This is a genomic window from Mesorhizobium ciceri WSM4083 (genome assembly GCF_000519305.1).
Lineage (GTDB): Bacteria > Pseudomonadota > Alphaproteobacteria > Rhizobiales > Rhizobiaceae > Mesorhizobium > Mesorhizobium ciceri_B.
This window is the reverse complement of sequence record NZ_JAFG01000005.1, coordinates 53,279-106,719: the sequence shown is the minus strand read 5'-3', so window position 1 is coordinate 106,719 and position 53,441 is coordinate 53,279. Positions and strand designations below refer to the sequence as shown.

At 60.4% G+C, this 53,441-nt stretch carries 62 protein-coding genes and 1 tRNA gene (2 of these 63 running past the window's edge); 43 read left to right on the top strand and 20 right to left on the bottom strand.

Annotated features, from left to right (window positions below; translation table 11 throughout):
* Window positions 1-199 carry the 3' portion of a hypothetical protein gene (locus tag MESCI2_RS0110280; RefSeq protein ID WP_032900716.1) on the top strand. It extends 125 nt beyond the left edge of the window, so only the last 199 of its 324 coding nucleotides appear in the window; its start codon lies beyond the left edge, outside the window; it ends in the stop codon at window positions 197-199.
* A 4-nt stretch (window positions 200-203) separates the two neighbouring features.
* Here MESCI2_RS0110280 and MESCI2_RS0110275 read toward each other — a convergent pair whose 3' ends face one another.
* On the bottom strand, window positions 204-1,505 hold the full coding sequence (locus tag MESCI2_RS0110275; RefSeq protein WP_032900620.1) for a hypothetical protein: 1,302 nt from the start codon (window positions 1,503-1,505) through the stop codon (window positions 204-206).
* Window positions 1,506-1,644: 139 nt separating this feature from the next.
* Here MESCI2_RS0110275 and MESCI2_RS0110270 point away from each other — a divergent pair, with 139 nt between their 5' ends.
* From MESCI2_RS0110270 to MESCI2_RS0110190, 16 genes are all read left to right on the top strand, one after another.
* Entirely contained in the window at window positions 1,645-3,984 is a 2,340-nt protein-coding gene (locus MESCI2_RS0110270; RefSeq protein ID WP_027036509.1) for a hypothetical protein, read from the top strand.
* Entirely contained in the window at window positions 3,981-5,426 is a 1,446-nt protein-coding gene (locus tag MESCI2_RS0110265; protein ID WP_027036508.1) for a hypothetical protein, read from the top strand. Before MESCI2_RS0110270 ends, MESCI2_RS0110265 begins: the two co-directional genes overlap by 4 nt.
* Window positions 5,426-5,839, top strand: coding sequence for a hypothetical protein (locus MESCI2_RS0110255; protein ID WP_245270297.1), 414 nt, complete (start codon window positions 5,426-5,428; stop codon window positions 5,837-5,839). Before MESCI2_RS0110265 ends, MESCI2_RS0110255 begins: the two co-directional genes overlap by 1 nt.
* Before the next feature lie 10 nt (window positions 5,840-5,849).
* On the top strand, window positions 5,850-6,215 hold the full coding sequence (locus tag MESCI2_RS0110250; protein WP_027036506.1) for a hypothetical protein: 366 nt from the start codon (window positions 5,850-5,852) through the stop codon (window positions 6,213-6,215).
* A gap of 126 nt (window positions 6,216-6,341) precedes the next feature.
* Window positions 6,342-6,575 (top strand): hypothetical protein, encoded by a 234-nt coding sequence (locus MESCI2_RS0110245; RefSeq protein WP_245270295.1) that lies wholly within the window; start codon window positions 6,342-6,344, stop codon window positions 6,573-6,575.
* Window positions 6,572-7,675, top strand: a complete 1,104-nt coding sequence (locus tag MESCI2_RS0110240; RefSeq protein ID WP_027036504.1) for a hypothetical protein — start codon at window positions 6,572-6,574, stop codon at window positions 7,673-7,675. The genes MESCI2_RS0110245 and MESCI2_RS0110240 overlap by 4 nt, the downstream gene beginning before the upstream one ends.
* A 5-nt stretch (window positions 7,676-7,680) precedes the next feature.
* Window positions 7,681-8,664 carry a phage major capsid protein gene (locus MESCI2_RS0110235; RefSeq protein WP_013531602.1) on the top strand — a complete coding sequence of 328 codons (984 nt, stop codon included), beginning with the start codon at window positions 7,681-7,683 and terminating at the stop codon, window positions 8,662-8,664.
* Between the two features lie 12 nt (window positions 8,665-8,676).
* Window positions 8,677-9,168, top strand: a complete 492-nt coding sequence (locus MESCI2_RS0110230; RefSeq protein ID WP_027036503.1) for a hypothetical protein — start codon at window positions 8,677-8,679, stop codon at window positions 9,166-9,168.
* A 64-nt stretch (window positions 9,169-9,232) separates the two neighbouring features.
* Window positions 9,233-9,418 (top strand): hypothetical protein, encoded by a 186-nt coding sequence (locus MESCI2_RS0110225; protein ID WP_027036502.1) that lies wholly within the window; start codon window positions 9,233-9,235, stop codon window positions 9,416-9,418.
* A gap of 39 nt (window positions 9,419-9,457) precedes the next feature.
* Window positions 9,458-10,141, top strand: coding sequence for a hypothetical protein (locus MESCI2_RS0110220; RefSeq protein WP_027036501.1), 684 nt, complete (start codon window positions 9,458-9,460; stop codon window positions 10,139-10,141).
* 44 nt (window positions 10,142-10,185) lie between these two features.
* A complete protein-coding gene (locus MESCI2_RS0110215) occupies window positions 10,186-10,845 on the top strand; it encodes a hypothetical protein (protein WP_027036500.1) in 660 nt (219 codons plus the stop codon).
* A complete protein-coding gene (locus MESCI2_RS1000000136120) occupies window positions 10,842-12,695 on the top strand; it encodes a hypothetical protein (RefSeq protein WP_050596539.1) in 1,854 nt (617 codons plus the stop codon). The genes MESCI2_RS0110215 and MESCI2_RS1000000136120 overlap by 4 nt, the downstream gene beginning before the upstream one ends.
* Complete coding sequence (locus MESCI2_RS0110205) at window positions 12,688-13,146, top strand: GNAT family N-acetyltransferase (RefSeq protein WP_027036499.1); 459 nt, start codon at window positions 12,688-12,690, stop codon at window positions 13,144-13,146. The genes MESCI2_RS1000000136120 and MESCI2_RS0110205 overlap by 8 nt, the downstream gene beginning before the upstream one ends.
* A gap of 12 nt (window positions 13,147-13,158) precedes the next feature.
* Window positions 13,159-14,151, top strand: a complete 993-nt coding sequence (locus MESCI2_RS0110200; RefSeq protein WP_013531595.1) for a tail fiber domain-containing protein — start codon at window positions 13,159-13,161, stop codon at window positions 14,149-14,151.
* Window positions 14,148-16,448: a phage tail tip lysozyme gene (locus MESCI2_RS1000000136115; protein WP_050596538.1), complete on the top strand. Its 2,301-nt coding sequence runs from the start codon at window positions 14,148-14,150 to the stop codon at window positions 16,446-16,448. Before MESCI2_RS0110200 ends, MESCI2_RS1000000136115 begins: the two co-directional genes overlap by 4 nt.
* Window positions 16,448-18,589: a hypothetical protein gene (locus MESCI2_RS0110190; protein WP_050596537.1), complete on the top strand. Its 2,142-nt coding sequence runs from the start codon at window positions 16,448-16,450 to the stop codon at window positions 18,587-18,589. The genes MESCI2_RS1000000136115 and MESCI2_RS0110190 overlap by 1 nt, the downstream gene beginning before the upstream one ends.
* Here the strand turns inward: MESCI2_RS0110190 and MESCI2_RS0110185 are convergent.
* From MESCI2_RS0110185 to MESCI2_RS1000000139160, 4 genes are all read right to left on the bottom strand, one after another.
* Entirely contained in the window at window positions 18,586-18,966 is a 381-nt protein-coding gene (locus MESCI2_RS0110185) for a hypothetical protein (RefSeq protein WP_155936603.1), read from the bottom strand. The two genes, MESCI2_RS0110190 and MESCI2_RS0110185, sit on opposite strands and share 4 nt — an antisense overlap.
* A gap of 512 nt (window positions 18,967-19,478) precedes the next feature.
* Entirely contained in the window at window positions 19,479-19,670 is a 192-nt protein-coding gene (locus tag MESCI2_RS0110175) for a hypothetical protein (RefSeq protein ID WP_027036495.1), read from the bottom strand.
* A gap of 134 nt (window positions 19,671-19,804) precedes the next feature.
* Window positions 19,805-20,014: a hypothetical protein gene (locus MESCI2_RS0110170; RefSeq protein WP_027036494.1), complete on the bottom strand. Its 210-nt coding sequence runs from the start codon at window positions 20,012-20,014 to the stop codon at window positions 19,805-19,807.
* Window positions 20,015-20,493: 479 nt separating this feature from the next.
* Window positions 20,494-20,622 carry a hypothetical protein gene (locus tag MESCI2_RS1000000139160; RefSeq protein ID WP_276325611.1) on the bottom strand — a complete coding sequence of 43 codons (129 nt, stop codon included), beginning with the start codon at window positions 20,620-20,622 and terminating at the stop codon, window positions 20,494-20,496.
* A 556-nt stretch (window positions 20,623-21,178) separates the two neighbouring features.
* Here MESCI2_RS1000000139160 and MESCI2_RS0110155 point away from each other — a divergent pair.
* The 4 genes from MESCI2_RS0110155 (at window position 21,179) to MESCI2_RS0110140 (ending at window position 23,053) form a co-directional block, all read left to right on the top strand.
* Window positions 21,179-22,042, top strand: coding sequence for an RNA ligase family protein (locus MESCI2_RS0110155; RefSeq protein ID WP_027036491.1), 864 nt, complete (start codon window positions 21,179-21,181; stop codon window positions 22,040-22,042).
* 79 nt (window positions 22,043-22,121) lie between these two features.
* Window positions 22,122-22,364, top strand: a complete 243-nt coding sequence (locus MESCI2_RS0110150) for a hypothetical protein (protein ID WP_027036490.1) — start codon at window positions 22,122-22,124, stop codon at window positions 22,362-22,364.
* 117 nt (window positions 22,365-22,481) lie between these two features.
* Entirely contained in the window at window positions 22,482-22,667 is a 186-nt protein-coding gene (locus MESCI2_RS0110145; RefSeq protein WP_027036489.1) for a hypothetical protein, read from the top strand.
* A 17-nt stretch (window positions 22,668-22,684) separates the two neighbouring features.
* Window positions 22,685-23,053 carry a YybH family protein gene (locus tag MESCI2_RS0110140; RefSeq protein WP_027036488.1) on the top strand — a complete coding sequence of 123 codons (369 nt, stop codon included), beginning with the start codon at window positions 22,685-22,687 and terminating at the stop codon, window positions 23,051-23,053.
* An 11-nt stretch (window positions 23,054-23,064) separates the two neighbouring features.
* Here the strand turns inward: MESCI2_RS0110140 and MESCI2_RS0110135 are convergent, their stop codons facing one another.
* Window positions 23,065-23,439 (bottom strand): hypothetical protein, encoded by a 375-nt coding sequence (locus tag MESCI2_RS0110135; RefSeq protein ID WP_155936602.1) that lies wholly within the window; start codon window positions 23,437-23,439, stop codon window positions 23,065-23,067.
* Between the two features lie 92 nt (window positions 23,440-23,531).
* On the bottom strand, window positions 23,532-23,759 hold the full coding sequence (locus MESCI2_RS0110130; RefSeq protein WP_197031538.1) for a helix-turn-helix domain-containing protein: 228 nt from the start codon (window positions 23,757-23,759) through the stop codon (window positions 23,532-23,534).
* Window positions 23,760-23,878: 119 nt separating this feature from the next.
* Here MESCI2_RS0110130 and MESCI2_RS0110125 point away from each other — a divergent pair, with 119 nt between their 5' ends.
* The 4 genes from MESCI2_RS0110125 (at window position 23,879) to MESCI2_RS01000000134580 (ending at window position 26,561) form a co-directional block, all read left to right on the top strand.
* Window positions 23,879-24,565 carry a hypothetical protein gene (locus tag MESCI2_RS0110125; protein ID WP_027036485.1) on the top strand — a complete coding sequence of 229 codons (687 nt, stop codon included), beginning with the start codon at window positions 23,879-23,881 and terminating at the stop codon, window positions 24,563-24,565.
* 104 nt (window positions 24,566-24,669) lie between these two features.
* Window positions 24,670-25,014, top strand: a complete 345-nt coding sequence (locus MESCI2_RS0110120) for a hypothetical protein (RefSeq protein ID WP_155936600.1) — start codon at window positions 24,670-24,672, stop codon at window positions 25,012-25,014.
* Window positions 25,011-25,319, top strand: a complete 309-nt coding sequence (locus MESCI2_RS0110115) for a hypothetical protein (RefSeq protein ID WP_027036483.1) — start codon at window positions 25,011-25,013, stop codon at window positions 25,317-25,319. Before MESCI2_RS0110120 ends, MESCI2_RS0110115 begins: the two co-directional genes overlap by 4 nt.
* A 537-nt stretch (window positions 25,320-25,856) precedes the next feature.
* Window positions 25,857-26,561 carry a hypothetical protein gene (locus MESCI2_RS01000000134580; RefSeq protein ID WP_027036482.1) on the top strand — a complete coding sequence of 235 codons (705 nt, stop codon included), beginning with the start codon at window positions 25,857-25,859 and terminating at the stop codon, window positions 26,559-26,561.
* 93 nt (window positions 26,562-26,654) lie between these two features.
* Here MESCI2_RS01000000134580 and MESCI2_RS0110105 read toward each other — a convergent pair.
* Window positions 26,655-26,744: transfer RNA gene (locus MESCI2_RS0110105), tRNA-Ser, on the bottom strand.
* A gap of 469 nt (window positions 26,745-27,213) precedes the next feature.
* Window positions 27,214-27,549, bottom strand: coding sequence for a hypothetical protein (locus tag MESCI2_RS0110100; protein WP_027036481.1), 336 nt, complete (start codon window positions 27,547-27,549; stop codon window positions 27,214-27,216).
* A gap of 375 nt (window positions 27,550-27,924) precedes the next feature.
* On the opposite strand from MESCI2_RS0110100, the gene MESCI2_RS0110095 reads away from it, so the two are divergent.
* From MESCI2_RS0110095 to MESCI2_RS0110065, 7 genes are all read left to right on the top strand, one after another.
* Entirely contained in the window at window positions 27,925-29,157 is a 1,233-nt protein-coding gene (locus tag MESCI2_RS0110095; protein WP_027036480.1) for a septal ring lytic transglycosylase RlpA family protein, read from the top strand.
* A 103-nt stretch (window positions 29,158-29,260) separates the two neighbouring features.
* Window positions 29,261-30,427, top strand: a complete 1,167-nt coding sequence (locus MESCI2_RS0110090) for a D-alanyl-D-alanine carboxypeptidase family protein (RefSeq protein WP_027036479.1) — start codon at window positions 29,261-29,263, stop codon at window positions 30,425-30,427.
* Window positions 30,428-30,566: 139 nt separating this feature from the next.
* The gene (gene tmk / locus MESCI2_RS0110085; protein WP_027036478.1) at window positions 30,567-31,241 is read left to right on the top strand and encodes a dTMP kinase; all 675 of its coding nucleotides are present in this window, start codon (window positions 30,567-30,569) and stop codon (window positions 31,239-31,241) included.
* Complete coding sequence (locus MESCI2_RS0110080; protein ID WP_027036477.1) at window positions 31,238-32,293, top strand: DNA polymerase III subunit delta'; 1,056 nt, start codon at window positions 31,238-31,240, stop codon at window positions 32,291-32,293. The genes tmk and MESCI2_RS0110080 overlap by 4 nt, the downstream gene beginning before the upstream one ends.
* Before the next feature lie 141 nt (window positions 32,294-32,434).
* On the top strand, window positions 32,435-33,985 hold the full coding sequence (gene metG / locus MESCI2_RS0110075) for a methionine--tRNA ligase (RefSeq protein WP_027036476.1): 1,551 nt from the start codon (window positions 32,435-32,437) through the stop codon (window positions 33,983-33,985).
* The gene (locus MESCI2_RS0110070) at window positions 33,985-34,779 is read left to right on the top strand and encodes a TatD family hydrolase (RefSeq protein ID WP_027036475.1); all 795 of its coding nucleotides are present in this window, start codon (window positions 33,985-33,987) and stop codon (window positions 34,777-34,779) included. The genes metG and MESCI2_RS0110070 overlap by 1 nt, the downstream gene beginning before the upstream one ends.
* A 3-nt stretch (window positions 34,780-34,782) precedes the next feature.
* Window positions 34,783-35,601 (top strand): MBL fold metallo-hydrolase, encoded by an 819-nt coding sequence (locus MESCI2_RS0110065; RefSeq protein ID WP_027036474.1) that lies wholly within the window; start codon window positions 34,783-34,785, stop codon window positions 35,599-35,601.
* A gap of 13 nt (window positions 35,602-35,614) precedes the next feature.
* Here MESCI2_RS0110065 and MESCI2_RS0110060 read toward each other — a convergent pair whose 3' ends face one another.
* On the bottom strand, window positions 35,615-36,265 hold the full coding sequence (locus MESCI2_RS0110060; RefSeq protein WP_245270294.1) for a GNAT family N-acetyltransferase: 651 nt from the start codon (window positions 36,263-36,265) through the stop codon (window positions 35,615-35,617).
* Between the two features lie 312 nt (window positions 36,266-36,577).
* Between MESCI2_RS0110060 and MESCI2_RS01000000134575 the strand changes: the two genes are divergently transcribed.
* Entirely contained in the window at window positions 36,578-37,150 is a 573-nt protein-coding gene (locus MESCI2_RS01000000134575) for a TrmH family RNA methyltransferase (protein WP_197031537.1), read from the top strand.
* Window positions 37,151-37,281: 131 nt separating this feature from the next.
* Here MESCI2_RS01000000134575 and MESCI2_RS0110050 read toward each other — a convergent pair whose 3' ends face one another.
* Window positions 37,282-37,770 carry a RidA family protein gene (locus MESCI2_RS0110050; RefSeq protein ID WP_027036472.1) on the bottom strand — a complete coding sequence of 163 codons (489 nt, stop codon included), beginning with the start codon at window positions 37,768-37,770 and terminating at the stop codon, window positions 37,282-37,284.
* A 189-nt stretch (window positions 37,771-37,959) separates the two neighbouring features.
* On the opposite strand from MESCI2_RS0110050, the gene MESCI2_RS0110045 reads away from it, so the two are divergent.
* From MESCI2_RS0110045 to MESCI2_RS1000000136685, 3 genes are all read left to right on the top strand, one after another.
* Complete coding sequence (locus MESCI2_RS0110045) at window positions 37,960-38,646, top strand: TetR/AcrR family transcriptional regulator (protein ID WP_027036471.1); 687 nt, start codon at window positions 37,960-37,962, stop codon at window positions 38,644-38,646.
* 313 nt (window positions 38,647-38,959) lie between these two features.
* Entirely contained in the window at window positions 38,960-39,931 is a 972-nt protein-coding gene (locus MESCI2_RS0110040; RefSeq protein ID WP_027036470.1) for an SDR family oxidoreductase, read from the top strand.
* A 40-nt stretch (window positions 39,932-39,971) separates the two neighbouring features.
* Window positions 39,972-40,121, top strand: coding sequence for a hypothetical protein (locus tag MESCI2_RS1000000136685; protein ID WP_081738681.1), 150 nt, complete (start codon window positions 39,972-39,974; stop codon window positions 40,119-40,121).
* 60 nt (window positions 40,122-40,181) lie between these two features.
* Here MESCI2_RS1000000136685 and MESCI2_RS0110035 read toward each other — a convergent pair whose 3' ends face one another.
* A complete protein-coding gene (locus tag MESCI2_RS0110035) occupies window positions 40,182-40,688 on the bottom strand; it encodes a ferritin-like domain-containing protein (RefSeq protein ID WP_027036469.1) in 507 nt (168 codons plus the stop codon).
* Between the two features lie 227 nt (window positions 40,689-40,915).
* On the opposite strand from MESCI2_RS0110035, the gene MESCI2_RS0110030 reads away from it, so the two are divergent.
* Window positions 40,916-42,625, top strand: a complete 1,710-nt coding sequence (locus MESCI2_RS0110030; RefSeq protein ID WP_027036468.1) for an HAD-IIB family hydrolase — start codon at window positions 40,916-40,918, stop codon at window positions 42,623-42,625.
* 126 nt (window positions 42,626-42,751) lie between these two features.
* On the opposite strand, the gene MESCI2_RS0110025 is transcribed toward MESCI2_RS0110030, so the two are convergent.
* From MESCI2_RS0110025 to MESCI2_RS0110015, 3 genes are read right to left on the bottom strand one after another with little or no spacing between them, the layout of a single operon-like run.
* Entirely contained in the window at window positions 42,752-45,031 is a 2,280-nt protein-coding gene (locus tag MESCI2_RS0110025) for a xanthine dehydrogenase family protein molybdopterin-binding subunit (protein ID WP_027036467.1), read from the bottom strand.
* Between the two features lie 3 nt (window positions 45,032-45,034).
* Window positions 45,035-46,057: an FAD binding domain-containing protein gene (locus MESCI2_RS0110020; RefSeq protein ID WP_027036466.1), complete on the bottom strand. Its 1,023-nt coding sequence runs from the start codon at window positions 46,055-46,057 to the stop codon at window positions 45,035-45,037.
* A 1-nt stretch (window position 46,058) separates the two neighbouring features.
* Window positions 46,059-46,676 carry a (2Fe-2S)-binding protein gene (locus MESCI2_RS0110015; protein WP_027036465.1) on the bottom strand — a complete coding sequence of 206 codons (618 nt, stop codon included), beginning with the start codon at window positions 46,674-46,676 and terminating at the stop codon, window positions 46,059-46,061.
* Between the two features lie 499 nt (window positions 46,677-47,175).
* On the opposite strand from MESCI2_RS0110015, the gene MESCI2_RS0110010 reads away from it, so the two are divergent.
* Window positions 47,176-47,493, top strand: coding sequence for a hypothetical protein (locus MESCI2_RS0110010; protein ID WP_027036464.1), 318 nt, complete (start codon window positions 47,176-47,178; stop codon window positions 47,491-47,493).
* 43 nt (window positions 47,494-47,536) lie between these two features.
* Window positions 47,537-47,980: a PPC domain-containing DNA-binding protein gene (locus MESCI2_RS0110005; RefSeq protein ID WP_027036463.1), complete on the top strand. Its 444-nt coding sequence runs from the start codon at window positions 47,537-47,539 to the stop codon at window positions 47,978-47,980.
* A gap of 23 nt (window positions 47,981-48,003) precedes the next feature.
* Here the strand turns inward: MESCI2_RS0110005 and MESCI2_RS0110000 are convergent, their stop codons facing one another.
* Complete coding sequence (locus tag MESCI2_RS0110000) at window positions 48,004-49,278, bottom strand: DUF763 domain-containing protein (protein WP_027036462.1); 1,275 nt, start codon at window positions 49,276-49,278, stop codon at window positions 48,004-48,006.
* 100 nt (window positions 49,279-49,378) lie between these two features.
* Entirely contained in the window at window positions 49,379-49,987 is a 609-nt protein-coding gene (locus MESCI2_RS0109995) for a cysteine hydrolase family protein (protein ID WP_027036461.1), read from the bottom strand.
* 200 nt (window positions 49,988-50,187) lie between these two features.
* Between MESCI2_RS0109995 and MESCI2_RS0109990 the strand changes: the two genes are divergently transcribed.
* Together MESCI2_RS0109990 and MESCI2_RS0109985 are read left to right on the top strand one after the other, a co-directional pair.
* The gene (locus tag MESCI2_RS0109990) at window positions 50,188-50,583 is read left to right on the top strand and encodes a GFA family protein (protein ID WP_027036460.1); all 396 of its coding nucleotides are present in this window, start codon (window positions 50,188-50,190) and stop codon (window positions 50,581-50,583) included.
* Window positions 50,584-50,607: 24 nt separating this feature from the next.
* A complete protein-coding gene (locus MESCI2_RS0109985) occupies window positions 50,608-51,039 on the top strand; it encodes an HD domain-containing protein (RefSeq protein ID WP_027036459.1) in 432 nt (143 codons plus the stop codon).
* A gap of 30 nt (window positions 51,040-51,069) precedes the next feature.
* Here the strand turns inward: MESCI2_RS0109985 and MESCI2_RS0109980 are convergent, their stop codons facing one another.
* Complete coding sequence (locus MESCI2_RS0109980; protein ID WP_027036458.1) at window positions 51,070-51,480, bottom strand: DUF427 domain-containing protein; 411 nt, start codon at window positions 51,478-51,480, stop codon at window positions 51,070-51,072.
* Window positions 51,481-51,855: 375 nt separating this feature from the next.
* Between MESCI2_RS0109980 and MESCI2_RS0109970 the strand changes: the two genes are divergently transcribed.
* Window positions 51,856-52,113, top strand: a complete 258-nt coding sequence (locus tag MESCI2_RS0109970; RefSeq protein WP_027036457.1) for a hypothetical protein — start codon at window positions 51,856-51,858, stop codon at window positions 52,111-52,113.
* A gap of 10 nt (window positions 52,114-52,123) precedes the next feature.
* On the opposite strand, the gene MESCI2_RS0109965 is transcribed toward MESCI2_RS0109970, so the two are convergent.
* A complete protein-coding gene (locus MESCI2_RS0109965; RefSeq protein ID WP_027036456.1) occupies window positions 52,124-52,360 on the bottom strand; it encodes a DUF6894 family protein in 237 nt (78 codons plus the stop codon).
* Between the two features lie 87 nt (window positions 52,361-52,447).
* Window positions 52,448-52,900 (bottom strand): hypothetical protein, encoded by a 453-nt coding sequence (locus MESCI2_RS0109960; protein WP_027036455.1) that lies wholly within the window; start codon window positions 52,898-52,900, stop codon window positions 52,448-52,450.
* A gap of 194 nt (window positions 52,901-53,094) precedes the next feature.
* On the opposite strand from MESCI2_RS0109960, the gene MESCI2_RS0109955 reads away from it, so the two are divergent.
* On the top strand, window positions 53,095-53,441 hold the 5' end (the start) of the coding sequence (locus MESCI2_RS0109955) for a DUF1236 domain-containing protein (protein WP_027036454.1). Its footprint extends 499 nt past the window's final position; only the first 347 of its 846 coding nucleotides appear in the window; the start codon lies at window positions 53,095-53,097; the stop codon falls past the right edge of the window.

Genomic DNA, 53,441 nt, shown 5'->3' with positions numbered 1-53,441 from the left:
CTGTGGCGCGCTGGCGGCGGCCTACCTCACATTGCCAGTGGTGTCGTATTTCAAAGCGACAGGACTGCCGATCCCCGATCCCGCCGACGACACCACGACGCTTGCGGCGGCGTTCTTGATCGGCGTTTCCGCGATGTGGATCTCAGATATCCTGTTCGAGATGATCGTGCGGAAGTTCAAGCCGGCGACCGAAGAGTGAGCTGCTAGACTTCGCCTTCCAACTCCCTAGCTAGCCTATTCGCTCCTCGACTATTGATCTCGAATTCGGCGCCGTTCGTTGAAATCTTCGCTTTGGCAGAGGCCCTTAGCAGCGAACCGAGACCATCAGATGACGTGCCAGAATCTTTGCCTGCTCCGCCGTCAAACAGATTACGTGAGACGCCCGCGACCAAGATGTCTGGAATGGTGCCTCCGTCCTTCTTGGCTTCCATAATAGTCTCAACAGCCCAGCTCGCACGATTCAGATCGATCGAATACCGCTCAAGCTCCCGCTGTGCGCGAACGTCAGCATGATAGATGCTCTTCAACCAAGTTATTGCATACACTAGGAAAGCAACAGAGAGTGCTCCTGTGACCGCACCGCGACCCAATAGAAACCAGCCCTGCTGAATTGTGAATTCGGACACCGGATTGAGCGACTTAACCGCTGCCGCTTGCACGATAGCTACATATTCAACAAGGCTGGCGACCGATACCCAACCGAGAAAACCCGCGACACCTACGGAGATTGTGAAAACCACCCAACCAATCATGGAGGTTCGCATCGGAACAATGGCATTGGCCAATCTGGTCTCGATGCCCTTGGTGATGTCTTCCCTCAATTTCCTTCTCGCGTGAATATGGTCTCTGTCGTCGAGCTCCTTTGTTCGCTGCAAGAGTTCTTCCTCACGGTGTGCTATTTCACGTTGCAGCTGAGCAGAAGCCTCGTCGAGCTTAGCGGACCGTGATTGCACCTCGCCCTCAAGCAAGGAGCGCCTTTCCGTAAATTCGGTTTCGAGTGCAAGCCTGGCAGCGGTCAACTGCTCCGTGATACCCACAGTAGTGCTCTGAAGCTGGCCAATGAGTGACTGATGAGATTTCATCAGGTTCGTGAACGCCTTCTGGTTGTGGAAAAGTCCAACCACCGGCTCCCAGCCCGGAAGGAACGTTTCACTTATCAACTCATTGATCCGGCGAACTTTTTCAATACCAAAGCGCTTGTCGGACTCGTTGTTGCTAAAGTGAATTCGGTCGGAAAGTGCGTCTTTTTCACTGGCTGGCCGACTCAAACTAATGGCAATATTTTGCACGCCGACTGACGCCTGAAATACCGAGAAAAGTTGAGATGTTGAAAGGTCGTTCTCGGTGACGCCGGTATCATCGGATATGGCGACTGTCGTGGCGGCATGCGCCCCAATCTCTGTTATGCTAAAACTAGGCGCGCCCATCAATCGGCCGACTTCAACAAAGAACCGGAAAATATCTCTGGTGCGTGCTCTTGGCACGTCGAATGTATAGTCAGCCATTGTCCCCTCCGCGTAGTAGCCTGCATATTGAAGGCCAGACCGCTTCCGCGCAAGTTGCGTCTAGTAGCGCAGCTTTCCCTTATGCCTTGCGTTTTCAAGCGGCTTATGTTTTCGCTGGCCGGCCCGGCATCTTGCCGCCATGGCCAAGGCTGACAAGCGCACACCCGACCAGCAGAAGCAGGGAAAGACCCTTCGCGAAGAGGGCACCAAATGGCTGAACCGTGTCGAAGCTGCCGGTAAGCTTGAAAAGCAGTGGCTGGATGATGCCGAAAAGGCGGTCAAAGCCTTCACTGGCGAAACATCGAGCGGCGACTTCACCGCGTCAACAACGCTCGGCTCGACCTACGATTTCAACATCCTATACGCCAACGTCGAAACCATCGTTCCGGCGGTCATCAACAGCCCGCCCGCGCCAGACGTGCGCCGCCGGTTCGCCGATGAAGATCCGGCCGGCAAGGACGTGGCTGAAATCATCGAGCGCTCGATAAAGGTTCAGGTCGACGATTCGAAGCTCCAGGTCGAACTGGAGGGCGAGGCCCAAGACGCCTTCCTGGCTGGTCGCGGCGTGGTGCGGCTCCGGTTCAAGAGTGACATCGTAGAGGACCCGACCGATGAAATCGCCAAGATGGACACCGACAAGCTGGACAGCGCCGATTTGGAGCTCGACAGCTCCGGGGCCGTGGAAGGTGACGACGCCGGAGAATACGGTAAACCTCCGGCCGCTGTTGGCGCACGCCTCGCAAACGAGCGCATCGAATTCGAGGCCGTAAGCTGGCGCGATTTCCGTCATGGCCCGGCCAAACGCTGGAGCGATTGCCCATGGCTGTCGTTCCGCTTCGTCGTCTCGCGCGAGAACGAAGATACCGCGTTCGATTCCGCCATGATCGGAATGCAGACGAGCGACCAGGAGAAGAAGGCGCGCGGCGAATCCGACAACGATCTGACTGGTTGGGAAATCTGGTGCAAGACCAGCCGCAAGGTCTATTTCATCGACGATACCGGCGTGATCCTGAAGACGGTCGATGATCCGCTGGGCCTGACGAATTTCTTCCCGATCGCAACGCCTGTGCAGCCGATCGAACTCACCGGTCGCCTGATGCCGGTCAACCCGTTCTCGATATATTCGAAGCTCGCCGACGAGCTGGACCTGACCACCAAACGCATCAACATCATCACGAACCACATGAAGGTGAAGGGCTGGTATTCCGGCGATGCCGGCGACATCGGCAATATGCTGGCAGCCGACGACACGGAATTCGTACCGATCGGCAATGCTGACATCTGGGCGGCCAATGGCGGGCTCGCTGGAGCTGTCGCGTTCTGGCCAGTAGAAAAGTTCATCCTCGTCCTTCGCGAGTTGTACAACGCCCGTGAGCAGACCAAGCAGGCGATTTACGAAATCACCGGGATATCGGACATCGTTCGCGGCGCTTCGAAATCCAACGAGACGCTAGGCGCCCAGCAGATCAAGACACAGTGGGGCTCGCTTCGCATCCAGAAGATGCAACGCATGATGGAGCGCGGCGCGCGCGATCTGTTCGTGATGATGTCGGAAATCATCCCCGCCAAGTTTTCACACGAGACGCTTCAGCAGATGACGGGCGTTCAGATCATCCCGACGCAACAGGATCTCACGCCCATACAGCCGCCGCCGCCTCCGCAGGGTGCGCAATTGCCGCCCGACCAGTTGCAGCAGTATCAGCAGGCCGCCCAGGCTGCGCAGATGGCTGAGAAAGCCCGGCAGGCCAAGCTGGCACAGATGCAGGCTGTTCAGCAGCTTCTCACCCAGAAGCTATCGACCATGTACCGCATCGATGTCGAAAGCGATTCCACTGTGAAGGCGGACCTGTCTCGGCAGAAGGCCGAAGCTGCGGAATTCCTACAAGGTGCCGGCGCCTACTGGGCTGCTGTCGGCCCAATGGTCCAGTCCGGCGAGCTTCCGAAAGAGGTTGCCGTCGAAATCTTCGCGGCCAACTCCCGGCTGTTCAACCTCGGCAAGTCCGTTGAGGACGTTCTGGAAAAAATGGTCACCGATGCCAAGGCGAAAGCCGCACAGCCTGAGACACCAAAGCCTAGCCCCGAACAACAAAAGGCTGAAGCGGAAGCGAAGACGCGAGAGGCGGACGCCGCAGCAAAAGCTGCTGAAGCGAAGCTCAGGGGCGCCCAGGTCGAACAGGGTATGCAGTTCGCCCGCGAGCAGCACGACATGACGATGAAGGAAAAGCAGTTCGATCTGCGCTCCAAGCAGATTGCGGCTGCAACCGATCAGAACCAGGTCTTGGCCGCGAACGGCATTGTACCTCCGCCAATTCAGATTGACCCGATCGGCGGCGAGGCGGTTTTGAAAGAGATGGCCGCCCAACGTGAGCAGTTCGGCCAGTTCATGATTATGGTCACCAAGGCACTCACCGCGCCGAAGAAGATCATCAAAGACCCGCAGGGCCGCCCGATCGGCGTTGAAACGGTGCCGATGCAATGACCGTATCGCTGAAGCATAAGTTCACGTCGCTCATTCCCGACGCGGGCGACCCGACGATTGTCCAGCCATCGAACTGGAACGACGAACACGCGTTGACCCAGGCCACAGAGACCATCCTTGGCCGCGTGAGCGCGTTGACGGGCGACACAGAGGAACTGACGCCCGCACAGGTTCGCGCGCTGCTCAACGTGGCCGATGGCGCCACGGCCAATAGCTCGGACGCCTTCCTGCTCGCCAGAGCGAACCACACCGGCACACAGCTTGCCGCCACGATATCGGATTTCGCGACGGCCGCCTCCCTGGTCTGCCTGCCTCTTGCTGGCGGGACGATGACCGGCAAGTTGGTAACGGACGCGTCGGAAGCGGTGCTTGGCGCGGGTTTTAATGTTCCCCACGGCATTGTGCCAAATGCGCCTGCAGATGGCGATTTCTGGACCACTGCTGCCTTTGGCTTGTACGTTCGGGTAAACGGCGTCACCAAGGCGATGGCATCCCTCGACAACGCCTCGCAGTGGACCATTATCCAGACATTCAAGACCAGTTCCACCACGGCGGCGTCGATTAGACTTCCGCACGGTGTTGCACCGAACGCTCCGGCGAACGGCGACATGTGGACCGCAAACACGGGCCTGTTTTACCGGATCAACGGTGTCACCCAGACCGCTCTATCGGTAACGGATGCCGCCGCTGCTTACCAACCCCTCACCGCCAACCTCACTTCTTGGGGAGCCATTGCTCGCGCGGCCAATTTTGACGCATTCGTCGCCGCACCATCGTCGGCAAACCTCCGGACCTTGCTTACCGATGAGGTAGGAACTGGCTCGGCTTATTTCGTCGGCGGCGCGTTGGGCACCCCTGCATCGGGTGTCGCAACTAATTTGACCGGCCTCCCCATCGCCACGGGTGTTTCGGGGTTGGCTGCGGGGATCGCTGCGTTTCTTGCGACCCCAACATCGGCTAATTTGCGGGCCGCTCTCACCGACGAAGTAGGAACCGGTGCAGCTTATTTTGTTGGCGGCGCGTTGGGAACGCCCGCGTCGGGTGTTGCCAGCAACATGACCACCGCAACAGCGGCTCCCGGCACCAACAATACCCAGATTGCCAGCACCGCTTTTGTGACGGCCGCCGTTGCCGCCGTTGATTTTGGTGCCGGCAACGCTGCCCTCGCTTTCGGCGCTGTCGGCACTTACGCCCAAGTGTTCAGCCTAACTGCCACCTTGATCACGGAAGGTCTGACGATGGCTGGGTCTACGCTGCAACCGGCCGGCTTCTCAGAAGCCGTTACGACAGACCCAGGCGATGACACCACGTATGGCTCGGGCGGCGCACCCTTTATCAAGGGCGGCACGGCTCTGTCGGGAACTTGGCGCGCTATGGGTCGTGTCTCCACGGGTGGCGGCGCGATCCGACGCCGAACGTTCCTGGCGATGAGGATTTCCTGATGGAGTTCCGCAACCCGAAATACAATGCGGCCGGCACGATTGATGTTGAGATCAACCATCCGCAATTCGGCTGGATCCCGTTTTCCGCCTCTCCCGATGACGACACGGAGTATGGGCCAGCAATTTTTGCGGAGGCCAGCGCTGGGGTTGTCGGACCCTATGTGCCGCCTGTGAACAAACCGGAGATCCCTGCCAGTGTCTCGGCCAGGCAGTTCAAACTACAGCTTCTGGCATCAGGTCTGCTCGACGCGGTGGAAACGTTCGTCTCAGCACAGAGTAGGGCAGTTCAGATCGCATACGAGAACAGCGGCTCGTTCGTCCGGACGGAACCCATGATGCTGGCCGGCTTCACCGCGCTCGGGTTCGATGACGGGCAGATCGACGCGTTTTTCGTGGCAGCGTCCGGCCTCTAGGAGTCGGGATATGGCCTTCGCCACAGCCTTTCAGGGGAATGCGTTCCAGGCAAATGCGTTTCAGATTGCGCCCCCTGAAACTGACACTCGCCAACCTGGCGCCGGTCACTACAGGCGCCGCCCAACGATCTATCTGGACCGGCACGGCAAGCCCGTCGACATTCACGCCCGCAAAGTTGAACCCCTTGAATCGGAAATCCTGCCGGAACTGACGCCGGCCATGGTTGAAGCGCTTATGGCAAAGATGCATGTCCCTCAACTGCCCCAAGCCGACCCCATGGGCTCTATCATGGCCAAGATGGGCCAACTGATGATCTCCCGCGAACTCGACGCCATGGCCGACGACGACACGCTGATGGTCCTGCTTCTCTCCTGAATTCCAAACGGCTTATCTTTTCGCACCGACAGACCGCACCCTTCATCCTGCCTCCAAGCGGGACTTGAAATGGCTCGGTACGTGTTTCGAAACGGCATCTTCGTTGACCGGCAAACGGGCGCTCCCATGGAGAAGCCATTCGCCGGCCAGATCAGCATGCCGAATGTCATCTCCGACATTCCGGAGTACCGATCGCCAATCAACGGCGCGGTAATCGGCTCACGCTCTCAGCGGCGCGATGATCTGAAGAAACACAATTGCGTCGAGTACGAGCCCAGCCTTTCCCCGACCAAGGGCAAATTTCGCAATCCCGACTTCTGCCAGAAGCGGGGCCTCCAGGTGTCAGAGGAATTTCGATGAGCGCTCAACTTGCTGCCGTGGCTGAAGCCGCACCCGTCGTCGTCGATGCCGGTCCGATCAACGACAATGCTGTCGCCGACGATTCGGCCCTTGAAGCCATTTGGAACAAGAACGAGCGCGACAACGGAGCGGATCGCGAGAACGGCAAGTTCGTCAGCGTCGACAGGTCCGAAGCGGCCGACACGGCATCGCCGAAAGGCGGAGACGGCGGGGAACCGGCTGGCGATGGTCTGACGCCTGGCGCCGGTTCGGTTCCCCTGCCTGATAACTGGAAAGGCCTCCAAGGTGCCGATGTCGTCAAGGGCGCATGGGAAAAGACCCCCGCCGAAATCCGCGCCTTTGTTGCTGCCCGTGAGCAGGAGCTACAGGGCCGCCTGTCAGATCACGGCCGGCAGCTCTCGACCGTCAAGCCAATTCAGGAAGTCATCGATCGGCATTCCCACTACTTCGACCCGCAGAAGGGCCGCAAGCTCGCTGACGGGTCGGTGGTCACGCCCGCGAAGGCGATCGATTTTCTGTTCAATGCCCAGGCCAATCTGGACCGGGCTCCCGTCGAATCCATCATGGCCATCATCGACAGCTACGGCGTGCGCGACAAAATCGCAGCAGCCTTTGGCCAGACCGTCCAGCAGGGCGAAAGCGAATTGCGGCAAGAGATTGCCGGGTTGAAAACGTTGCTCGCAACGGTTGGAAACCCCGCAAGTATCGACGACCGCATAAACCAGAAGCTTCAGGAACGCGCCGATCAGACATCGGCCGAAACCGAGTTGACCCGCTTGTCAGCCGACAAGCCGCTCTACTCGGAAATCCCTGAAGTCGACATGGTTGAAGCAATCCACAAGGCGCGAAGGAAGCTTGGCGATGCCGCCTCGAAAGAGGCCGTGTTCGGTCTGGCTTACGACATGGCCGTGAACGCCGATCCCGATCTTCGGGCCAAAGCAGCCGCTGGAAAGCCAGCCGCTTCGAATGGCGCCGCCAAGGTCGAAGGCGCTCGTCGAGCCGCCGCCGTCAACATCCCATCAACCGCATCAGGCAAGGGTCGGGCTCTCACCGAAGAGGAAGAGTTGGCCGCTGTCTATGATCGCAATCAAAAGGGTTAAACACCATGGCTGGTCCGTCGACCACCTTCACTGAAATGGTGTCCACCACGCTTCGCAACAGCGCGAACGAGGTGGCGGACAACGTTTCGAAGAACAACGCCTTCCTCAACCGGCTGAAGAAGAAGAACAAGATCCGCAACCTCGATGGCGGCACCGAAATTCAGGTGCAGCTCGAATACGCGGAGAACAACACCTATCAGCGCTATGCCGGCCTCGACACGCTGAACACCAACGGCTCGGATGTCGTCACGTCCGCGAAATTCGACTGGGCGCAGGTCGCGCTGCATGTCGTCTCCAGCGGCAAGGAGCTTCGCCAGAACAGCGGCAAGTTCGCGATGATCAACCTGGTGAAGACCAAGAAGGGCAACGCGCTGAAGACCGCCGCGAATAACTTCTCTGTCGATCTGTACTCGGATGGCTCGCTGTCCAACCAGATCGGCGGCCTGGCCAACATTCTCCAGACCAACGGTCAGGGCACGGTCGGCGGCATCGATTCCGCAACCTGGACGTTCTGGCGCAACAAGTTCCTGGAGGCCACCGGCACCAATCTTGCCGCCTCGCCTTCGGCGGCAAACGCGGCATCGTTCAAGGCGGACATGAACAAGCTCTGGCTTGCTCTGACGCGCGGCGCCGACAAGCCGGACATCATCACCTTCAGCCACGACTTCTATTCGCTGTACGAACTCGGCGAACAGCAGTTGCAGCGGTACATGGACGCCGACATGGCCCAGTCGGGCTTCATCGGCCTGAAATACAAAACCGCTGACGTGATTTTCGACGACAACACGAATTTCACGACCACGGCTGAGAAGGGCTATTTCCTCAACACGGATTACGTCTACGTCGACCAGCACAAGGAAGCTCAGTGGACGCAGGACGACGAGAAGAAGCCCGTCAACCAGGACGCTGTTGTCATCCCCTTCTACTGGATGGGCAACCTCGTCACCTCGAACCGGTCGCTTCAGGGCGTCCTCTTCGACGCGGCATAAGGAGCGAAAACCATGACCTCTTTTGTTGGCGCCAACATCACCAAAACCTACACCGCGGCTGATCTCACGGGCGCGGAAAGCGGTAAGGCTCCCCGCCTTGGCGACACCTACGAATCCTATGACGGCAAGGTCTATCGGTTCGTGAAATACAACTCTGGTGCCGGCGCTATCGCCGCCGTCGCCAACAACGTGGTTGGCTTCTACGCGCCGGCTGGCGTCTCTGCCGGTCAGACGAACGAAGTCACCTCGGACGTGTCCGACACCGCCGCAAACGGTGCCGGCGTTCTCGCTGCTGCTCCCGGCAATGGCGAATATGCCTGGATACAGGTCAAGGGCGTGGCAACGCTTACGACCGCGCTGGTTTCCGGTGCGGACGGCAACGGCCTTGTCTTGTCGGCCACCACGGATGGCACCCTGAAGGTTGCCGCCGCCGTGACCGATACGGTCTGCGCCTACGCAATCGACGCTTCGGCGAAGATTGTCATGTGCGCCTTCCCATACTGACCCGGCTTTCGGGCGGGGCTTCGGCTCCGCCCGTCTTCCCCCTTTCAACCGCAGGAGTACGGAAATGCCAAAAGTGAAAGCAAAGGCCGCGTCAGCCGATACCGGCGCGGTAACGAACATCAGGAAGCTTTGGAACGGTGGCGAGCGCCTTCGCGCGGCCGAAGCCTTCAAAGCAGCAGAATTCGACGAGGACCAGGCAGACGCCATCTTGGCGGAGCTTCCCGACCTCCGCGACCTCATCAGCGAATAAGGGCGCTTCGGCGCCCGCTACGTTTCAGGAGCAATGCACATGTCCGAAAACCAAGCCCCGATGATCCGCGTGATGGGGTTCAAGACGAGCTACGAGATGTTGGCGGTGAAAGGCGATCCGGTGACGGAGAAATGCGACCTGAAGGGCTACAAGCTCGACGCCAGCGGCCGGCGCGTACTGGAGCGGCAGGCGGAGGACTGGGTGACCTATTCCCCCTCGCACTCGCCGATGAACACCAAGACGACGGAACGCGTTCGCCTGATGCTGCCTGACCCGTCGAAGATGGGCGAGGACCAGGACGGCGAAAAGCTGAAGTTCATGACGGCGCGCTGGATGCAGATTGAGCCAGCCTATGATGCTTTCAAGAAGGGTCAGGATATCCCGGTCAATGGCATGGCGCTGGCGGCGTGGCCTGGCGTCTCGCCCGAACAGGCCGAAGTGCTTCGTCAGTGCGGCATCCGTACGGTAGAAGAAGTCCGCGACCTTCAGGAAGGCCAGATGGACAAGGTTCGTCTGCCGAACATGCGTGAGATGCGAAAGCAGGCAAAGCTGTTCCTCGAGAACACGGACGCGGCCAAGGCGTCCGAGCGCGAGGCCCAGAAGGACGCCATCATTGAACAGATGGCGGAGCAGAACGCGGCCATGGTCGAAAGAATGGCCGCAATGGAAGCGCTGCTTGAAGAGCGGACCCAGCCCAAGGCGAAAGCCAAGGACGCCGCCTGATGTCCATTGTCGATGTGGTGAAGGGTGCAGCGACCGTACTCGGCATGGACGTGCCGACGCTGGTCTATGGCGCCACCAATCGAGAAATGGTTGAGATGCAGGAACTTGCCAACGTGATGGCGTCGGAAATCGTCGACGCCTACGACTGGCAAAAGCTGCTGGTGCTGAAGACCTTCACGGGTGACGGCACCACGGCTGATTTCGATCTTCCGGACGACTATGAGCGGATGCAGCAAACATCGTCGCTCTGGTCGTCCCGGTGGTTGTGGGCAACGAACCATCTGACCAGCCCGGATCAGTGGATTGAGCTTCAGGTGACGCCGATCGCCACGGTGAACGGCTACTGGATTATTTTCGGTGACCAGTTTCACCAATGGCCGGTCATGGCCAGCAGCGAGACGGTGAAATTCTTTTACGTCTCAAACGAGATTGTAAAGGCGAGCAACGATTCCCTGAAGCCGGCTTTCACGGAAGATGCCGACACGTTCAGGCTCTCGGAACGACTGCTGAAGCTCGCCATCATCTATCGGTGGAAGCAGAATAAGGGCCTCGCCTATCAGCAGGCGCAAGACGACTTCGAAACGCTGAAACTCCGCATGATCGACAAAGATCCCGGTTCAAAGCCGGTCGTGTCGGGCCAGCCGCCCCTTAGCTGGCGCGGTCGCAATGTCGCGTGGCCTGGGACTGTCACAGGTGCCCCGTGAGGCTTGGCGAGCGCTTCCCCGGCCGCCGCAAGGCTGTTCCGGTCCCGGCTGCGGCTAAGGCCCAGCCGTACACCTTTGGCGCGCCTGTCGCCGGCTGGGTGACCAATCAGAGCCTTGTGAAATCCAAGCCGTTTTCGGCCCAGACGCTCGAAAACTTCCTTCCGACCTCTACCGGCATCAGCATGCGCGGCGGCTCGGTAAAGCGCGCCACGATCGGCTCCGTCCCGGTTGAAAGCTTCATCACGTACAATGCTGGCGGCACGAAGAAGATTTGGGCTTGCGATGCGACCACCATCCGTGATGTCACGGCGCCGGCATCACCAACCGTGCCGCCCGCTGCCTCCGTCTCGGGCCAGACTTCCGGCTACTATTCCTATGTGAATTTCACCACCTCCGGCGGCTCGTTCGTGGTGGCGGTCAACGGAACCGATTTTCTCCAGCTTTACAGCTCAACGTTCGACTGGTCGGCCGTCAATGGCTTGCCCACATACCGGCTGAACTTCGACACCCAGACCGTCAACTATGTGACTGGCCAGACGATCACGGGCGGCACCAGCGGCGCGACCGCGACTGTCGTCAAGTCGATCGACAATGGCGCCACCGGCTCGCTCTACATCCAGAGCATCACTGGGACGTTTCAGGACAACGAGACTGTCACCGGCTCGGTCGCAGGCTCGGCGAAAGCGGACATTCCGAGCGGCGTGGTGCAGATCACCGCCGCGATTACCGGCGTGGCGACTTCCGCCCTCTCTCACGTCTGGCTCTATCGGAACAGGCTGTTCTTCATCGAAGTCGGAACGATGCGCGCCCGCTATCTCGGGGTGGACAGCGTGACGGGCGCCTTGGGCTCGCTGAACCTGTCGGGCATTTTCCAACGCGGCGGCTCGCTGCTCTTCGGCGCTACGTGGTCCCTCGATGCTGGCGACGGCATCGACGACAAATGCGTGTTCGTCACCACGGAAGGCGAGGCGGCAATTTTCGAAGGATCAAACCCCGCTGGTGCCACTGCGGCGGAATGGAACCTTGTCGGCCGCTACGACCTCACGGACCCGATGGGCAAGCGCGGCACCATGCGAGCTGGCGGCGACCTGATCGTTGCAACGAAGGAAGGCCTCGTTCCGATCTCTGCGGCGATCAACAAGGATGCGGCTGCACTGTCGCTTGCTGCCATTTCTAGGAACATCGAACCGGATTGGAAGCGCGAGGCTGCTCGCCGGCTGTCGCTGCCGTGGGAAATCATCAAATGGCCGGACATGAACTATGCGATTGTCGCGTTGCCGGTCACGGCGGACGGACAAGAAGCTTGGTCGTTCGTTGTCAACCTCGAAACCGGGGCCTGGTGCAAGTTCGTCGGCTGGGCCACGCGCTGCATCGAACTGCATGACAGCCGCCTCTATTTCGGCACCAATGACGGCACGGTTTTCGAGGGCGAGATTGCGGGCAACGATAACGGCTTGCCGATTTACTATACCTATGTCGGCAACCCGGATCACATGAAGTCTCTGGGCGGCTTGAAGACCGTTCACCAGGCGCGCCCGACCTTTCTCAGTGCCACGCCTTACAACCCGAAAATCTCTTTCTCGGTCAACTATTCCGTCAGCCTGCCGCCCGCCCCTCCGGCAGCAGATGGCGGCACGGCGGAGCTATGGGATTCGGGTCTGTGGGATGTCGCGAAGTGGGACCAGGCCCAGCCTGTTGCATCGGTCGGCGGCGGGCAATGGATCTCGATCGGCAAGACCGGATACGTGATGCAGCCGCAACTGCAAATCACCGGGTTCCTGAACCAGCGCCCAGTCACCGAATTCGTTCAGCTCGATGTCACCTTTGAAACGGGAGGCGTCGTTGTCTGACTACGCCATCAGCATCGAGAATTTCAACGAAGCATGGCCCGAGCTGGAGCCCATGTGCCGCACTCACTATGGCGAGATGCAGGCTCGCATGGCCGCTGAAGGGATGGCGATCGGCGAATTCAAGCCGCGCCTGAACGTCTACGGCTCCGCCGGGCATCTGCTCTGCTTTCTGGTCAGGACCGGCGATGGCGAGGCTGTGGGGTATGCTTTCATCTGGATCACCCAGGACATGCACAATTCCGAGATGATCGCCCAGGAGGACACGATTTACATGCGGCCGGACCACCGCAACGGCATCGGCCGCCGGTTCACCAAGCACATTCTGACTGAACTGAAAGCGCGCGGCTGCGTCAGGGCGCACGTCACCATCGCCACCGATCTACGCGTTGCAAAGATGTGCGAGCGCGTGGGCTTCAAGCGGTCGGCAATCGCCATGACCTATTTTCTCTAGGAGACCCTGACCATGTGTGCCCCAGACGCTCCCGCACCGCCCGACCCGAAAGAGACTTCTGCAGCGTCGACTGCAACGAACGTCGGCACCGCGATTGCGAATGCCAACCTCGGCAACGTCAACCAGGTGACGCCAGATGGCTCGCTGAACTATTCACAGACGGGAACCTACAAATGGAATGATCCCTACACGGGCAAGTCCTATGACATCCCGACCTACACAGCCACGCAAACGCTGTCGGGAACCGGTCAGGCGATCAAGGACCAGACCGACCAGGCAAAGCTGAACCTGGGCGAGCTAGCGGCCGGCCAGTCGTCATTTCTGAAGGATTGGCTCGCCAAGCCGGTCGACCTATCCAATGACGCGACCGAAGGTCGATTGATGGATCTCGGCATGAAGCGCCTTCAGCCCGCGCTCGATGCCCGCCGGCAGGCGAACGAAGCCGACTTGATCAATCGCGGCATTCGCCCCGGTTCGGATAACTACGCCCAGGCGCAGAACATCCAGGACCAAGGAGAAAACGACGCCTACAATTCGTTGCTGCTGTCCGGTCGCGGGCAGGCGGTGCAGGAGGCCTTGGCCCAGAATTCGGCCCCGATCAACAACCTGACGGCGCTGCTCTCGGGCTCACAGGTCAGCCAGCCGAACTTCGTCAACGCCAACATGCCGACCATCCCGACCACAGACACGGCGGGGCTGATCAACACCAACTACAATCAGCAGCTCCAGAAGTGGCAGCAGGACGCCAGCAGCAGCAGCGATTTGATGGGCGGCCTGTTCGGTCTGGGCGCGAACCTGATCAAGTTTTCTGACCGCCGCCTGAAAAAGAACATCCGCGCAATCGGCACCTTCGCAAACGGCCTGACGAAGTACGTGTTCGAATATCTTTGGGGCGGTGGTGAACAGGTCGGCGTCATGGCCGACGAGGTTCGCGCCTATCGGCCCTATGCCGTGACGACCGTCAACGGCTTCGATGCCGTCGACTACGGGAGGGCATTCGCATGACCGCACAGCCGGCTTTCATCTTTGGCGGAGACACGGGCGTCCAGACGCCGGAAGAACTCGCGCGACTTCGCGCCATCGCGGACGCCCTTCGCGGCCCTGTGGCACCCAAGACAGTGGGGCAGGGCCTTTCTGCCATCGGCGAGGCTCTTGGCTACCGTATGGCCAACGGCAAGGCCAACAGGGCGGAAGCGGACTGGCGCAAGGGCGGCGACAGCGTGTTTTCGGCGCTGTTCGGCTCCGGCGGTCCGACAGACGCCAAGTCGGCGGCATCAGTACCAGCCGAGACTTCGGTAACGTCCCCCGGCCTCGGCGGCTCGGCTGGTCCGGCTCCTGACCTGTCTGGAAACGATATCTATGCCGGTTTCATGGATACCGTGAAAGGCAAGATCACCAATCCGAACGCTTTGGCGGCGGTCGCGGCCACCGGAAAGGCGGAAAGCGGGTTTTCGCCCGGCAATGCTTTTCGATCGTGGTCCGATCCGAGCGAAAGCGGACAGGCCGGCGCGGCTGGCGGTATCATGTCGTGGCGCGCCGAACGTCTGGCCAATATGAAGAAATTCGCCGCTGACAACGGCGGTGATCCTGATCGGCCGTCGCCACAGCTTCAGGCTGCGTACTTCCTCCAGGAAGATCCCGGCCTGATCGACCGGTTGAACGCCGCCAAGACACCGGCTGAAGCGCAGCAGGCGATGAACAACGCCTGGAAATTCGCCGGCTATGACCGGCCGGGCGGCGAGGCTGGTCGGCGTATTGCTCTAGCCAATTCCTTCGCATCGCAGTTCAGCGGCTCCCCCTCGGACCCGGTGCAAGTGGCGAGCCTCGACCCTGCCGCTGGTATGTCCACCGCGCCCGGCAGCGCGGTCACCAATGCCCTTGTTGCTCCTGCCGCCCCTGTGCCGCAGCAGACGCCCGCACAGGCTCTGTCCGGCGCTCCCGTGCCCACGCCTGCCCCTCGGGTCGTCCAGTCGCCGCGTGCCGCTGATGGTGGCGGTATCCCGCAGGCGGGACCTGTGCTTGCCGGCGGTCCTGGTCCGGCGCCTACTGGCCCGCAAGGCGTTCAGGTTGCGGGCGGCGGTCCAACCGTTCAGCAGCTCATGCAGGCGGCGACAGATCCCCGGCTTTCCGAACAACAGCGTGGTGTGGTTGGCATCCTGTTGAAACAGAAGATGGCCGAGGCCGACCCGGCCACGCAATTGGAGATGGAGAAGAACCGGCTCGATATGGAGAAAACCCGGATCGAGACGGAACGGCTGCGCAATCCGCAGATGACGCCGGCCGAAAAGGCGAGGCTCGATCTCGACGAGCGCAAGATGCAAGCCGACCAGGACAAGCTCATTGAGGTTGGCGGTTCACTTGTAGATCCGAAGACCCATCAGGCCGTCTATACGGGTCAGCAGACCGATTGGGAGAAGCTTGACGACGGCACGCTGTATAACAAGCGCACAGGAGCAACGAAGGCTGTCTCGGCATCGACCGGCGGCGGCCAAGGGAACATGTTCAAGGGAAATGCAGTCGACGCCCAGGCGCTCAACTGGCTGGTGAACAACAACAAGGTGACACAGGAACAGGCGGCCCAGATAGCGGCCGGCAAGACCATCACCGGCCCCAATGGAGAAATGATGTTCCTGACGCCTTCCGGCATCGTCGCACAGATGCCGGGACAGGCGCCTCAGCCCATCACGCCGCCGGCCGCTGGTCCTGCTGCTCCGGCGCAAGTGCCAGCCGCGCCAGCGCCTCTGCAAGCTCCTCCGGCCGCTGCCCCGGCGCCGGTTGCGCCAACGAGCCCGCGCGCGGAAAACCAGTCTCCAACCCCGAACGCGGGCATTGTGCCGTTGACCGGTCCGAAGTCGAAGCCGCCGAACGAGCAGCAGCAGCGAGACGCCAAGCTGTATTCCGTGGTCGCGCCCGAGCTGAAGATTGTCGAAGACAATTTCTCGGCCTTGTCAAACCTGTCGGATCAGGCGCTTTCAGCCGTGCCGCACGGTTCGGACTATGGAGCGGACTATCTGAAATCGCCGGACTATCAGCGCGCTTCGAACTCGCTGAAGACCATCATCGCGTCCTACCTCTACAGCGTGTCCGGTGCCACAGCGGCGCCGGCCGAAGTGGAAAACCAAGCCTCTATCCTGACGCCCAAGCCCGGCGAGGCGAAGGAATCGGTGAACGACAAGCTGGCGCGCGTCCGTGCGATGGTCGACGCCATCAGGAGCAGTCGCGGCGGCGGCGATGCGCCGGCTGCGGAACCGACCGGCGCCGGCACGACGAGCAACGGCTTGAAATGGAGCATTGAACCCTGATGGCAACGCTCAACATCCAGGGCCAAAAGGTCAAGGTAGACGACGCCTTTCTGTCGATGACGCCCGAGCAACAGAACGCGGCAGTTGAAGAGATTGCGAAGTCTCTGCCGGCCGCCGCGCCTGCCACGCCGGCAACTGGCCTGTCTGATGCCGCAAAGGCCGGCATCGAGCGGGCAAAGGCAAACGCTTCTCTGTCACCAGAAGCGAAGCGCGCGAGCGCTGGCATCGATCCGACTACAGGCCAGCCGGCCGGCGTTCCTGCCTATGCCCCCATGGATATGGGTGCGGGCGGAACGTCGCTTACATCGACGATGGAGGGCGTTCCGATACTTGGGCCGGCACTCGACAAGGCTCAGACGGCCAGCGCCGCCGGTCTGGGCTCTTTGATCTCGGGTGAGCCGTATTCACAGGTTCACGGCCAGATGCAGGAGATGGTTGACGGAAGCCGCGCGGCGCATCCCCACGCCCGTACCGCTGGTAATGTCGCTGGAGCTGTCGCGGGTACCGTTCCGGCGATGCTGGCTGCTCCAGAAGTCTTTGGCGTCGGGCTGGCTACCGCGCCCGGCATTCTCGCAAGCGGTGCCTCGGGCAGTCTCATCAATGCCGCAGATTCGGCGGTTCGCTCTGGCGGCGACCCGAACGAAATTCGCAAAGGCGGGCTGATTGGGCTGGGTGGTGGCCTGGCCGGCTCGATGCTTGGTCCGGTGATTGGCAAGGGCGTCAAAGCTGTCGTGGACAATGTGAAAATTGGAGCGGTGGCGCGGGCTCTCGGGCTCGACAAGAGCGCGACAAAGGTTTTGGCTGATGCCGTGCGGCAGGATGCTGTGGACCCGGCAGCGCTGTCGAAACTCGGCGACGACGCTATGATGATGGATCTCGGTCCAAACCTCCGCCACACTGCCGGCGCCATCGCGGCAACGCCTGGTGAAGGCAAAGCCATCGTTCGGGGCGCTATCGGAGCGCGTGACGCTGACGCGAATTGGCGTATCCGCTCCGCGCTGAACGATACGCTTGGCGAGGCTCCTACGCCGTCACGCATCATCGTCCGGGCGGACCAGAACCAAACGCGGCTACAGCCGGAGTATCGAGAGGCCTTGCGCGATGCTGGTCCGGTCGACACGTTGCCGATTGCCCGATATCTGGACCGCGACGCACAGACCTTGCGGGGAGATGCGCAACGGAGCATCCAGCAGATACGTAGGATGCTGGACTACGTGCCAACCCCTGAAGAGATCACACGCGCCCGTGTAAATGGCCAGCCCGTTCCAGGCGGCCTGGTAACGGATGCAGAGACGCTTTTGAACACCCGGCACGCGATCGACGGCAAGATAAAGACGGAAGCGAACCCAGACGCATTGAATGCTCTGCAAACGGCGCGGCAAGCGGTCGATGATGAATTGGCGGCGACGGTTCCGGGCATCAAGGAAGTTGACGCGAAATATTCCGAGCTGGCCCGGCAGAAGGAGGCCGTTCAGCGAGGCCAAACAGTGCTTTCAAGCGGCCGGGAAGCGCCCCGCCCCGATGAACTGGCGGACGAGGTTCGCCACGGCGCGCTGCCGCAAGGCCTTCAGATTGGGCCGTCCGCTGTCCCGCTTCGCCTCAGGGAGGGTGCGCGTGCCGAAATTGAACGCATCGTTGGCACCAAGGCAAACGACCGCGTGGCGTTGCAGGAAATCATCAAGGGCGAAGGTGATTGGAACAGGGCTCGCCTGTCGACGCTTTGGGGCAAGGAAAAGACTGAAAAGGTACTTGATCTGCTCGACCGCGAACGGCTGTTTGCTGACACCTCGAATATCGTCACACGCAATTCTGAAACAGCAGCACGAGCCGCCGCCCGCGAAGCGATCACCGGACAGCCTGCCGGCTTTGGCGTGCGGGAAGGTTTCATTGCTGGAGGCGCGCGTGGAGCGGTTCGCGCGGCCGGCATTCGCACGGGCGAAAAAGTGATTGAGGCTCTGCGCAACGGCGGCAACGACAAGGCGATTGCTGACATGGCACGCACCCTGACAGGCGGGCAGCAACAGAGTGCGGTTCTCGACGCGCTGATGAACGCGGGGCGAGGCTCCAAGGTTCAGCCGAAGCAGGTCGAAAGCATTGCTCGGGCGTTGCTGTTGAGCGGCGGAAGCCAGATCCCGCGCTAGAGCGCGACGGCACCCCAAATCAGGAAGGCGACGAGCAACGCAACCTCAGAAACCCAGATAATACGGGCGCGCCGGGTGTGGTCGCGTCCGTAGACGGCGGCATTGAAGATGCCGATCGGGACCGCACCGAACGCCAAGCCAACGATGGTGCACATGAAGATGTGAAGCGAAGATGTCAGCTTTGCATCGAGGCCGACCCACCAGAAATACGGCGCAACCACCGCCAGAGGCAGGATGTACCAGAGGTGTTGAATGATGCTTTCGCCGCCGGGCCCCTGCACCAAATCGCGCTTGTAGAGCCGATAGGCCGCCATGAACCACAGGAAACCCGCCAATGCGGCGAGCGCAATCGGGGGATATAGCTGAATTACTGTCACGTGAGGTTCAGCGTCCCGGATTGGAAACAGGTCGTGCCGCTGTTGGTATGTTTGTTCATGGGCGCGGAAGATATGCCGAAATCGGCGCGATTGAAAGATGATCGCCGGCAGGGTAGCAAGTCCGCATGCGCATATTGTTGATTGCCTTCGCGGTCCTGTTTTTTATGGCTGTCGGCTTTTGGCTAACCGCCGGTTTTCTTATCAACAAGTCGCATTCGCCTGTGATCGTCCCCACACAGGGGAGCAATAAGAGCGGAATTTACTGAAGCGGCGGTGGCGTTCGCGCCTCCTCGTCTTTCGCCACCGACCCCTTCGTCTGCTTGGCGTATCTGTCGAACAATGCCAATTTCTTCGGATAGGTGAGGTAAGTGATCTGGTGGCAGCCGGAGCAACGATGTTGAGCGGCAGACTTAAACCAGCGCCCAGGCCTTACGAAGCCCAGACCGCATACCGAACATCGGAATTCCATCTCAACTGAATGCAGGCTCTCAGAGAGAGGCATCTTGTTTTTCCTACAGCCGCTTGAATTCGGCTAGTCCCAGCCGTATCCGCTGGCCTTCCGCAAAGGCGAGCGCGAAAGATTCAAGTTCGAAAGAGCGGGTAAATTCCTGGCCTTCCTCGACCATGCGGACGAACCATTCGCCGCAAGCTTCGACCACTTCGATGCAAGGTGAGACCTTGCCATTGGGCACCGCGTTTTCCATCACAGACTCCCTAGAAAGCAATGGGCAACGTCGATTAAAATCCTCTGATGTCGCGCTTTGCAATAACAAAAGCTTGTGCGGAATCGGACCAACAGCCGTCGCTTGCTCAAGACAAGGCGCCACCCCGATAGCAGCTACCCATTCAGGGCCTCAGGTTCGACGAGGAATGATGCTGCGATCAGGTCGTCTCCAGCAATCTGACCGCGACCGTCCTCCATGAAGGCTGCGACCTTTTGGAAGATTTTTATTTCGGCCTCCGTTATGCGTGCTGCCCGCATTTTTGCCTGGAGATCAGCCAGGCGCGCCACGAGCGCTTGCGACGTCTCGGCTTCAAGGTTCATCATCTTCATTGTCCAGTTGAGTTAGCGATTGACGTGCACGTTCTGTGCGGCCGCTCTCAACACAGCTCTGCGCCAAACGTTCCTATTGTGGGCTTCGGTCTCAACAGCGATGGGACCAAAGTCCTCCCTCAGCGAGGCAATGGTCCTACATCCGGATTAATCGGAACGCTTGGCTAAATTGACGGTTCTTTCAGTCGTGAAATGAGCACAGCTACGTCCCTTCCTGTGCTGAAAGGACCCGCGGGCCACTTGGGTGGTTGGCGGGTCCTCTATTTCAGTCTGTGCCAGCGTCAGGAGCTTAATTGCTGCCGCCCATGAATGATAATCAGCCGCCCAACAGGCTGGTACACGAGCCGCCGCCGGATTGGCAGAGCGCAGGGGTGCTTCTTGCAGCCGCTGCTCTGGTCTCATCCTTATGCGCCCTGCTGCTGGCATCCTGGATGTCAGGTTGAGCTCTCGCGGGGTCGGCGGCTTTCAAGCGTCTATTCCACCAAAAAGAGCAGCGGCCGGTGCTTTGGCCGTTCGTGCCAAATCACCTGGCGCAAATCGCGCATGTCGACCTGCTGACCGCAAATCGGGCAGGTATAGAAGTTGTCGTCCTCGTCGGCCAAGTCGCCTCCGTGCAGCTTGCCGGGGATAGGCTGGTCTGAGAGCTTTGTCATGGTTTTCGAATTGCCACAGCAGCAAAAAGTTCCCGCCCATTTCAGCAGAAGCTAACGGAACAATCGCTAGCAGCCGAGGTTCGGGGAGCCGGAAGCTCCGCGCTTGGCGGGTCCGAGCTTCCGCAGCCCGTCTCGCGGCACCGGCAAATGCAGGCGAGACGGGCTGTTCTGCCTCAGCAAGCGGAAGCACTAAGCTTTAATGCTCGGCACCGGCGGGATCCTCGTCGAACTCAACGTCAGCTTGTCGACGGTCTTGACTATGGCGGTGGCTAAGGCGGCCGCTTCATGCATGAGCTCCGGCCCATAAAGATCATTTACCGCTTCTTCGCTCGGAAGAACGCCAGGCGGACAATGATCCTCGATCGTTCGCCGGATCAGGGTTAGCGCCGCTCTGCACTCTTCTGTGTCTATCGTCGGCATGCACACTGAACATGCAGGATGGCTAAAATGTTCCGGAACCATTTTAGCGTGTGCTAAATTGAATCGCATTCTTGCGAGTCAGTTCATGCGTTTGAAGTTCATTCCGCCGATGGAGCCGGAGCTTGTCGACACCCCGCCCGAGGGGGACAACTGGATTCACGAAATCAAATTCGACGGGTACCGAACGCAGATCATCAAGGACGAAGACGGCATTCGCCTGCTGACCAGGAGAGGGTACGACTGGACGCCGAGGTACAAGGTTCTTGCCGACCAAGCTGCGGCGATCGAGGCTGACGACTTCATCATCGAAGGTGAAGCCATCATAGTCGATGCGGCCGGACGTTCCGACTTTCATGCGTTGCAATCGGCCGTCAGCAGTCGCGAGCCGTCGCAGGATTATTATCTAATCGCCTTCGACCTCCTGCACATGAATGGCCACGACCTCCGCAACATGCCGCTGGAGGACCGGCGCGAGATCCTACAGGGAATGATCGAGGCCGGCGGACGGATACAATTCAGCGAGGCGATGCCTGGGACCGGTGACGCTGTCTACTACCTCGCCGACCAGACCGGGCAGGAAGGAATCGTCTCGAAACGCCAGGACAGTCTTTATCGCAGCGGCCCGACGAGGAACTGGCGCAAAATCAAGTGCTACGATTACAAGGAGATGGACATCATCGGGGTCCAGCGAGATCCGGGCCAGGCGGCACGGGTTCTCATGGCATACGGAGGGCGCTACGTTGGCGCGGCGAACGTCAACTTCAAGTTCGACAAACGCAAGCGCCTGTGGGACCGCGTACAGGGCAAGGTCGGCGGCCCGGTGCCTAAGGGCTTGAAGAAAGACAAGGCCGAATGGCTTAACCCAGGCCTTGTCGGTCAGGTGAAATTCCTCAAAGGGGAAGAAACGCTGCGCCATGCGAAGCTGCTCGATTTCCGGGAAAAGCAATAGGTAGCGCTTGCACCGCCAGTCGAGATCAGGAATATAATCCTCCCGTTGCGGCGATCACCCTCTAACGGAGTTCGCTACCATGGCTAGGTCAAAACCCTCAAAGCAGTTATCGCAGGCTGAAATCGAGCGCTTTCTCGTGGCGGCAGAAGCGCTGCACCTGAGCATCATCAAGCCATTCATATCGCCGCATTGCGACCACTACAGGCAGACGCGCGTCCTGCATGAGGTGCTGTTAAAGGCGGTGCGGGAAGTCACCGGGAAGGAAGTTGAGTTCATCCGGTGGAACACTACTGGGCCAGTTCGATCGCCTACGGCTGAATAGCGCCCACTTCCGTACGACCATTCCAGCAGATCGGCGTCAACGCCGCTTCGTCTCATTGTGTGACTTTCCGTCCCAACCGGCATACCATGTCTGGCTGCCGCGAAAGGACGAGCGAATATGGCCTTTACTGTCATCTGGTATGGACGACAGGGCATCGTCGACAAGGAAATGTTCGACGCCGAGAAAACGGCAAAGGATCATGCAATCTCCATGTTTCAGACCCGGAAGGGCGACGATGGAATCGTGTCCGTTGAAATTCGAAAGGATAACGGCACTGTCGTTTTTAGCCATGCGGAGAACTAGACAAAGGGAGCAGGCTTATGTCGATCAGCGATGAACTGCAGGAGCTTTGGGACATTTACGTCGCGGCATACCGCGCCGGAGATGCTGCCGGTTGCGCGTCCATATTTACCGATGACGCGGAAATGCATTCTCCGTATGCACCCCCAGCTCGCGGCCGAGCGGCGATAGAGGCGCTGCACGGTGTCTGGACCCAACACGCCACCCCCGACAAGACACTTGCAGTGATCGAGGCAGGAGGCTCCGGAGATCTGGCATGGTCTCTCGCGGCCTACTCGGAAGGGGAGGCGACCGGAAACGGAACTTCGCTTAGCGTCTTTGAGCACCAGGCTGGCGGAGGTTGGTTGATCCGCATGTGCAGCTTGAACAGTAGCGACCAGGTAGAATGACCGACCATGCCTCAGATGACGTTAGCCGCTCTAACGGCTGCAATCAGAAACAGCATGAGAGATCCGACCGCGACAAGTGGCGTAATCCAGAATGTCACTAGAGCGAGGTATTTTTTCCTGACGGTGAGCGATGGTTCCCTACCTTCGCGGATGGCCCTCAAGACATGGGCATAGACGTTGGCGACCACAGAGAAGTTGATCCATGCTAGGCCACCGGCCACAAGCGTCGTGGCAACGCCGTAGATGAGCAACGGGCCGCACGCCTGATATAGCCGAGCCGTTGCCGCTCCTGCCTGCGAGATTGCTAAGAGGGAGCCGGCATGCACCGCTAAAAGCGACGCTAGAACCCACTTGCCATACTCATATTGTCTTTCAAGAGCTCCCATCAGCAACTCCTTGTGGAGCTGGTACTGGGTTTCGACAGGGATCGGCGACGTTCGCAAAGCGGCGGCTTGGACGGACTTTGGACCGGGGCGCCTCATTTCTTCAGCCTCACGCCCGCGCCGTCCCCGTTGGCGTCGATGAACACCACGCCGGCATCCTCGAATGTTCTCCGAAGTAAATCGAGTGTCGCATGTTGCGGCTCTGACCGGCCTGCCTCGAAATTGCGGATAGTGGCATTCCCTATCTTAGACGCGTCTGCAAGCTCCTGCTGAGACCAGTCAAGAAGGGCGCGAGCCGCGCGGCATTGGGCTGAGTTCATCATCAAGGCACCTTATCACTAAGTAGCGTCTTCCGATAGACCTAGCGAAAAACGCTTGCGTTAGCATTAACAAGCGCATATCGTTATCTATAGCGAAAAACGCTAGCAAGGGAGTTGCCAACATGCCGAACACTGCTGTTCGGGCTGCCGCCGAAGGCATGCCCAATGTCAACCGCCGCAACCTCTTGCTTGGTGCGGCTGCTCTCTCGACCGCTGCCGCCGTTGTTGCGGTCTCTCCTGCGGCTCACGCCGCGCCGACCAGCCTGGAAGAGGCAATCGCCGCCTGCCACCGGGCCGAACAGACCTATGTGTCAACAGCGGCTCGGGAAAATGCCATCGCTGACGCGCTTGGCGATAAGCTCTTCCCGAAGTGGACGCCTCCCGGTGGGCTCTCGTCCATCTGGTCGCACCATCCGAAAGCCTTCCGGTCGTCCGGCGACCTTGAAGCCGAGATTGCCCGCAAGAAGGCACAGGTTGACGAGTCGTGGGCGTCGAGTTGCATGGATCGCGCCGGCTACAATCGGTGGATGTCAGGCATCACGTCCGCCGAAACCGAGGGCCTAACCTCGCTGCGCGAACAGGAAGCCGTGATCCACGCCAGCGGTCACCACGACGCCATGCAGCAAGCAGACGACGCAATCGCTGTCTGGAACACGGCGTTTCAAGCTTTAATCAGGCATCCCTGCATGACGATGGCCGAAGTGAGGGCGAAGGCGGCAGCTCTCATTCATGGCTACGGAGCCCTCGGCGTTGCGGTCGATGACGTCGAGTTTATCGCCTGTCTTTCGTCCTTCTGTGGGGAGGGCTGACCATGGGCGAAGTTGTAGCCTTTCGCCCGAAGCCGGCGCCTTCCGGGGAACTGGACGAACTCATCGCATGGCTGAAGCCGGCCTTCGACTGGCGCATCGGCCGCATGCAAATCGAGTTGGCATATCATTTCCGCATGACCGCCGATTTTCGACGCATCCTTGCCACAGATACGCATGGGAAGGACAGCGCCGAAGCAGTTTTCCAGCGCGACCTAGCGGACAAGGCCTTCAAGGCTTGGCAAATCCAATGTCTCAAACAGGTCTTCGTCCCGGCCCGGTGCGTCCGTGATCTGCGCTGGAAAGAGGATTGGCTTCGCCGCAATGGTGGCGGATCGCCGGAAACCGCGCTCGCCATCGCCCGCGATGAAGCCGCCTTCGCGGGTCGCATCGAAATCCATTCCCGTCAACAGGCGACGCGAAAGGCAAACAGGAAAGCGGTGCGGTCATGAACGCGCACACCCGCCTTTCCGACCCGACTGTCCGTCGCTCGATCGAAGACGAGATTGAGCGGCTGATTTCGCTGCTGGACTTCGTGGAGCCCGACCCGGATCTAGAGCCGTACTTGGCCGGCGGCATCGAGGTCGTCGGCACCGATGACAGGGAAGGGGACGACGAGCGCGAGCGCGACGATTGCGACCTCGAAGAGCAGCACGACGCCGAAGCGTACTGTGCGGAAGACTACGGCGACATCGCGTGGTCGAACGATACCGACATACCGCAAGAGGGGTCGCAGTGGCATCGCAACGGCTGGTGACCTCCGATCGTCAAATAGTGGACATAGAGCCCGCTGCCTCACGGTGGCGGGCCTTTCTATTCTTTGTGTTGAACGATGTAGCTATTGCTGATGGCGTTGCTCCCAACGCCCCGCGTGACAACAACGGTGGTGTACCCGGCGGGCAGTGAACCGGTGACAGTCTCGTCGACAGGATGGCATCGTCCGACGATTTCACCGTTTGGCGCACCTGCGAGCCTGTCTTTCATAGATGCCCGACACGCGTCGAACGACGCATATGTGGTCGGCGCGGCCTCAATGGGCTTGCAGACGGCAGCCTGGCCTGGGCTGCAAAAGAGTAAAAGCAATACTGCTGCGGTTGCGGGGTCCATTATCGAAGCTCCACTGAGACGAGCCTCAACGCGGATCGACGGCCTTTGTTGCACAGGCAGCCCCGGCGGCGACCCGCTGCCGAGAGATGGCGGGCTTTTCATTTGATGGTGGAGCGTAGCGGGATTAGCGGGCACAAGCTTTCCCACTATCTTGCGCGGTCATGTCTCCAAGCTCCACCGTGCCAGGATGGCCCGCGATCCGATAAAGCACCTCGAAGCACAACACCGATACCTAACCAAAAACCGCGAAAAAGTCTTGGCAAGGAAACGTTCGCCAGAAGCTAGGGAAAAGAAGAAAAAATGGAGAGCTGAGAACCGTCAAAAAGACTTGGACTACGGGCGAAGGTATCGTGAGACACATAAGGAGATACGTGCAGCGGCCAAGAAAGCTTGGCGTCTAGCCAATCCGGAAAAAGTGGTTGAGTACTACCATGCGTACAGAGCTGGTCATCTGGATGAAACCCGGATTTCCCAACGAAAATACTTTGTCGAACATCGCCAGGAAATCTATAAGAAGCAGGCCGCGTGGATGCTGCGAAAGAAATCAATCAACACCATGCGGCATGACCCGGACACGGTCTATCGGGTGGTGAGCCGGGCGGTCAGTTCCGCCCTTCCACGCTTCATGCGGGATGATGTTATCGCCTCGATGCTCCTGGCTGTGCTCGAAGGCAAGTTACTTCTGGAGCACGTCGGTGCGCGGATGAAGGATTACGTCACCGGCTACAACCGTGAATACGATACGTTCAAAACGCTCTCGCTCGATGCGCCGATGGGAGGGACTGATCTCAGGCGAATCGACCTGCTTGAGGCACCGGCGCCGTATGAGCCCGAGGACGACGAGGACGACGACATGGTCATGCTCAGAGGAGGGCAATCGCTCTGGCGATAAGTCGTCATTGGACGAAAAAGTTAGGAATTGAGTTAGGAACCGAATAAGGCGAGAGCGATTTACTCCGCTGTTTCAATTGGTTAATTAGAATTCTGGCGGAGGAAGTGGGATTCGAACCCACGGTGAGCTTGCACCCACGCCGGTTTTCAAGACCGGTGCCTTAAACCGCTCGGCCATTCCTCCATCGTGATTTTTCAACCACTTGGGTAGCGCGGGGCCAACTCGTTTGGCCTGTTGGCACCGGATTGGCACCGAAGGCGCTCCCGGCTGGTTCACGCCTCATTCCTGTAAAGCGGCATTGAGGGCTGCGTCAACCACCGCTGTGTCGCTTCCTGCTTTGCCGGCAGCTCAGAGCTTGTCGGAATCGAGCACCGGAACTATCGCGGTTCAATGGTGCATGAAGAAGAAGCCCGCCGACTGGCGGGCGTTGCCCGAGATGTGAGGCGCTGCAGTGCTTCCATGCAGGGACCCAGGGCAAGGGTGCGCTCCAGGCGTCGACCAGAACCCATCCTGCAACTGGGCGGGCGAGGTAATCCCCACGCCAGCCCCTTGAGAGAGCTGCGGTATTTCCCCAAAAAATCAGGTTTAGCCAAGGGAACAGCTGCTTGTGAGGAAGGCCGAAGCTGCAAATCGGCTCCGGCCTGCACGGTCCTCAGTCTTTGCAGCTTTCGTCCGCCTTTGCCGCCGCGGCTTTATCACCATGCTGCTGCGCCTCGATGTCCTGCTGCGAGGTGGCAAGATTCTTGTCGCCGCCGCCTTCAGAGCCCGCCAATGGCATTGTGGCGCCATCCTTGGCGGCTGGCTTGCCCGCGCTGTCCGACGCTTTTGGGGTCTCTAAAGGCGCGTGAGTTCCATCTTTTGAAATACCGGCGGTCTGCTCGGAATCCGTCCCGGCGTTGGAAGCCGACTTGTCCGGGCATGCGGCGATCGCAGACCCGGCAGAGAGTGACATTGCGATCGCGATTGTCAATGAAGCCATTTTCATCATGCTCGTCCTTCTGTTCGAGTGCCCTGCGGAAGAAACTAGCGGCGCATTTCTTTGTTCCGACGGTCGGTCCGCTGCCCGTCAAAGCTTGGTCAACGGCAGGCATGGGCGGCAGGAGCGAAGCCAGGCTCTCTGTGGCAGAGGGCATCACATCTCTCGCGTGGAAGCGCGAAAATCGTGACTTTTCAGGGCCCTTCAGGGATGGAGGCGCCACAATCCTGCCCGGTTGCGGCCACAATCGGTTAATACCGTGATAAGCAATTCCTGCGCACAAAGGATCGGGGTTCAAAGCCGTCGTTGGTATCTGTCGGGTAAGTTTTGGCTTCTCCGACAGGTGGATACGGCGTCCTAGGTAAAGACTGAAGGGGACATCAGGAAATGCAGGCTGTGACGCAACCGCGTCTTCGTCGCGCTGCTACAGTCGCGTTGTTTGCCATGTCGGCCGCCTTGCTGGCTGCCTGCGCATCGCAGCCTGAGCCGAAAGCGATGGTCCACAAGAAGACCCGCTCCAAGGAATATTTCGCCGAATCCGAATATGGCGTGAAGGCAAGCCCGCGTGTGATCTCCCAGAATGGGCGCATCCAACGTGGCGGCGGCAGGGATCAGCTCGGCAAACCCTATCAGGTCCGCGGCAAGTGGTATTACCCGAAGGAAGACAAGCGCTACGCCAAGGTCGGCCTGGCCTCCTGGTATGGCGACGCCTTCCATGGCCGGCTTACCGCCAATGGCGAAGTCTACGACATGACCCACCTGACCGCAGCGCACCCGACCATGCCGCTGCCAAGCTATGCCCGCGTCACCAATCTCAAGACCGGCAGTTCGGTGATCGTTCGCGTCAACGATCGCGGCCCATATCACGAAGGCCGCATCATCGATGTCTCGGAGCGCGCTGCCCAGATGCTTGACTATGCCAACACCGGCACCGCTCAGGTGAAGGTCGAATATGTCGGCCGCGCGCCGCTCGACGGCGATGACGATCAGTATCTGATGGCTTCCTACCATCCCGGCAACAGGGCGCCGGATCCGTCGGACGGGCTGCCGACCGGCGTCATGGTCGCCATGAACGGGCCGTCGCCAAGCCTGCCTGCGGGCACTGCTGCCGTGCCGTTTCCGGGCCAGTTGACCGATTCCGGTTCTGTCCAGCCGGTCATGTCGGCGCAGTCATCGGCCTATGGCGATCTGGCGCTTCCGGATTTCGGCCCGATCGTGCCGGAGCGCCCGCAGATCAATCTGCCGCCGCAATCACCGTTTGCCGTGGCCTCGCTGTCCTATGCCGACGAGCGGGTCGAACGCGCCTCAAATGCCTTCGCCGCGCTGGGTGGCGACGGCATGTCGCCGGCCGACGTGCTCCAATCGTGGAAGCGGCAGCCGCCACCGGCCGGTCCGTCCACCGACTACGTTGCTGCCGGTTCGTTCGAGGATGCCGGAGAAGCCAAGCGTATTGCCGCTCAGCTTGCCGCATACGGCAAGATCGAGATCCAGCGTTCGGAACTCGATGGCGAGGATTGGTATTCGGTCAATCTCTATCCCGATGGCCACCGCAATCTGGATGATTTGCTGCAAGCAGCATGGTCGCATGGCGCTCCCGATGCACTGGCTGTGCGCAACTGAGCGCAAGCCTGGTCGGATTTCCGCTGCGCGGTTGATCCGCCACGCAAAAAGCCTGATACTTTTCGAGGGCTTGCCGGCGGTGCCGGCCAATGGGTCGAACATCATGCAATTTCGCTTGCTCCAGCCTCTCGCAGGGCTTCTGGTTTTTGGCTTGCTGCTGTTTTTCCAGGCTCCGGCCGGTGCGCAGCTGTTCGAGACGAAGGCCACGCAGGCCTTCATGATCGACGCCGAGACCGGGACGGTGCTGTTTTCCAAGGATGCCGACAAGCCGATACCGCCGGCCTCGATGGCCAAGCTGATGACCATGGAAGTGGTTTTCAACGCCATCAAATCCGGCCGCCTGAAGCTCGACGATACGTTCGTGGTCAGCGAAAACGCCTGGCGCAAGGGTGGCGCGCCTTCGGGAACATCGACGATGTTCGCCAAGCTCAAGTCGTCGATCCGGCTCGAGGACCTGATTCAGGGCGTCACCGTGCAGGCGGCCAATGACGGCTGTATCGTCATCGCCGAAGGCATGTCGGGATCCGAGGACAATTTTGCCGCGCAGATGACCGAACGAGCCCGCCAGATCGGCCTCAAGACGTCGACTTTCGTCAATTCGACCGGCCTACCGGCGGATGGCCAACAGACGACCGTGCGCGAGCTGGCGCAGCTCGCCCTGCACCTGTGGCGCGATTATCCGGATTTCTATCGCTATTACAGCCAGAAGGACTTCACCTGGAACAAGATCTCGCAGAGGAACCGCAATCCGCTGCTGGCGATGGACATCGGCGCCGATGGCCTGGCGGTCGGTGCGAGCGAGGCAGCCGGCTTCGGCATCGTCGGTTCGCTCAGCCACAATGGTACCCGCGTGATCGCGGCGATGAGCGGGCTGGCCTCGGACAAGGAGCGCGCCGAGGAAGCGCGAAAGCTGCTCGACTGGGGTGTCCGCTCCTTCGAGAAGACCGAAATTTTCGCCAAGGACGAGGTGGTTGGAGAAGCCCAGGTTTTCGGCGGCGCCAAATCCGGGGTGACGCTGAAGGCCAAGGGTCCGATCGACATCTTCCTGCCGATCACCAACCGCGACAAGCTGACGGCCAGGATCGTCTATGACGGCCCGATTGCAGCACCGGTGGAGGAGGGGCAGCCGGTGGGTGCGCTGCGCGTCTGGATCGGCGATACGCTCAGCCAGGAGACGCCGCTTTTCGCCGCCGAATCGATCGGCGTCGGCACGCTGCCGCAGCGCGCTCTCGATGCCGTCAAGGAACTGGCGGTCGGCTGGCTGCGATAACGCATATCACTCAAAACCAGCCATGGTTTTGGGGGCGACTGCACAAGGGCAAAAAATTGACGGCATGGACGTTTGGTCGAACGCGGACTATCTAGAGCGCTACAATCCCATTCAGCCATGGAACAAGAAGGCCTCTCGGTTGGCACGCGGTTTTTTCATCACCTTCGAAGGCGGCGAGGGGGCAGGCAAGTCGACGCAGATCGAGCGGCTGGCCAGGAAGATGCGCGCCAAGAAATACGATGTGCTGCTTACCCGCGAACCCGGCGGCTCGCCGGGCGCCGAAGCGGTCAGGCACGTATTGCTTTCAGGCGCCGCCGAACCGTTCGGGCCGAAGATGGAAGCGCTGCTTTTCGCCGCCGCGCGGTCCGATCATGTCGAGCAGGTGATCCGGCCGGCGGTCGAGCGTGGCTCCATCGTGCTTTGCGACCGCTTCCTCGATTCCTCACGCGTCTATCAGGGCGTCACCGGCGGCATCGATCCGGCGTTCATGGATGCGCTGGAGCAAGTCGCCATCAACGGCATGATGCCAGACATGACGCTGATCTTCGACATCGACCCAGCGGAAGGCTTGAGGCGCGCAACGCTGCGGCGCGGCACCGAGGCAGTCGCCGACCGTTTCGAAAAGGAGACGCTGGCGGTCCACCAGGCCCGCCGCGAGGCGTTTCTGGCGATCGCCAAGGCCGAACCGGAGCGCTGCATCGTGGTCGACGCAGCCGCGGAGCCCGATGCGGTCGAGGATGTCGTCACCGCGGCGGTGTTCGCGGCGCTGGCGGCGAGAGCGCCGGCACGCGACAGGCAGGCGACGCCGGCATGATCTTCGAGCGCATCGCACCCGAGCAGCACGACACGCTCGACGGCGTGCCGGAGCCCTCCGAAACGCCCGTTCTGGTCGGGCATAGCCAAGCTGCAGGCGTGCTCACCGCCGCCTATCGTGCGGGCAAGCTGCCGCATGCGTTGATCTTCTCCGGGCCAGTCGGCATCGGCAAGGCGACGCTGGCCTTCCACCTTGCGCATCATCTTCTGAAGCACGCGGATTTCTCGCAGGCGCCGGAAAGCCTTGCCACTCCCGATCCGGCGTCGTCGCTGTTTCGCCAGATCGCCACCGGGGCGCATCCTTCCGTGCTGCATCTGACCCGGCCGCTGAACGACAAGACCAAGAGTTTCAAGACAGTCGTCACCGTCGATGAGATACGCAAGGTCAGCCGCTTCCTGTCGCTGACCTCGCACGACGGCAGCTATCGGGTCGTCATCGTCGACCCCGCCGACGACATGAACACCAATGCGGCCAATGCGTTGCTGAAAAATCTTGAAGAGCCGCCGGCACGGACGCTGTTCATCCTGATTGTCCACGCGCCGGGCAGCCTGCTGCCGACGATCCGGTCGCGCTGTCAGGTGGTGCGATTGAACCCGCTCGACGCCGACGACCTGATGACGGTGCTGGCAACGACCGAGCCGGCACCGCCTGACGATCCGACGGCGCGCGCGGCACTGGTCGAGCGGGCAGGGGGCAGCGCCCGCAACGCGATCCTGTTGACGCAATATGGCGGGCTGGAGATCGCCTCGACGCTCGATGCTCTGGTCACGGGGAGAAAGAGCGATGTCGGTGGCGCGTTCCGCCTCGCCGAAGCCGTGGCCGGCCGCGATCAGGCAATCCAGTTCGATATCTTCAACCGCAGGGCGCTGGACCTGTTGTCGGACGCGGCAAGCCAGGCAGCGCTGGCGGGCGATCTCGCACGGGCCAAAACGCTGTCGGACACTTGGCACGAGGCGCTGGACGCTATATCTGAGACCGACACCTACAATCTCGACAAGAAGCAGCACGCCTTGATCATGATCGACCGCCTGAATTCTGCAATGCGAATGTGACGGTTTTCTCGATGCATGCCGTTGCCCCCGAAACCGGGGCCACTTTTGGGCGGCATGCATTGGCATCGGGATGGCAAATGCTGCCTCGATACGATATCCACCGCCACGCCTTTCCATTCAGACATTCATGACGGTTCATTCATGTCACGCGACAAGTTCTACATCACCACCCCGATCTTTTATCCGAACGGCAAGCCGCATATCGGCCACGCCTATACGGTCATTGCAACCGACGCCCTGGCGCGCTTCCAGCGCCTGGATGGCAAGGACGTCTTTTTCCTGACCGGCACCGACGAACATGGCCTCAAGATGCAGCAAACGGCCGAGAAGGAAGGCATAACGCCGCTGGCGCTGGCCGACCGCAATTCGGCGATTTTCCGCGCCATGACCGAGGCGATGGGTGGCTCGAACGACGACTACATCCGCACGACGGAACCGCGCCACTACGAATCCTGCCAGGCAATCTGGAAGGCGATGGCCGCCAATGGCGACATCTATCTCGACCGCTATAGCGGCTGGTACTCGGTTCGCCAGGAAGCCTATTTCGACGAAGGTGAGACGATCGTCGGCGACGACGGCGTGCGTCGCGAACCGCTTGGATCGCCCGTCGAATGGAACGAGGAAGAAAGCTACTTCTTCAGGCTTTCCACCTATCAGGACAAATTGCTGGCGCTTTATGAGAGCCAGCCCGACTTTGTCGGTCCGACCGAGCGCCGCAACGAGGTGCTCAGCTTCGTCAAGTCCGGGCTGAAGGATCTGTCGATCTCGCGCACGACCTTCAAATGGGGCGTGCCGGTGCCGGGCGACGACAAGCATGTGATGTATGTCTGGGTCGATGCCTTGACCAACTACATCACCGCCGCCGGCTATCCCGACACGACGGCCGAGCAATGGCGCTATTGGCCGGCTACGCACATCATCGGCAAGGACATTGTCCGCTTCCATGCGGTCTATTGGCCGGCCTTTCTGATGTCGGCGGGCATAGAGTTGCCAAAGCGCGTTTTCGCGCATGGCTTCCTGTTCAACCGCGGTGAGAAGATGTCGAAATCGGTTGGCAACGTCGTGGATCCATTCGCGATGGTCGAGCACTACGGTCTCGACCAGGTGCGCTACTTCTTCCTGCGCGAGGTGCCCTTCGGCAACGACGGCAGCTACAGCCATGACGCGATCGTCAACCGCACCAATGCCGATCTTGCCAACGGCCTCGGCAACCTGGCGCAGCGCTCGCTGTCGATGATCGCCAAGAACTGCGGCGGCGTGGTACCGCAGCGCGGCAACCTGACGGATGCCGACAGCGCGATCCTGGACCAGGCCGTCGCCGCTCTCGACACCGCGCGCAAGTCGATGGCCGAGCAGGGCATCCATCTGGCGCTGGCGGCGATCTTCGGCGTGGTGGCGGAAGCCGATCGCTACTTTGCCGGCGAGGCGCCATGGGCGCTGAAGAAGACCAACCCGGAACGAATGGAAACCGTGCTGTGGACGACCGCAGAGGTCGTGCGCCGCGTGGCGGTGCTGTGTCAGCCCTTCACTCCGGGATCGGCCGCGAAACTGCTCGACCTGTTGGCGGTGCCAGCGGACAACCGTGACTTCGCGCATGTCCATGCCGACTATGCGCTGGTGCCCGGTACGGCATTGCCTGCACCGGAAGGCGTCTTTCCACGTTACGTCGAACAGCCGGACGCGAACGTCTGATGCTCGTCGACAGTCATTGCCATCTCGACTTTCCCGACTTCGCCGAGGAGCGGGCTTCCATCGTCGCCCGCGCCAAGGCAGCCGGTATAGGTCGCATGGTGACGATCTCAACCCGCGTGAAGCGATTTCAGCAAATCCTTGAAATCACAGAAACTTTCGATGAAGTATATTGTTCGGTCGGTACCCATCCGCACAATGCCGGGGAAGAGCTGGATGTGACGTCGGCCGATCTGGTACGGCTGGCTGCTCACCCGAAGGTGGTTGCGATCGGCGAGGCCGGTCTCGACTATTTCTATGACAAAGCGCCCCGCGATGCGCAGGCGCAAGGCTTTCGCACCCACATATCAGCCGCGCGCGAGACCGGCCTACCGCTGGTCATCCATTCGCGCGATGCCGATGCCGACATGGCAGCGATCCTCGAGGACGAAACAGGGAAGGGCGCCTTCCCCTTCATCCTGCATTGCTTTTCCTCAGGACGCCGGCTTGCCGAGGTGGGCGTCGCTCTCGGTGGCTACGTGTCGTTCTCGGGCATCCTGACTTTCAAAAATTCAGCCGAGTTGCGTGCCATTGCCGCCGATGTCCCGCATGACCGACTGCTGGTCGAAACCGATGCGCCTTATCTGGCGCCCGTGCCGTTTCGCGGCAAACGCAACGAGCCGGCCTATGTCTCCCATACCGCCAAGGTGCTGGCCGAAACAATCGGCGTAAGCGAAGCTGAAATCGCCGATCTGACCACGGATAATTTCTTCCGGCTGTTCGGCAAGATGCCGCGGCCTGGAGAGCAAAGTGCCTGAACGATGACCGACCGGCTGCGCCTCACCATTCTCGGCTGCGGCTCGTCCCCAGGTACGCCGCGCATCACCGGCGACTGGGGCAATTGCGACCCCGACAACCCCAAGAACCGGCGAACGCGGGCTGCCGCACTCGTCGAGCGGATCGCGGCGAACGGCAGCCGCACGACAGTCGTCATCGACACAGGACCGGATTTTCGGCAGCAGATGCTGTTGGCCAGCGTCAAACGCATCGATGCGGTCGTCTATACGCACCCGCATGCCGACCATATCCACGGCATCGACGATCTGCGCGGTTTCGTCCTCGACCAGCGCCAGCTGATCGATGTCCATGCCGACAAGGCGACAATGCTTCGGCTGCGGGAAGCGTTCGGATACTGCTTCGAGACGCCGCAAGGCAGTTCCTATCCGCCGATCGTCAGGCCGCATCTCATCGACCACACTAGGCCGGTGGTCATCGAAGGAGAGGGGGGTACCCTCACCCTCGAGCCGCTGCCGCAGATCCACGGCGACATCGTATCGCTCGGTTTCCGCATCGGCGGGCTCGCCTATTGCCCCGACATCAGCGACTTTCCGGAACCCACCGCCGAACGGCTGCGCGCCCTCGACTTTCTGATCATCGACGCGCTGCAATACCGGACGCATCCAAGTCACCTATCCCTTGGCGAAGCGCTTGAATGGATCGAGCGGCTGGCGCCAAGACACGCCGTGCTGACGCATATGCATGTACCGCTCGACTACACCACGGTGATGGCCGAGACACCCGCCAACGTCGAGCCGGCCTATGATGGGATGGCGATTGAAATCCCTTACGAATCAGCGTGATGCGAATAGACTTTCATACAGGCTTTCGGTTCATTGGTGCGAATATCAGCAGCGTTCCGATCCGTTCGTAGCCCATCCGGGGATAAAGCAGCGCCCCGGCGTGGGTTGCAGCCAGCACCGAGTACCTCGACCCGCGCGCCCGATCGTCGTGCAACATTTTCGACATCAAAGCCTGGCCAATGCCGCGACGCCGGTGCGAAGGCTCGACATACATGCTCGAACACCACGTGGCTTCCACGGCATCCAAGCTGCGCACGCGCCCAACGATATCGGCGCCATCGACTGCCACATACTGGCGCAACGGCGCGCTGTCGCCGAGCAACTGATCCGGGATCGGCTGTCTGCGGATGATCTTTCCCAACTGCGCCGCCCGTTCGGCTGTCTGCACGCGTTCGACCGAAGCAACCGCAACCGCTGGCGGGCTCGGAATCCGGCGCAACCGGTGGACGAAAAAGCCTTCGGTCCGAAGCAGCCGGTAGCCGAGAGCTTTGTAGGCGGTTCGTGTCGGCCCGTCCGGATCCTCGTTCGCGATCACAACGGAAATGGCAAAGCCCGGCCGTGCATGCTGGCGCACGACGGCATCGGCTTCTTGAGCGGCGACGTCATGGACGACCCATTCTTCGCCGCGGTAGTCGCGAAGATTCTTGCGCTCGGCATCGCGCATCAGCCACAAGCGTCCAACGCGGCTGGCCTCGTAAGGAAAGGTGCGGCTTCTGTCGGCGCTGAAGCCATGCACGAACACTTCGATCGCCGCTTCGATCTCGCTGTTTGCCATCTTCATTTCGACAGCCTAGCGTTGGCCATCCGCTCAAGGCAATACGGCACAATCGGCTCAAGCCTATGAGAATCAGCGGTGGCTTACAGTTCCTGGTCCATGCGTTAGTTCCATAATCTATCTTATGCGACTTCCTGATGTGGCGGCGATGGAGTCGCCACGGGCCTTGGATTCAGATACGCCTCTGGTAAGAACTCTCTCATGGAAACCCTTGAGGCTCAGAAACACAGAGCATCGGTTCGCAGGCGTGCGGCTGCGGTCAAATCGTTTCGCTGCAAGAACTTGGTAGCCGTTGTCGAAGATCCGAATGATATCAGGAACATCGGAACGGCACTTCCTGATGACTGGCAGCAAATGCGCCAACGGAAATCGCTTTCGGAAACGTCTGTATCAGCCGTCAAATGGACGTTTGTGAAACGATTCGACAGCACTGACGCCTGCCTCAGCCATCTGGAAAAACATGGCTTTGTGTCCGTCGTCACCTCGCCGCATATAAAGGGAAAGACCAGCGTTTTCCTGCACGAGGGCGATTATACCCAGCACACCAAACTCGCTGTCTGGTTCGGTAATGAGAAACGGGGCATCAGCACCCTCGCGGTCGAGCGCAGCGAGATGTGCGTAGCAATCCCAATGTTCGGGATGATCGAGAGCCAAACCTCGGGACCAGTTCGGGTATCGTTCTCTACGAAATCACGAAACAGCGACGTGAATATCAGAGCAAATTCCGCCGCGGAAGACGGAAGGGAAAACGCGCTGAGCCACTACCTACTGTAATGCGTCGTGAAATTGAGGGCTTTGCTTCGAGCGAAACTGAACGGACTGACGAGCCAAAATGAATTGGTGGTTCCAACGCGCGGCTGTCGGCGGCGTGCTCGACCCCACGTCAGTTGGGGCGATCAGGCTCCCTATTCCAGAATAACGGTGGCTTCCACCTCGAACAGCATGGGGTCGATTGCAAGCTTGGGAACGGGAACCAGTGTCTGCGCCGGCAGCGCCTCGCCGAACATGTCCTTGACGTTCCTGGTCAACACATCGAGCTTGGACATGTCGTGGTCGACCACGAAGACCGTGAGCTTCGCCACCTGATCCGGCTTGGCGCCGACGCCCTCGAGCGCCGCATGCAAATTTGCGTAGGCCTGCTTAACCTGGACGGCGAAATCGGGTGACAAGGCTCCTGTGCTGTCTTGGCCGCCCTGCCCGGAGATGTAGGCAATTCGAGCTCCGCGCGGTGCGATCACGGCGGTGCTGTAGCCATTCGGCGACGGGTCGTAGAGCGTCTGTGGATTGACGATGGTCAGCTTGAGGTCGTTCCCAGTCGCTGTAGCCGCAGCGGAAACTGCCATGGTCATGATGATTAGCCCTCCGGTAAGCAGATGCTTGATTGCGCGTGACATGATTTCTCCTGGCTCTGCTGACCGCGAATAACGCACTCGCGGCCGGCATGAACCTTTAACCAGATCGCTCATACGATGAATCGTGCGATGTACGAGTCATCGTATAGTACAACGTACTAGTCAAGCGATCAGCGTCGACATTCCTGACGGTGCCTGCCAAAATCGACGTTCGGCCAGCAAGGAAGACAGATGACAGCCAAACCCCGCAGTGCCAGCAAACGATCGCAACGGACAAAGCTTCCACCCATGCAGGAAGCGAGCAGCGAGCCGCCGCTCTCCCGAGAGCGTATCGTGGCGATCGCGGTGGAACTGCTGGACGCCCAGGGCGTAGACGGATTGACAATGCGTCGGCTGGCCGATCGCCTCGGCTCGGGTGTGATGAGCCTATATTGGCACGTCGACAACAAGGAGGATGTCTTTGATCTGACACTCGATTCGGTGCTCGAATATCGCGGATCGCCTGAAACAGGTGAGTCTCCGGACTGGCGCGGAGACGTCGTTCATATGCTCGAAGACTGGCGCGCCACAATGTTGCGACATCCCTGGTCGGCATCGCTGTTGCCGCGACGGGCGCTTGGCCCGAACATCCTCAGTCGCCTGGAAATGCTGAGCAAGACCTTGTCCAGAGCCGGTGTTGCAGACGCGGATCTCAACGCCGCGATATGGTCGCTCTGGAACTATGTGATGGGCGCCACCCTCACCCGGGCAAGCTTCGACCTCTCGGAAGAAGACAGAGCAGCCGCACAGCAGCGTCTTACACATCTCAGCGAACACTATCCGACAATCGAACGCTCTCGTCTGCTGTTGGACAACGATTGGGACGGCACTTTCCGAAAAGGCCTGGACTTCCTGCTCGATGGCCTCTCGCCAAGATAGATTCCGGCGGCTACGCCCGGAGCAGACTGGATGGCACTGCTTTGCGCACGCCAGTTTGACGCAATAGCTTCCCAATCCACATCATCACATTTGGCTCGCTGCCAAGGCGGCACAGGCAGCGGGCAAGCCCCGGGTGCTCGATCCCATCGGCGGCGGTGGCTGGCGCGGCTGCATTGCAGCTGAATTGTTGCTGCTGGCGATGTCGTCGTTACGCATTGCCAGACGATGGTCGGAATCCTCTCGGCAGTCGATCTTTTGCGCAAACCTTTTTGCCTGACATGCGTTGTTTCCTCTCCAAGCCAAGGAGACGATCATGCAGATGAAGTCGGAAATAGCCGGTGAAGCGGCCAAGCAGCGCCATATCCAACGTGGCGTCGATGCCAAGGACAAATCGAAAGGCGATGAGAAGCAGCAAGGCGCCATGCAGGCCGGCGCCCGTGAATATCCCGAGCCCCCCTTCCCCGAGCAACATCAGCCCAAACCGGGGCACGAATGGGCGCTAGAGCCGGAGCCGCTGTACGATGCGCCCTACTATCTCGGATCGAAAAAACTCGACCAAAAGGTAGCGCTCATCACGGGCGGCGATTCCGGCATCGGCCGCTCGGTGGCGGTGTTGTTCGCCCGCGAGGGCGCCGACGTCGCGATCGTCTATCTGACCGAGGACAAGGATGCCGAAGAGACCAAATCAGCGGTGGAAAAGGAGGGACGACGCTGCATCCTGGTCAAGGCCGATGTCAGCGAACGCAGCCACTGCCACAAGGCGGTCATGAAGACCGTTGAAAAATTCGGCCGCATCGATGTGCTGGTAAACAACGCTGCGTTCCAGATCCATTCCAGCGATTTCGGCGAGCTGACCGAAGAACATTTCGACACGACGCTGAAGACCAATCTTTACGGCTATTTTCATATGGCGCAGGAAGCGGTGCCGCACATGAAGCCCGGTTCGGCGATCATCAACACCGGTTCGGTAACCGGCATCGACGGTTCAAAACAGCTGGTCGACTATTCGATGACCAAGGGCGGCATCCATGCCTTCACGCGGGCCCTATCGGGCAATCTCATCGGCAAGGGCATAAGGGTGAATGCGGTCGCACCGGGTCCGGTGTGGACGCCGCTCAATCCGTCGGACAAGGAAGCCGACGACGTCTCTAAATTCGGCGCGGACACGCCGATGAAGCGACCTGCGCAACCGGAAGAACTCGCGCCGGCCTATGTGTTCCTCGCCTCGCCGCATTGCTCGAGCTACATCACCGGCGAGATCTTGCCGGTCGTCGGAGGGTACTGAGGATGGCCGAAACGAAATCCGTAACCAAGGAGTAGGATGGATGGGCCGTCTGCTTTTCATGGTGGCGCTCGCTTGTGTAGCGTACCGCATCTACACGGAAACTGCAGGATCTGCTCGGCATGTGCCGCAGGATGACGATGAGGCGCAGCGCAAGCAATCAGCGGCCTTGGGCGTCGACCCGTCTCGCTGACGGAGTGGAAACCTGCCGTCAATCCGGCCGGCCGAGTTACCAGCCGGCCGGATTGCAGCCTTATTCGGCTGCCTGCAGGTTGATCTTGCTTTCCGCCATTTCGGTGAGCTTGCGATCGGTCGCCTGTTCTTCCTTCAGGTTCTTGGTCAGCACATTGGCGCAGTCGGTGCGGCCGAGTTGCTTGGCCCAGGCGATGAGCGTACCGTAGCGGGTCATTTCATAGTGCTCGACGGCCTGCGCCGAAGCAATCAGCGCCGCGTCGAGAACCTCCTTGTCATCGACATCACCGCTCACATCGTCGGCCTCCTCGAGAATGCCGTCGATTGCCGGACAGTTGACCTCCTTGGCCTTGACGCCATGCAACTCAAACACCTGTTCGACGCGCTCGATATGGCCCCTCGTCTGGTCGAGGTGTTTTTCAAATCCGGCTTTCAATTGCGGGTCGGTTGCCTTGTCGATCATCTTCGGCAGCGCCTTCTCGATCTGCTTTTCGGCGTAATAGATGTCGCGCAGCGTGTGCACGAAGAGATCGTCGAGTGTCTTGATGTCCTTCGAAAAGAAGCCCATGGCCTTACCTTTCATTGCACTTGGTGTGGATTTCGGCGACGGGGTTTGCCGCCAGCAAGACCGGGACGGTTCCCGGCTTGTCTGGTCAACGTACCGGCGCCGAAGGAGTTCCTGATTTCCGAGGGCGAACCGTCCCCTTCTCCAGACCTGTGATCCGGTCGGTGGGGAGCCTTTGTCTCGATCACACGTTCTAGCCGCAGGGCAACCGGAACGAGAAGGTCGGCGGAATGTATTTCATGGCATTGGCGACAGACTATGATGGCACGCTGGCTCATGATGGGATCGTCGCCAGGAAGACGCTCACCGCGCTTGAGCGATTCAAGAAAAGCGGCCGCAAGCTTGTTCTCGTCACCGGGCGTGAACTGCCCGATCTCAAGCGCGTCTTTCCCGAGCTTAGCCTCTTCGACAAGGTCGTCGCTGAGAATGGCGCGATGATCTACACGCCGGCCAGCGAGGAAGAGCGGGTGATTGCCCCATCGCCCGAGCCCAAATTCGTCGCCAGATTGAAGAGGCAGGGCGTCAAGCCGCTTTCGGTCGGGCGATCGATCGTCGCAACCTGGGAACCCCATCAGGCGACCGTGCTCGAGGTCATCAAGAAGATGGGTCTCGAACTGGAAATCATCTTCAACAAGGGTGCGGTGATGATCCTGCCGAGCGGCATCAACAAAGCCACCGGGCTCGCTGCGGCCCTTCAGGACCTTCGGCTTTCGCCGCACAACGTCGTCGGCGTCGGAGACGCCGAGAACGACCACGCGTTCCTGCAAGCCTGTGGCTGCAGCGCCGCCGTCGACAATGCAATTCCGGCGGTCAAGGATACAGCCAACCTGGTCATGCGGGGTGCCCGCGGCAAAGGCGTGGAGCAACTCATCGCAAAGATGATAAAGCGTGATCACGCGATAGTGCCGAAGCGCCATGACGGCATCGTTCTTGGATCATCTGGCGGCGATGATATCTACCTGTCGCCGAGCGACACGATCCTCATTGCAGGGAGTTCCGGTATCGGTAAATCCACCTTGGCCACCGCGCTGACGGAACGCTTCGTCGAAAGCGGCTTTCAGTTCTGCGTCTTCGATCCCGAAGGCGACTATGATGGCCTCGAAGGCGCCGTTCGCCTGGGAGACGGCTCAAGCGCGCCGACAAAGGCGCAGGTGCTGGATCTGATCGCCAAGGCCGACAGCAACATTGTCGTCAATGGATTGGCCCTGCGCGTCGACGAGAGGCCGGATTTCTTTGCCGACCTGCTGCCTGGCCTCAGCAGTTTCCGCCGGCGCACCGCGAGACCGCACTGGCTCGTCATCGATGAAGCGCATCATCTCCTGCCCAAGCGGCGCGACGATACGCGGGCGGTCCTGTCATTGGAATTGCCGGGCACAATCCTGATCACCGTTCACCCCGAGGCGATTTCGACAGACGCCTTGCGCCTTGTGACAGCCATCATTGCGCTTGGCCCCAAGGCGAAGGACGTGGTGAAGGTCTTCTGCAAGGAAACCGGCATTGAGCCGCCGAAGGACATTCCAACGCCCAAAGGCGCGCGCGTGCTGTTCTGGCGGCCGCAGGCGGGCAAGAAAGTCAAGACGGTCAAGGTGGTCGAACCACGTCAGTCACTCAAGCGGCACAGCCGGAAATACGCCGAAGGTCAGCTCGACGAAGCTGGCAGCTTCTATTTCCATGGCCCTGACGATGCGATGAATCTCAGGGCTCACAATCTGATGATCTTCGCTCAGATCGCCGAGGGCATAGACGACAAGACCTGGGAGTTTCATTTGCGCTCCGGCGACTATTCCAAATGGTTTCGACATCAGATCCGGGACAAGGATCTGGCGCGCGAAACCGCCGAGGCGGAAGAGGACAAGACCCTGTCGGCGGAGCAGAGCCGCAAGCGGGTGCTTGATGCCGTGCGCCGCCGTTACACGGCTCCCGCCACAGCCCCGGAATGACATGAGAGCCAAGCCAATCAAGCTAGCGCTGCGTGTGAAAACTTATCAGTCAAGCAACGCCACCACCGCGACAATTTCGATGACGATGTCGGCTTGTGGAGCCCCTCCTCTCAGAGCTCTTGACCCTCAGCCTATCAGATCGTCTATCCTGATCGGCAGATCGCGAATGCGCTTGCCGGTGGCATGATAGACGGCACTCGCCACGGCAGCAGCCGTTCCGACATTGCCGAGTTCGCCCAAGCCCTTGACGCCGGCAGGATTGACCTGATGGTCGGTCTCGGGGACCAGGATAACGTCGACCTCTTTGATGTCGGCGTTGACCGGCACGAGATAATCCTGCAGGTCGCGATTGACGTAGCGCGCGTGTCGCTGATCGATTTCCGTCGCCTCGTGCAAGGCCTGGCCAATTCCCCAGATCATGCCGCCCATCAGTTGGCTGCGCGCGGTGCGCGTGTTCATGATGCGCCCGGCAGCGAAGGCTCCGACGATACGCGGCACCCGGATTTCGCGTGTATAGCTGTTGATGCGCACTTCGACGAACTCGGCGCCGAAGGCATATTTGACCGAATCCTTGTCTCCTTCTCCGCCATGAAATTCCGGCTGTCCGGCATAGAGCTTGCTCAATGCCTCCGGCGAAGAACCCTTCGGCGCGAACTCGGCATATTCTTCGAGGGCGCCGACCTGCATGGCCTTGAAGACATCGGCCAGCTTTGCGGATTTGCCGGTCTCGGTGACGACCTTTTCGTCCTTCAAGTCCAGCTTCGCATTGCCTGAACCAGCCAGCGGAGCCCCCCTGCCCGCAGCGGCGGCGAACAGCTTTTCGCGTATCGCGTCGCAGGCTTTCATGACCGCCGAGCAGACACTGGCGGTCGAGATCGATCCGCCCGACACGGGAGCCGGCGGCAAGGCACTGTCGCCCATCTCGACGCTGACCTTATCCATGCCGACCCCCAGTCTTTCGGCCGCCATCTGGCCGGCGACGGTGCGAACGCCGGTACCGATTTCATGCGAGCCGCACTGGACCCGGACCTCGCCATCGGCGGTGAAACGAACCCGGGCCGCGCAAGGTGCGGCGGCAGTCGGATAGATTGCCGTCGCACAGCCCATCCCGACCAGCCAATCGCCTTCGCGCATCGAGCCGACCCTGGGATCGCGTTTCGACCAGCCAAAGGCATCCGACGCCTGGTCATAGCACTTGATGAGTGAGCGGCTGGAAAATGGCTTGCCTCCGATCGGCTCCTTCTCCGGTTCATTGATGCGACGAAACTCGACAGGATCCATGCCGAGGGCCACGGCCATTTCGTCCATGGCGTTTTCCAGCGCGTAGACATAAGGCGTCTCCGGCGGCGATCGCATGTAGCCAGGCGTGTTGCGGTCGGCATGAACCAGCGAAACATGCGTCAGAACGGAGCCGTAATTGTACATGCGCGCGGTGGCGGACGTGCCGCCGACGACATAAGGATCAGGGCGTGACGTCACCTCCCATCCCTCATGTCCGAACGCCGTGATGCGGCCGTCCTTGCCGGCGCCCATGCGGATCCGATGCCGCGTTTCGGCTCGATAGATCTGCGTACCGAAGGCTTGCATGCGATTGACGACGCAACGAACCGGCCGGCCGATCCGCCGCGCAGCGACGGCAACGATCGCAGTGCGTGCCGTCATCGGCCCCTTGGAGCCGAAGGCGCCGCCGATATAGGGACTGACGATCCGCACATTGGCCGGATCGAGCTTCAGTTGGCGTGCCAGTTCCACCTTCCAGCCCGTAACATTCTGGCTGGGCTCGTGTATCGTCAACTGGTCGCCCTGCCATATGGCCGTGGTCGAAAACAGCTCGATCGGATTGTGATGCTGGGTCGGCGTCGAATATTTTTCGTCGATCTTCACCGTCGCATCCGCCCAGGCGGCATCGAAGTCACCGGCCTTCGCATCCTCCTTGAACATAGGGCTTTTGCCGGCAGCCGGTTCCATCTTCACGCCCTTGGAATCGAAGCTGGCGCTGGGCCGTTCGTTCTCGTAATCGGCGCGGATCAACATCGCTGCTTCCTCCGCCGCCTCGAAGGTTTCGGCGACCACCAGAGCGATGATCTGACCGTCGTGAAAAACCGTCTTGTCGTGCAAGGGCCCGATCGAACTTGCGCCGGTGTTGCCGAATTTCGGCGTGTCGGCCTTGTCCATATCGCCATAGGTGACGATGTCCAGCACACCGGGTACGGCCCTGGCGTCTTTCGTGTGAAGTTCGGAAACCTTGCCCCGGGCAATGCTGCTGGTGGCAAGGGCACCGTAGGCGACGTTGGCTGTGACGATGTCGGCGGGATAGCCGGCCTGTCCGGTAACTTTTAGCCGGGCGTCAATGCGAACAACGGGATCGCCCTGGTTTTCCCTTGGAGCGGGTGCAGCTTGGTTCATGGCTCAGCCCTTCATATTCCGGGTTTCAAGCAGCGCCCGCACCAGCGTGCGCTTGCCGAGCGGTATCTTGAATGCGTTATGCTCGCGCGGTCTGGCATCGGCGAAAGCAGCCTCGGCGGCCTCCTGCGCCGTGGCTTCGTCAAGCACTTTACCCTGTAGCGCGTCCTCTGCTTCGCGCGCACGCCACGGCACCGTCGCCACTCCGCCAAGCGCAATGCGCGCACTCCTTACCGTCTCGCCATCCATGTCGAGCGCGACAGCCGCGGACGCCAGCGCAAACGCGTAGGATTCACGATCGCGTATCTTCAGATAGCGCGACCGGCTGCTCCACGGCGCGAGCGGCACTTCGATGGCGGTAATAAGCTCGTCGGCGGCCAGATCCGTCTCGATGTCGGGCGTCTCACCCGGCCGTCTATGCAGCTTGGCAAAAGCAAGCTTGCGCCTTCCCCGCGAACCTTCGATATCGACGGTGGCGTCGAGCGCAACCAGCGCCTGCGCGAAATCGCCGTGATACGTGGCAATGCAGGCATCGCTGGTACCCAGCACGGCGTGCTGGCGATTGGATCCTTCCATCGCAGCGCAGCCGGAGCCGGGTTCGCGCTTGTTGCACGGCCAGGAAATCTCTCGAAAATATTCGCAGCGCGTACGTTGCAGCACATTGCCGCCCAGGCTCGCCATGTTGCGAAGCTGACCGCTGGCGGCGAATTTCAGGCTGTCGGCAAGCAGCGGGCAACGGCGCCTGACATCATTGTTGTCGGCTGCTTCACCCATACGGACCAGTGCACCAAACCGGATCGTGTCATCGTCTATCCTGATCTGCCGCAAGGCCGGCTCAGCAAGAGTGTTGAGGTCGAGCAGTCGCTCCGGCCGCGTGACCCCGAGCTTCATGTAGTCGGCCAGATTGGTGCCGCCGGCGATGAACTGCGTGTCGGCGCCGGTTGGCGGAACACGCACGGCATCGGGACCGGACGCCATGGCGATGGCCGCGGAGACGCTGGTTGGTCTTTCATATACGAAGGGGCGCATCCTAAGCCCTCCTGGTCTCGTCGCGTGCCTGGACGATCGCCGCAACGATGTTGGGATAGGCCGCGCAGCGACATAGATTGCCGCTCATATATTCGCGAATATCGTCTTCCGACCCAGCGTGGCCTTCGTTGATGCAACCGATGGCGGACATGATCTGACCCGGTGTGCAATAGCCGCATTGAAAGGCATCGTGGTCGATGAAAGCCTGCTGAACCGGATGCAATTCCCCGTCCGTCGAAGCCAGGCCTTCCACCGTTGTGATCTCCCGGCCCTGGTTCATGACGGCAAAGCTCAAGCAGGACAGTACCCGCTTTCCGTCGATCAGAACCGTGCAGGCGCCACACTGACCGTGATCGCAACCCTTCTTGGTGCCGGTCAGGCCGACATGGTCGCGCAGGGCGTCAAGCAGGCTGGTTCGATTGTCGAGAGCGAGGTTGTAGGCCTGTTTGTTGACGCGGATCGAAACCGCCGACAAGTCGCGCGGTTCGGCCGGTTTTGCGGACTCTGGCTGGGCAGCTCTCGTCGGGGAATTCGCAAGCGGCATCACCGCCGCCGCTGAAACAGAGGCCGTCATGAACATGCGTCTGCTCAGGCCACTGGACATCTTGGCATCGGACATGGCTGGCTCCGGGCTGGCTGGGTCTAAGCGGCCCAAACCAGTCGCAGAGGACAAAGTTCCCTCCTCACGAGCCTGTGATCCTTTTTTCTGCTGGCGGGATCGATGTAACCGGACCTCACCTGTCGAGCGATGGTTGTGTGCCAAGGTTGGAAGGAGGCGATCATCAGCGATGGTCGCATGACAAGGACGGTAACAATGGACCTGTGTTCTCTGCGGAGCAGGCGAGACAGGGCGAGATCATCCTGCGAACGCGCCGCGTAGGGTTATCTTCATAGCCGGCTTGGTCGGGATCGTGATCCTGGCCATCGTGGTCAGGTGGCAATCGGCTGAACCATTCCCCTCGCCTCGCTGCTACGCTTTCCCCGGCCAGAAATGCGTTGGCTTGCGCGGCCGGGCGTGTTTGGCCGTGCCTGGGGATGCGGCATTGGCTACGCGAATTTCTGTTGGAACCAGCGCGTCGGGTCGACGTTCAGCCCTTGTTCAACAGGAGGAACTGGCCATGCCACGAGGCGACAAATCGAAGTACACTGACAAGCAGGAGCGTAAAGCCGACCACATTGCCGAAGGCTATGAGAAGCGCGGGGTTTCCGACAGGGAGGCAGAGCGGCGTGCATGGGCAACCGTTAACAAGGACGATGGCGGTGGCAAGAAGGAAGGCGGTTCCGGCCGGGGCAAACACACGGGCCATCCGGCGGCGCACAAAGGCGGCAAAAGCGGCGGCAAGGCATCGGCATCACGGTCTGCCGCAAGCCGATCGGAATCGGCGAAGAAAGCTGCAGCGACCCGCAAGCGCAATGCGGAACACCACGCACATTGATATGAGGCCGGCGCCCAACGGGTCGAACGATGGAAGCTCAGGGATGAAATCGCAGCTCGTCAATGAGATCGGCGGACAACGGACATTTGTCGTGGTGCTCGACCCAGGCGAAGAAGCGTTCGCGGCACTGACCGCCTTCGCAGTCGAGCAGAAGATCGGCAGCGCGTCCCTGACCGCCATAGGGGCTTTCGAAAAAGCCACCGTGGGCTGGTTTGATCCGGCCGCAAAGACCTACCGCAACATCCCTATCGACGAACAGTGCGAGGTTCTGAGCGCGATCGGCGATGTCGCGCTGGGTGACGATGATATGCCCAGCCTGCACGTCCATGCGGTGCTTGGATTGAGCGACGGCACCACCCGGGGTGGACATCTGCTTGACGGCATCGTTCGGCCCACGCTCGAAATCACTCTCGTGGAAGCGCCCGGCCATTTGCGCCGCAGCAAGCGTCCGGACCTCGGTGTCGCGCTGATCGATCTGGCTGACTGATCTACAGCCCCTCTAGCTCGTTCTCACGCTTTCTTGCTCCGCTCAGCAGATGCTGTATCCGGCGCAGCTTCCCACCCGAACACGCTGCGCCCGCCAAGCAGATGCGACTGGTCGAATTCTCCCGCGACAATTTCCTTCAGGCTGGGGCCGGTTGCGTATCGTTCGACTTGCCGCGACTGATCGTCGAGCCGCCTCAAGGCGCCGATTTCTTCATCGCGACCGAGCTTTGCCTTTTGCACGGCCGACTTCAGAACCCCGATCGTCTCGTCATAGACCTTCAACGGTACTGGAAATGGATGCCTGTCCTTGCCGCCATGCGCCAGCGAGAAGCGGCCGGGATCGGAAAAACGGCAAGGCGCGCCATGCACCACCTCGGCAACGAGGGCCAGCGCGCGCACCGTGCGCGCGCCGACGCCAGGGACCAGAAGGAGCTCGGCGAAATCGGTGGGACCACGGTCCGCGGCGGCGGCGATATTGCCGTGAAGACGATGCATGACGACATCGCTTTCGCGAACGTCATGGTGAGCCGGCATGACCAAATGCGGCAGCAGCGGCTGCTCCGGTTCCTGCCGGCGCGTCGGCTCCGCGCAACGCTCCAATGCTGCAAGCTCGCCCAGGATGCGATCGGGTCCGAGGTCTTGCAAAAGGTTCAGTTGCCCTTGGCGCGACGCGTCGGCGCGCCTGTCGGTCAGGTTGACGATCTCACCTTGATGGGCGCCCTCGATGGCGGCATGCGGCTGGTCGACAAAACTCTTGAGGCCCTCGGAGAGCCAATGGTAGCGGCGCGCCACCTTGCTGTCACCGTTCATGCCTTGCTGCACCACGACCCAGCGACCGTCATCGGTGACGATGAAACCATGCAGGTAAAGATCGAAACCGTCCTGGACTGCAGCGCTGTCGACCTTGGCGACAAGCCGGCTGACGGTGGCAAGGCCCGCTCCGTCGAAGCCGACGCGTTGGCCGATGGCCTCCAGCTCATGCGGGGTTTTGCGCGAATGCACGCCGCGACCACCGCAGACATGAATGCCGAGCTCGCCGGAGAGCGGCGTGAGGCCACGCTTCAAAGCGCCCACGACGCTGGTCGTGATCCCCGACGAGTGCCAATCCATGCCCATGACAGCACCAAAGGACTGGAACCAGAATGGATGCGCCAGCCGCCGCAGCAGCTCGTCTCGACCATAGTGATGAATGATCGCCTCGCACATCACGGCGCCAAGACGCGTCATGCGGTCGCCCAGCCATTTCGGCACGCGCCCGCCATGCAGTGGAAGATCAGCACTTCCCGATCGTTGCGTCACGTCTGCTACCCGTCCTGGTGTCCGTCATTCTCTTAACAGATAGGCAGCCAAACCGCGCAAGGAAGCATGGACACTTCCACCCGGGCCGGGTTAGCGGACGTCAAGTCCAGTTCGAGAGAACCGTTTCCATCTCGACCGTCTCGACCTGCTGCGCGAAACGTTGGTGGTAAACGGTCAGCAGTGCGTCATGGGTTGCGTCGGAAGAACTGCACAGCGCATCGGTGACGAGAACCACGCGATAGCCGAAATCGATGGCTCCGAGCACCGTGGCCAGAACGCAAACATCCGTTTCGCCACCGGTGATGACCAGCGTATCGATGCCGCGCTCCACCAGAAGGGCTCTGAGGCGTCCTTCGAACCAGGGCGAATAGATGTGCTTGTCGATGATCGCCGCTGGCGGGCAGTAGCCGGCTAAAGACGGCAACAGCTCGGTCATTTCCGCCCCGATCGTCTCGATCGTCAGTGAAGCCCAGCGCTCATAATAGCGCTTCCATGTGCCGACGCCCTGCCCCGGCTTTTCGGCTGGCAGGAAGCGTGTAAAGACCGTCTGTGGCGCGCGTCTTTCGACCAGCCTCTCGATCTGCGGGAGAACCCGGGTGATCCAGGGCGTTGCCCATTCAGACGGCTCGGCAAACAGCCGTTGCATATCCACGCAGACATGCATGCATCGATCGCCCAGGGGACCGTATGCCAGCCCCGGCATCGACATCAGTGCGCCTCCGGCCGGCCATGCATTCCCTAACTCCTCTCCTTGCCAGCAAAGACACGCAACGCCGCGCGCAAGCACTGGTTCCTGAGATAGCCACAGGAACCGACGCAAATGGCCGGCGTTTCCGCTGAGATAAATGGAGGTGCTCGCATGAGACCGCGCGACAGGCGTTGGAGCCGCAAGTCAGCCGGGGCGACGAAATGGAACTGAGCGGCGGATGTCTCTGCGGCACGATCCGCTTCCGCGTTGGAAGCGAACCGAGAGTGCATTATTGCCATTGCGATATGTGCCGGCGAGCGACCGGCAGTGCATTCGCGGTCCTGGCCTGGGTGCCTTGCCAAAGCCTGACCTGGACCAATGCGACGCCGACCTATCGCAGGTCTTCGCCGATTGCTTGCAGGGGGTTCTGCTCGGCCTGCGGATCGCCGCTCAGTCTTTCCTATGACGCATCGCCCGGAGAGATCGCGCTGCATGTCGGAACGTTCGACGATCCGGCTCGCCTGGAGCCGCGCTACAACTATGGATCGAAGCAGCGACTTGGCTGGGTTTGCTGCGGAATAGACCTGCCGCACCACGATACCGAGGAGCGATGGTGAAACCATGTCTGAAGGGCAAGCCAGATGAGCATGTTTTACCGGGCGGCCAAGATTGCCGAAGAGGTCCACGCAGCACAGCGCGACAAGACCGGGCGACCGTATATCGAGCACTGCCGCCGGGTCGTTGACGCGGTCGAAACCAGGGACCAGAAGGTCGTCGCCTATCTCCATGACGTCGTGGAAAAGGGCGAAGGCTGGAACCGGACCAGGTTGGACGAGGCCGGCTTTGGCCCGACGATCGCTTCGGCCGTCGACGCCATGTCGCGCAGGGATGGCGAGGACTACTTCGCGTTCGTGCGACGAGCGGCATCCAATCCATTGGCGCTGCAGGTGAAGCGCGCGGATCTGGCGGACAATATCTGGCAGGCGCGACAGGTGGGGGCATCGACCGTCAAATACGAGGAGGCACTGCGCATCCTTGATGACGAGTTTCCGCGCCGCCAGCACCGGCCTTGAGTTTCAGCTCACCCCGTGCGGACGGGCAATCTATTCCGGGACGTGGGGCGTGTGCCGTCTGTCCTCCGCGGGCTCAGCATCAATGCGCGCCGTTTCCGGATCGAATGCACCATGACGTGCAATCGCCCGCGCCGCGGTTTCAGGCGTCTCGTATGCCCACATGAAATCGTCAGCCGAGCTGCCTACCGCATGGACGCGCCAATAGCTCGCGGTACCTTTCAAAGGAGAGCGGCTGGTGGTGTTCGTCTTTTCGAAAAGGTCGAAATAGATGTCTTCGAAAGGGATGTAGAACACGGGCTCATGCCCTTCTTCCTGAAGCACTTTCGCCCGTTCCGTGGCAGCGACTATGGCGTCGGAAAATCGTACCGTCACCGTGCCGGCAAACGGTTCTATGGCCAATTGGCCAGCATGGTGTCTTGAGATTGCGCCTGAAGCTTGCATTCAAATTCTCCCTGGCTGCCGATTGATTGCGAGACCGCATTTCGGTTCGTCATGCATGGAGACGAAATGCACGGCGATGCGTCAGGTTCCGGCCTGTACTATGAGGTCGAATGACGAACCCACTTCAGCGCTTGCTCTGGCTATCGAGAAACGGAGCCGCGATCGCGGGGAGGCGCTTATCGCTTGCGTGGGATGACCCGCTTGGTAATTTTCGTACCGATATTTTTCGTGACACACCGATGCCCGCGGTCTTATGAGTCAGGCTATCGGCCGGCGCCAAGCACGTCCCTCTCCGATCCCACTGCCCGGCGCTCGATGCCTGATCGCCCGTCGCATCGACATGGCGGGCTGTTGCTTCGATTGGAGGTGACGCCCATGCGGGAATTGCCAAAAGACATCGACGCCGATGTGGTCATCGAAATCAGCAAGCTGCTGGACGACAGCCCGCTTTTCGTCCCGGTGCGGGTTCATGAACTTGCGGCCAGGGTGAGGCAGAGGGTGAAGACCGGTCTGCCGGATCTTTCGATCGAAGAGCTGATCGTGGAGATGGCCTCGGTACGTCAGCTGGCCATGGCCTTCGATCTGCCTGGATCGGAGAATGTCGTGCAAATCCCGGTGCGGTATCGCTGCTAGCCCTGCGGCATCACACGCTCCATCCGGAGGTCAGGACAAGCGATGCCTCAAACATCTGCGCACCGATCTCATCGCGTACTTTGACGGTTACCTTGACGAAATCGCAATCGGGCATTTCGTCTTGGGCGACATCCTGCAAAATACGAATTGCTTCCGCCTTCGCTTGTTCCCGGGATTCGAACAGCTGCCCGTCATTGTCGGGTACGGTGCCGTCACCATTTTGAAGATCGAAATAATACCGCTTCATTTTTCCTGCCACTGGAAATATCTGGCGTATCAATGATTTCGCTTCCTTGGTTCCTGCCCGCTCAATGGCTGGTGAAGACGTGGTCGTTCAACGCACCGCAGCGCGAAGCGCCGATATGAAAAGCACCAGCAACGCCAAGGCATTGAGGCCCGCGGCGATGGCATGCGAATACTCCCATTGGCGCCGCAGCAGCTCCCAGTTGTCAGGGAGGACAGTCCAGTTCCGGGTCGCCTGATTGATTGGATAGGTCAGCGTCCAGAAGGCAAATTGCGTGGCGCCGATGCTGAGACAGGCTACAACAACCAAGCCGAAAGATGCACTCGCTCGGTAGAGCAGGATCGCCAGGGCGGCTGTAGAGAGCAATGCTCCCAGCACCACGATGCCGAACAGGCTCCATCCGTCATAGGCGCGCTGCGCAGCCAGATAGTTCGGCCCGTCCAGCTTCATCTTGTTGAACATCGCGAAGAAATGCGCCGCGGCCGGAACGAAAGCCAGTGCAACGAAAATGAAGCTGGCCACTCTCAGACTATAAATTGCCATGTCCGGTCTCCTCTCAAGAGAGAGCTAGGGCAATCGGCAGAGTTGAAAAGGTCGTTTGAGCGGCGGCTTTCGCCCGCGATCGTATGATCTCAAGCGAGGTCGTTTTTAGCCCTCACTCAACTATCTCGGAACATTTTTTTTGGGTGCTGGTTCTACGCATTGAAGGGACGAACCTTACCCAGGGAGATTTCCCCATGAAACATGTTCTCATTACCAGCATGCTGGCGATCGGGCTCGGCTGTGGAACGGCGATGGCTCAGACACAACAGCCCGAAAGCCAGTCTGGCGCAGAAGCCAATTGCGCTTCCGGGCAGGCTGACTGCCAGGGCGGTTCCAAGATGGGCGAGCAGTCCCAGGGCAAAGCTAAGATGCAGACCGATGAGCAGGCTCAGGGCAACGCCGGCGCCTCCACCGATCAGCAGGCCCAGGACAAGACCAAGCTGAAGACCGACGAGCAGGCTCAGGGCAAGGCTGGCACCACCGATCAGCAGGCCCAGGGCAAGGCCAAGCTGAAGACTGACGAGCAGGCTCAGGGCAAGGC

What these genes read in the sequence shown, in the direction of transcription:
- MESCI2_RS0110275 (WP_032900620.1), bottom strand. Translation starts at nt 1,505, where the DNA reads ATGGCTGACTATACATTCGACGTGCCAAGAGCACGCACCAGAGATATT.
- MESCI2_RS0110270 (WP_027036509.1), top strand. Translation starts at nt 1,645, where the DNA reads ATGGCCAAGGCTGACAAGCGCACACCCGACCAGCAGAAGCAGGGAAAG.
- MESCI2_RS0110265 (WP_027036508.1), top strand. Translation starts at nt 3,981, where the DNA reads ATGACCGTATCGCTGAAGCATAAGTTCACGTCGCTCATTCCCGACGCG.
- MESCI2_RS0110255 (WP_245270297.1), top strand. Translation starts at nt 5,426, where the DNA reads ATGGAGTTCCGCAACCCGAAATACAATGCGGCCGGCACGATTGATGTT.
- MESCI2_RS0110250 (WP_027036506.1), top strand. Translation starts at nt 5,850, where the DNA reads ATGGCCTTCGCCACAGCCTTTCAGGGGAATGCGTTCCAGGCAAATGCG.
- MESCI2_RS0110245 (WP_245270295.1), top strand. Translation starts at nt 6,342, where the DNA reads ATGGAGAAGCCATTCGCCGGCCAGATCAGCATGCCGAATGTCATCTCC.
- MESCI2_RS0110240 (WP_027036504.1), top strand. Translation starts at nt 6,572, where the DNA reads ATGAGCGCTCAACTTGCTGCCGTGGCTGAAGCCGCACCCGTCGTCGTC.
- MESCI2_RS0110235 (WP_013531602.1), top strand. Translation starts at nt 7,681, where the DNA reads ATGGCTGGTCCGTCGACCACCTTCACTGAAATGGTGTCCACCACGCTT.
- MESCI2_RS0110230 (WP_027036503.1), top strand. Translation starts at nt 8,677, where the DNA reads ATGACCTCTTTTGTTGGCGCCAACATCACCAAAACCTACACCGCGGCT.
- MESCI2_RS0110225 (WP_027036502.1), top strand. Translation starts at nt 9,233, where the DNA reads ATGCCAAAAGTGAAAGCAAAGGCCGCGTCAGCCGATACCGGCGCGGTA.
- MESCI2_RS0110220 (WP_027036501.1), top strand. Translation starts at nt 9,458, where the DNA reads ATGTCCGAAAACCAAGCCCCGATGATCCGCGTGATGGGGTTCAAGACG.
- MESCI2_RS0110215 (WP_027036500.1), top strand. Translation starts at nt 10,186, where the DNA reads ATGGACGTGCCGACGCTGGTCTATGGCGCCACCAATCGAGAAATGGTT.
- MESCI2_RS0110200 (WP_013531595.1), top strand. Translation starts at nt 13,159, where the DNA reads ATGTGTGCCCCAGACGCTCCCGCACCGCCCGACCCGAAAGAGACTTCT.
- MESCI2_RS1000000136115 (WP_050596538.1), top strand. Translation starts at nt 14,148, where the DNA reads ATGACCGCACAGCCGGCTTTCATCTTTGGCGGAGACACGGGCGTCCAG.
- MESCI2_RS0110190 (WP_050596537.1), top strand. Translation starts at nt 16,448, where the DNA reads ATGGCAACGCTCAACATCCAGGGCCAAAAGGTCAAGGTAGACGACGCC.
- MESCI2_RS0110175 (WP_027036495.1), bottom strand. Translation starts at nt 19,670, where the DNA reads ATGGAAAACGCGGTGCCCAATGGCAAGGTCTCACCTTGCATCGAAGTG.
- MESCI2_RS0110170 (WP_027036494.1), bottom strand. Translation starts at nt 20,014, where the DNA reads ATGATGAACCTTGAAGCCGAGACGTCGCAAGCGCTCGTGGCGCGCCTG.
- MESCI2_RS0110155 (WP_027036491.1), top strand. Translation starts at nt 21,179, where the DNA reads ATGCGTTTGAAGTTCATTCCGCCGATGGAGCCGGAGCTTGTCGACACC.
- MESCI2_RS0110150 (WP_027036490.1), top strand. Translation starts at nt 22,122, where the DNA reads ATGGCTAGGTCAAAACCCTCAAAGCAGTTATCGCAGGCTGAAATCGAG.
- MESCI2_RS0110145 (WP_027036489.1), top strand. Translation starts at nt 22,482, where the DNA reads ATGGCCTTTACTGTCATCTGGTATGGACGACAGGGCATCGTCGACAAG.
- MESCI2_RS0110140 (WP_027036488.1), top strand. Translation starts at nt 22,685, where the DNA reads ATGTCGATCAGCGATGAACTGCAGGAGCTTTGGGACATTTACGTCGCG.
- MESCI2_RS0110135 (WP_155936602.1), bottom strand. Translation starts at nt 23,439, where the DNA reads ATGGGAGCTCTTGAAAGACAATATGAGTATGGCAAGTGGGTTCTAGCG.
- MESCI2_RS0110130 (WP_197031538.1), bottom strand. Translation starts at nt 23,759, where the DNA reads ATGATGAACTCAGCCCAATGCCGCGCGGCTCGCGCCCTTCTTGACTGG.
- MESCI2_RS0110125 (WP_027036485.1), top strand. Translation starts at nt 23,879, where the DNA reads ATGCCGAACACTGCTGTTCGGGCTGCCGCCGAAGGCATGCCCAATGTC.
- MESCI2_RS0110120 (WP_155936600.1), top strand. Translation starts at nt 24,670, where the DNA reads ATGCAAATCGAGTTGGCATATCATTTCCGCATGACCGCCGATTTTCGA.
- MESCI2_RS0110115 (WP_027036483.1), top strand. Translation starts at nt 25,011, where the DNA reads ATGAACGCGCACACCCGCCTTTCCGACCCGACTGTCCGTCGCTCGATC.
- MESCI2_RS01000000134580 (WP_027036482.1), top strand. Translation starts at nt 25,857, where the DNA reads ATGGCCCGCGATCCGATAAAGCACCTCGAAGCACAACACCGATACCTA.
- MESCI2_RS0110100 (WP_027036481.1), bottom strand. Translation starts at nt 27,549, where the DNA reads ATGATGAAAATGGCTTCATTGACAATCGCGATCGCAATGTCACTCTCT.
- MESCI2_RS0110095 (WP_027036480.1), top strand. Translation starts at nt 27,925, where the DNA reads ATGCAGGCTGTGACGCAACCGCGTCTTCGTCGCGCTGCTACAGTCGCG.
- MESCI2_RS0110090 (WP_027036479.1), top strand. Translation starts at nt 29,261, where the DNA reads ATGCAATTTCGCTTGCTCCAGCCTCTCGCAGGGCTTCTGGTTTTTGGC.
- MESCI2_RS0110080 (WP_027036477.1), top strand. Translation starts at nt 31,238, where the DNA reads ATGATCTTCGAGCGCATCGCACCCGAGCAGCACGACACGCTCGACGGC.
- metG (WP_027036476.1), top strand. Translation starts at nt 32,435, where the DNA reads ATGTCACGCGACAAGTTCTACATCACCACCCCGATCTTTTATCCGAAC.
- MESCI2_RS0110070 (WP_027036475.1), top strand. Translation starts at nt 33,985, where the DNA reads ATGCTCGTCGACAGTCATTGCCATCTCGACTTTCCCGACTTCGCCGAG.
- MESCI2_RS0110065 (WP_027036474.1), top strand. Translation starts at nt 34,783, where the DNA reads ATGACCGACCGGCTGCGCCTCACCATTCTCGGCTGCGGCTCGTCCCCA.
- MESCI2_RS0110060 (WP_245270294.1), bottom strand. Translation starts at nt 36,265, where the DNA reads ATGCGCGATGCCGAGCGCAAGAATCTTCGCGACTACCGCGGCGAAGAA.
- MESCI2_RS01000000134575 (WP_197031537.1), top strand. Translation starts at nt 36,578, where the DNA reads ATGGAAACCCTTGAGGCTCAGAAACACAGAGCATCGGTTCGCAGGCGT.
- MESCI2_RS0110050 (WP_027036472.1), bottom strand. Translation starts at nt 37,770, where the DNA reads ATGTCACGCGCAATCAAGCATCTGCTTACCGGAGGGCTAATCATCATG.
- MESCI2_RS0110045 (WP_027036471.1), top strand. Translation starts at nt 37,960, where the DNA reads ATGACAGCCAAACCCCGCAGTGCCAGCAAACGATCGCAACGGACAAAG.
- MESCI2_RS0110040 (WP_027036470.1), top strand. Translation starts at nt 38,960, where the DNA reads ATGCAGATGAAGTCGGAAATAGCCGGTGAAGCGGCCAAGCAGCGCCAT.
- MESCI2_RS1000000136685 (WP_081738681.1), top strand. Translation starts at nt 39,972, where the DNA reads ATGGGCCGTCTGCTTTTCATGGTGGCGCTCGCTTGTGTAGCGTACCGC.
- MESCI2_RS0110035 (WP_027036469.1), bottom strand. Translation starts at nt 40,688, where the DNA reads ATGGGCTTCTTTTCGAAGGACATCAAGACACTCGACGATCTCTTCGTG.
- MESCI2_RS0110030 (WP_027036468.1), top strand. Translation starts at nt 40,916, where the DNA reads ATGTATTTCATGGCATTGGCGACAGACTATGATGGCACGCTGGCTCAT.
- MESCI2_RS0110025 (WP_027036467.1), bottom strand. Translation starts at nt 45,031, where the DNA reads ATGAACCAAGCTGCACCCGCTCCAAGGGAAAACCAGGGCGATCCCGTT.
- MESCI2_RS0110020 (WP_027036466.1), bottom strand. Translation starts at nt 46,057, where the DNA reads ATGCGCCCCTTCGTATATGAAAGACCAACCAGCGTCTCCGCGGCCATC.
- MESCI2_RS0110015 (WP_027036465.1), bottom strand. Translation starts at nt 46,676, where the DNA reads ATGTCCGATGCCAAGATGTCCAGTGGCCTGAGCAGACGCATGTTCATG.
- MESCI2_RS0110010 (WP_027036464.1), top strand. Translation starts at nt 47,176, where the DNA reads ATGCCACGAGGCGACAAATCGAAGTACACTGACAAGCAGGAGCGTAAA.
- MESCI2_RS0110005 (WP_027036463.1), top strand. Translation starts at nt 47,537, where the DNA reads ATGAAATCGCAGCTCGTCAATGAGATCGGCGGACAACGGACATTTGTC.
- MESCI2_RS0109995 (WP_027036461.1), bottom strand. Translation starts at nt 49,987, where the DNA reads ATGTCGATGCCGGGGCTGGCATACGGTCCCCTGGGCGATCGATGCATG.
- MESCI2_RS0109990 (WP_027036460.1), top strand. Translation starts at nt 50,188, where the DNA reads ATGGAACTGAGCGGCGGATGTCTCTGCGGCACGATCCGCTTCCGCGTT.
- MESCI2_RS0109985 (WP_027036459.1), top strand. Translation starts at nt 50,608, where the DNA reads ATGAGCATGTTTTACCGGGCGGCCAAGATTGCCGAAGAGGTCCACGCA.
- MESCI2_RS0109980 (WP_027036458.1), bottom strand. Translation starts at nt 51,480, where the DNA reads ATGCAAGCTTCAGGCGCAATCTCAAGACACCATGCTGGCCAATTGGCC.
- MESCI2_RS0109970 (WP_027036457.1), top strand. Translation starts at nt 51,856, where the DNA reads ATGCGGGAATTGCCAAAAGACATCGACGCCGATGTGGTCATCGAAATC.
- MESCI2_RS0109965 (WP_027036456.1), bottom strand. Translation starts at nt 52,360, where the DNA reads ATGAAGCGGTATTATTTCGATCTTCAAAATGGTGACGGCACCGTACCC.
- MESCI2_RS0109960 (WP_027036455.1), bottom strand. Translation starts at nt 52,900, where the DNA reads ATGGCAATTTATAGTCTGAGAGTGGCCAGCTTCATTTTCGTTGCACTG.